Source organism: Candidatus Cryosericum septentrionale, from assembly GCF_003570995.1.
Classification (GTDB): domain Bacteria; phylum Caldisericota; class Caldisericia; order Cryosericales; family Cryosericaceae; genus Cryosericum; species Cryosericum septentrionale.
Window position 1 is genome coordinate 611 of sequence record NZ_QXIY01000037.1, and the last position, 40,944, is coordinate 41,554.

The window sequence follows — 40,944 nt, forward strand, 5'->3', positions numbered from 1 at the left end:
TCATCGGAGGCCTCATGAGCACCGGCGTACGCGTCATGGACCTCCAGGCAGCTCCAGTGCCCCTGGCACGGTTCACCGTCAAGTCGTTCGCGGGCAGCGGTGGCATTCACGTCATGCGCTCGCCATTCGACCGTCGACTCACGACGATACGATTCTATGACCGGTCAGGGTTCGATCTTTCCACCACCCAGGAAGGAGCCATCGAGCGCCTGTTCTTCCGGGAAGAATTTGCTCGCGCCGACGTCGAAGAAGTGGGGACCATCGACATTCCGCCTCGTGTGGTAGAGTCGTACCGTGACTACTTCCTGAGCTCCCTGGATGTTGCCGCCATCCAGTCGTCCGGCATCCGGTTCGTCATCGACTACTCGTATGGCACTCCCGTCCAGCTCTTTCCTGCCATTGCAGGGGAGTTTGGCCTCGAGATCATCTCACTGCACGCCTACGCTGACGGGCGAAGGGCGGTGAGGACGGCGTCTGAGTTCCGGGACGCCAAGCGAAGGCTGTCTTCCATGGTCAAGTCACTGGGAACAGCGTTCGGCGTGATTCTGGACGCCTCCGGCGAAAAGGTCTTCATCGTGGACCGGAGCGGTGAGATCCTTTCGGATACCCGTACCACGGCACTCATGATTGGCTCCAGGCATCGGTCCGGGGTCCTGAACTCAGTAACGCTTCCCATTACGGCATCCATCGAGCTGGAGCGGTATATCAGGAATCAGGGGGTCGATGTGCACTGGTGCTCAACCCTGCCACGCAATATTATCGGCGAAGCGACAAACACCGACGCCGGCGCGGACATCCTGGGAGGCTTCATCTTCTCCCGCGCTCTCCCCTTCTACGACGGTATGCTCTCCATCGGTTTTCTCCTTGAGACACTTGCCAAGACAGGACAAGACCTTGTCACGCTGAAGCAGGAGACACCGGCCCGGGATCCCAGTCACATCGAACTGCCATGCCCGTGGGAGTCCAAGGGAACTATCATGCGTCGCATGAGCGAGCTCTATCGTGACACGGCGGAGTTCGTCGAAGGGGTCAAGCAACGTGAGGAAGACGGGTACACCCTTGTGCTGCCTGACAGGGACCGCCCGGTACTGCACATCTATTCGAGCTATACGACCGACGAACGTGAACGCGACCGACTGGCCGACGCAGAGAAGAAAATCCGTTCCTGGATGCAATAGCCGAAGCCTTATTGCTGGAGGGGGTTACGAGACTACACTATTCGGCATAGTCTTTTCAGACTGAGACAGGAGGAGATAGTGGGCGAGCACACCGAGCCGCTTTCGATGGTCAACGGCGATGGCCTGATCAATTTCGGGTGGGCCAGACAACCGCTGTTCGACGTGAACATGGCAGCTGCTGCGTCGGTGCATCGACACATCTTCAGTGCGTGGCGCCTCAAGCGGTGGGAATATTCTTACGTCGCTACACCAACAGTCTTCTTCGCAGCGCAGATTGCTCACCTGGGATACCTGGCCAACCTCACAGCATACCTGTATGATATCAAACGCAACGTCCTGCTGGAGCGCACATCGAACATCCCCTTCGGAACCGGCGTCGTCCTGGCCGACCATCCCCGCCGGGGGACGACCAGCGCCCGCGCAGGGACCTCCAAGTACCTCCAGTTTGAGATGACGCCGGAAGGCAAACACGTCACCGTCGACTGGCACCGGTTCAATGGGCCACAGGATCTCCACGCCGACCTGCTTCTCGGCTGGCCCGAGGAACTCGAGTCCCTGAGTGTCGTCGACCCCCTGAGGAACGGACGCTTCGCCTATACGACCAAGGTAACCTGTATGCCCACTACAGGGACTATCCGCGTTGGACAGGAAACATGGGAGTGCGATCGTTCAGAAGTACTGGGCGAACTGGACTGGAGTCGAGGCTTCCTCGAGAGTGTCACGCCATGGAAGTGGGCGACAGCTTCAGGCCGAACACGGCAGGGCCAGACGGTTGGCTTCAACCTGTGCAGTGGTTTTCATGACCGAGGCGACAACGAGAACGCCGTGATGGTCGATGGGCATCTCACCAAGCTGGGCCTCGTCTCCTTCACGTATGATCAGTCTCACGTCATGCAGCCCTGGCACGTCAGCTGCCCCGATGGGCACGTCGATCTGTCGTTCGTCCCGATGGTGGACCGTCAGTCGTACACGGACGCCGGTCCTCTCCAAAGTCATATCCATCAGCTCGTGGGCCGGTACAGTGGTACCGTGACGCCAGAAGGTTCAGATCCGATAGCAATCACGGACTTCGTCGGAGCGGCCGAGGACCACTACGCTCGCTGGTAGTCGATGCGTGGCTGGGCACAACGACTCAGAGCAAACGCCCCGGGCATATGGTGTTCGAGGCGTTTGCTGTCGACCAGGCGTCAGGCGCCTACAATCCCGCTTTCGATGCTCTGATCAGTGTAGAGAGACCGATGCGAATGCTCTGCTCCTCGGCTGTCTTGAACAGGCCCTCGGCACTCCTCGGCTTGATCGCGTCCTTCGTGACGCTACCGTCAACAGCAAAAAGGGCAGACGTGCGGACGCCACGGAACTGACCGACGATGAAGAGACACCCGCTCTCCATTTCGATCGCCTTGACGCCCGACTGCATCATCAGGCTCATCTTGTCCTTGTCGTAGTTACGGTAGAATGCGTCACTGCTGATGACGACTCCGTGCTTCGCCGTCGGAACAACGTCCCGGGCTGCTTCCATGGTGACGCGAAGGAGGTCAGCATCCGGCACTGCTGGGAACGACAGTGGAAGGTATTGGAGAGACGTTCCATCGTCACGGATACTCCCCGTGGCAACGACAAGGTCCCCGGCATCGACGTCCGACGCAATGCCCCCGGCCGAGCCAACCCTGAGCAGCACGCGCGCCCCAAGGTTGCACAGCTCCTCCACGACGATTGCTGTTGATGGAGCCCCCATTCCCGTCGTGGCAACCGACAGCCGTTCGCCCTCATACATCCCCGTGAAGACAAGCAGATACCGGTATTCATTGACCAGGCGAGCACCCTGGAGCAGCTTCGACACCTGCTCGGCTCGCTGGGGGTTCCCGACCAGCATGACGTGCGGCGCAAGGTCCTCTGCCTCAAACTTCAAGTGAAACTGTGCCATGGAATCTACCTCCCTGGGATACTAAAGCATGCCACGAGCCAGCAGAGCCGTTCGCTCCGCCAGGGCGTGGATCGAGAGTCGTTCTTTGCCTGGAATATACGTTTCGAGCCGATCGCCGATGGGATCCGCCCACACGGCAGGGACTCCACCCATCACACCCAGAACCGTTCCGACGAGACCGGCATTGCAGTCAATGTCGAGTCCGCCACGCGCCAGCAGGGCAAATGATTCCGTGATATCCTGACCACCATACCAGAGTGAGATGATGTCCACCGCCATGTTCGGGTAGGCATGGATCCAGTTGTACTGCTCAAACCGTTGCTCGGCCCATGCAAGCGCCGAGGAGACGTCCGATTCCCGCGCGACCATGTCCAGACACTCGTGCAGAACGGCAGCGTATTCGCTCCCCTGAGGAACGTATCCCGCCGCTTCAACCGCAACGACACGCGGATCATCGCGCACATAAGCGAGGGCCGTGAGCGCTGCCGCATACATGCCCCCATACACGCCGTTTGCCGCGTGGGACACGACCCCGTCGAGATGAGCCAGCCTTACCGCCTCAAGTGGTCGCCCCGGTGCCAACATCCCGCAAATCATCCCGCGCATCTGAACACCAATCCAGTCCGAATATGGATTCCGGTAGCTTCCCGATTCGGGCGGAGTGAGACCAGCACGCAAGTTCTGGATAGCAATCCACTCTGCCGACCAGCCAAAAGGTATTTGCCGCAGCCATTCGTCGGCAATGTCCTGCGACGTAAGACCGTGTCCATGTGACTCGAAAGCGTCAAGGAGCGCCAGTTCGTAGACAACGTCGTCGTTCATCGTCTCAGGATCTGTGACATAGGAACGGACATCGCCATAGACCTCTGAGATACGCTGGCCTGTATATCCCTCGATGGCAGTGCCAAATGCGCCACCCGCAAGCTGGCCGACCCATCCTGTCAACGTTTTCTCCTCGACGCTATCCGGCTGCTCCTCCTGCGGCGTATGAGCCGCGGGCAGGCGAGACAAGACTTCATCCCACGAGCCAGGGTGCTCGAACCCGAGGTAGGAGCACAAAGGATCCTGCGGTGCGGCAAACAGTGCGTCGAGGTAATGAGCGGTGAGTACGCGCAGCGCAGGAGCATCTCCGCTATGAGCCAGGCGCAAGCCTTCTGGGATAAGCGATACCGCCACACTCTCGTCAAAGCCCTGATTCTCCATCGACTGGGCTGCCTCGCGATAGAGGCACTCCGGAGCGCCTGATCCCGGCACAGAACTCTCCCAGAGCATGAACATCACCTCATCCTGCCCCTTCTCGGCAGCGGTCTGCTCACACCAGCTGCTTGGATGCAGGCGCCGGTCCAGCGGAACGGCAGAACGCCGTATGTCGCGTTCCGCTTGCCATGCCTTGATTCTCATGCCTGCCTCCTCTTGCGGACGGAATACAGGTACAGGGAAACGAGCGTCGCGACGTAGGGGATCATGGCCGTGAACTGGGTAGGAATCCGACTGCCTTGCAGGAATACCGTTAGACCGTCGAAGAACCCAAACAGCAGAGAGATGATCGCGATGCCCCAGGGATTCCCGCTGACCAGAATGACGGCCGTCAGCGAGATCCAGCCGCGCCCAGCTGACATGTTTTCGGCAAACAGCCGCACATACCCAAGAGAGAGATACGCGCCTGCCAGACCGCAGCATACCGCACAGACGATGAGCGACCAGATACGTATCGTCGATGCCGGGACGCCGCTCGAACTCAGGCACGCAGCGTTATAGCCTGCACCGCGGAGCCGGAGCCCGAAACGAGTCCGGAAGATGACGAACGCGGACAGCACAGTCACCAGGAGGGCGACGTAGACGATAGCGTTGTACCCACTGAGCAACCTCCCCAGAAAGGGGATTCCGTCAATCAGCGGCAGCTTCACGGCTGGAATCGCGCGGATACCGGCATCGGTGAAGGCTCCCTTGACGTGAAAGATATCGCGCAACAAGAACGTCGTCAGGCCCACCGCGAACAGGTTCAGCGCTATGCCTGTCAGGAACTCGTCCGTATGAAGTCTCACGGCAAACAGAACGAAGATGCCGGCCATGATCAGCGCCCCAGCTACCGCGCATAGAATGCCAAGGAACCAGCTGTGCAGGAAGAACGACCCGAGAACTGCGCAGAACGCACCAACCAGCATCATCCCTTCCATGGCGATGTTGAAGATGCCGGCATAAAAGGTGAATGTCCCACCAATGGCCGCCAGCAGGATCGGTGTGGCTCCGACGACCATGGCCGAGACAAGTCCAAACAGGACGTTCACCCCGCACTCTCCTTCAGTTTTCGCCTGGTCGCCAGCCGGTCGAACACCATGTTCAGAGAAACCCTGCCAGCTACCACGACCAGCACAATGACTGCCTGCAGCACATCGATGAACTCCGAAGGTACGGCAGTGACGAGTTCCATGCCTATGGCGCCCTGCTGCAGTGCACTGAAGAGCAACCCATAGAGAAAGGTTCCCGAAATGCCATTGCTGGCCACGACTGCGATCATGATACCGTCCCAGGCATAGTTGGCGCCCAGCCCCTTCACAAAGCGATGGGGGCCGCCCATGATCATCAGCCCTCCGGCAAGCCCCGCGAGAGCTCCGGTGACCAGCATGACGCGGACATAGTTGGCATTCACTTTGCATCCGCCGATCCTCGCAAACAGCGAATTCTGCCCAGTCATGCGCCATTCGTAGCCACTGCGGCCTCTGCTCATGATCAGCCAGCAGACGACTGCTGCAAGCACCATGAACAGGACACTTGTGTTCACGCTTCCCAGATCCGGCAGCCATGCAGCGGTACTGATGGGCCTGGTCATGGGAGTCGAAGCAGAGGGGTCGAACAGGGGGTACGTAATAACCCACAGCGCGAAGTAGTCGGCGATGAAGTTGAGCATGAGCGTGACAATGAACTCATCCATGGCGAAAGCACGTTTGAGAAGTGCTGCAAGCCCCGACCACAGCGCGCCGCCGAGAAGAGATGCCAGGATACAAAGCGGGACAAGGAATGCCGAAGGCAGATGGACGAACAACCCGACCAGTGTCGCACCCAGGGCTCCCATGACGAGCTGACCCGGCTGTCCAAGGTTCACGGGACCGGAGGCGAACGCGATCGAGGCCGAGAGCCCTGTCAGGATAAGGGGAACGGCGCGCGTCACCGTAGCAGTGAATCCCGACCCGCTGAACAACGAGTACTGGAGAAGCGCACCGTAGGTCGCAACCGGATTGAACCCCTGGAGCGCCAATACAAGCGCTCCAATGGCGAACGCCGCCAGGACGCCAAGAATCCCGCTAAGAGCCTGTTTCCGCATGTGCAGCTTCCTTTCCCCCGAGCATGTAGTACCCGACCTCCTCACGACTGGTCGCGTCCGTAGCAAGGTCCACGACCACCTCGCCCTGGCACATCACGACGATGCGGTCGGCCACCATGAATAGTTCGTCGAGGTCGGCCGATACCAGCAGGACAGCCCGTTTCCTGCTCCGCAGGTTCAGGAGCAGCTGATGGACATACTCGATGGAACCGACGTCCAGGCCTCGCGTCGGCTGGTCCATGAGGACGAACGGCGTTTCCAGCAATAGTTCACGACCGAGAATCACCTTCTGCTGGTTGCCGCCTGACAATGATCGGAACGGATCCGATGAGTGTCCCATGCTGACAGTAAACTGCTCTCGAATCTGATCGACAAACTCAGCTGCATGCCGGTAGTCGAGCCCAAGCCCCCTCCACGTGCGGAACCGTGGGTCAAGAACGTGGTGTGTCATAATCGCATCCTCCAAAATGGACGCCGCCACGCTCGCGCCCATCTTTCCCCTGTCCTGGGGAACGAACGCAATCAGCGTCCGCCTGGTCAGGATGTCGGCATGCGTAATGTCCTTCCCCATCACGTCAAGTGTCCCAGATGTCATTGAGGCCAGCCCCATGATTGCGTTCACCAGCTCGAACTGGCCGTTCCCCTCGACGCCGGCCACTCCTACGATCTCGCCGGCACGCACTTCGACGGTCGCGTCACGCAGTCTTGCGCGATGCTCGGTGTCGTTGCAATTCAGCTCTCGCGCGCGGAAGACGATCTCTCCGGGTTCCTGAGGCTGGCGCCGCGACGTGAACAGGACCTCTCTGCCCACCATCTGCCGGGCCAGATCCTCTTTCGTCAGTCCGGACGCGGCGGACGTGCCGACGATCTTGCCATGTCGCATGACGGTTACTCGATCACTCAAGGTCAGAACCTCGTCCAGCCGGTGGGATATGAAGATGATCGTGTGTCCTTTGTCCCTGAGACGCGCCAATTCGGCAAACAGCTGGGGGATTTCCTGAGGCGTCAGAACCGCCGTCGGCTCGTCCAGAACAAGCACGGAGACATTCCGGTAGAGCAGTTTGAGGATCTCGACCTTTTGGCGTGCAGCTACCGAGATATCTCCTACCAGTGCGTCAGGGTCCAAGTTGAACTGAAACTCCTCGATCCTCTGGCGCACTGCTTCACGCGCCTTATGAGCATCGATTGTCCCGAAAGCGCGGACGGGCTCGGCGCCCAGGACGATGTTCTGCCATACCGTGTACTCCGGAATGAGCAGGATCTCCTGGTGCACCATACCTATCCCGGCGGAAATCGCTTCACGTGGTGTCCTGAATTCGACCTTGGCACCCTTGAAGAAGATGTCCCCTGCGTCACGGCGCTCGAGGCCATAGAACACCTTCATGAGCGTGCTCTTCCCGGCTCCGTTCTCTCCGACCAGCGCGTGGATCTCGCCGGATTCAAACGATACTGACACGTCAGAGAGCGCGACGGTGTCCGGGGGAAACACCTTGGTGATGTGCTGCAGGTCGATCAGGACATCACGTGCCACAAACAGCCCGTCCTACTGGTACTTGGTGACGGCGAGCGTACCGTCAATGATCTGCTGACGGACTTCACTGATGCGATCGACAATGCTCTGCGGAAGGACTTGCACCGTCGCCTCGGTCACTAGATCGACAGTACCGGTCTTCATACCGTACTTCACAACTTGACCCGGCTTGTACGTGCCGTCCTTGATCGTCTTGTAGACGTCTTCGATGGTCTTGCCCACGTCCTTGATGTCCGACGCGATGACGTAACCGGGCTCGATATCGTTCTGATTCGTATCGACGCCGATTGCGTACAGGCCACGCTCCTTGGCTGCCTGGAGCACGCCCAGGCCCGTGGCGGCGGCAACCTGGAACACAACATCGCACTTCTTGTCATAGAGACTGAGAGCGGCCTGCTTGCCTTTGGCCGGGTCGTCCCAGATGCCGGCGAGCACGACGCGCTCGACCTTGATAGTCTTGTCGATGTAGTGGACGCCATCCTCATAGGCCTTTACAAAAGCCATCACCACCGGGTCATCCGCCGCGGCGACCACGCCAACGACCTTGTCGGCGTTAATATTCTTGATGCTCATGTCTGTGGTCGTAAGACCAGCACAGACGCCCGCGAGGAATGCGCTCTCTTCCTCGACGTACTTGATGGACGTTATCGTGCTCTTGCTGTTCTGCACAATCGTGTCGATGTTGACGAAGATCTTGTCGGGGTACTTGTCGGCCATCGCCTTCAGGTTGTCCTCGAACGCATAGGAAATAACGAACACGACGTCACTGTATTGTACAGCAGCCTCCAACCCAGGCTCGTACTTGCCTGCATCGAAGTTGCACTCGATCGTTCTGGTCTCCACTCCATACTGGCTCTTGATGTTGTCGATCCCTTTCTGACCAGAATCATAGAACGCATTGTCGCCAAGAGCTCCATTGATGAGGTAGACAACTTTGTCGGTCTTAGGGCCAGTCGCTGTCGGCTTGCAACCGGCAAATGACAGGCTCATGATCATGAGCGCGAGCAGCATACACAGTATTCTCTTCATGTCGACTCTTCTCCTTTGTCCTTCAGATCTGCTGCTTCGGGAGGTGGTCTCCCCTGTGCAGCCTTGACTCAAGAAACGCAGCGACTTCCACTTCATCCGGCATCGATTGCTGAGCACCCGACCGCGTTACCGTCAGCGCACCCGCAGCCATCGCCCGGTAGAGCGCCATGTCGGGGTCAAACCCCAGGTCTATCGACGCGGCAAATGCTCCCTGGAAAGAATCGCCTGCAGCCGTCGTATCGACCGATACCACCGAAAAGGCGGGCACCTCGGGGCTCTCGAACGCGCCAACCGCAAACGCACCCTTTTCTCCCCGCTTTACGACGACGGTCCTCGCGCCCAAACCCAGAAGGACTGCTGCGGCCTCTTTGAGATCGGCGGTTCCGGCAAGCGCACGGGCCTCACCCTCGTTCGGCATAAGGTAATCCACATCGGCGAATACTCCTGCCGTCAGTGTGACGGACCCCCAGGGCGAAGGGTCGAGGATGACGGTAGCTCCTCTCAGGTGCGCCACGTGAGCAGCCTCCCGAACGACCGCAAACGGGATTTCGCACTGCAGCAGGAGAACGACCCCGGGCTGCAGCAAACCGCCCAGCGTCTTGAGTTCGGCGGCACCGACGGCACCGTTGGCGCCCGGGACGACCACAATGCGATTTTCGCCGCCTCTTTCCACCAGGATGCACGCAACCCCTGTCGACAAGATGGGATCCACCGTTACGCCGACGACGTTCACTCCAGAAGCCGACAACCCATTCATCACGTCCCGCCCAAAAACGTCTGATCCCACGCGCCCCACCAGGACACTCTCCGCTCTCAGCCGGGCAGCCTGCACCGCCTGGTTCGCACCTTTCCCGCCCGGGTTAGTGAACCATCCAGTCGAGACAACGGTCTCACCGTGATCCGGCACACGCTCGCACCGGACAACCAGGTCCATGTTGATGCTGCCGAATGATACGACCATGACTACAGGGAAGTTGCCGAAGAATGCTCTGCCGAAGTATTCCGGAGCGCCGTCGAATCCCGGACCACAAGCTCCGTCGGGAGAACCACCGGCTGACATGATACATGACCGGCTCTCATGTCGAGAATCGCTCTCACTGCCCGCCGCCCCATCTCATAGGTGGGCTGTCGAACCGTCGTCAACGATGGACTGAAAATCCTCGCAAACGCGATGTCGTCAAAACCAGTGACCGATATCCGTTCCGGCACCGGGATGCCCACTTCCGCAAGTCTCGCCAGAGCGCCAAACGCACATAAGTCATTGGCACAGACGACACCCGTCGTTCCGTCCATCATGAGCTCGGCCTGTTTCATGGCTCCGTAGCCGTCGTCGATCCCAAAACCAGCACGCACGACATCGAAGTCGATATGGTGCAGACGGCACTGGTCACGGAACCCTCGGAGCCTGTCCTCAGTTGTGGAGATCATCGGAGGGCCAGACAGATACAGCAGTTTGCGATGCCCCAGTCCCGCCAGGTAGTCGACCACAGCCTTGCTCCCACTGTAGTTGTCGGCACTCACCTGTGAAACCAGGGAACCGGAGAGTCTACGGTCCATGACAACAACGGGGACACCGGCCGCCAGCTCTGCCACATACGCATCTCTTCGGGAAGCGCTGGCCACGATGACTCCCGCCACAGTCAGATCATGCAGAGAATGCAGGTACTGCTTCTCCTTGGCCACATGACCGTCGCTATTGCAGACGATGAGGTTCAGGCCATGCTTGCATGCTTCGTCCTCCGCGCCGCGCACGATAGCTGGAAAAAAGGGGTTGGTGATGTCTGGAACCACAAGCCCAATGAGATCGGATTGGCCAAGGACCATGGCGCGTGCGATAGGGTTGGGCTTGTAGTCCAACTCCCTGGCCATCTCCAGGATGCGCTCACACAGTTCTGGCCGCACCATCTCCGGTTTGGAGAACGCCCGCGATACCGTGCTTGTGGAAATGCCGAGTTTTCGCGCTATATCCCTCATGCTACTCTACCCTCGGCAGCCAGATACCTGTCTGGTTCTGGTACTTCCCCTTCTTGTCCTGATAGGAGACGCTACACATGTCATCTGCTCCCATGAAGAGGACCTGAGCAATCCCCTCGTTGGCATAGACCTTGACGGGGAGCGGCGTCGTGTTACTGATCTCGATGGTCACGAAACCTTCCCATTCGGGTTCAAGCGGCGTCACGTTAACAATAATGCCCGCTCGAGCATATGTACTCTTGCCAATGACAAGGCACAAGACATCCCGGGGAATCCGGAAGTACTCGAGACTGCGTGCAAGAGCGAAGGAGTTCGGCGGGATGATGCAGGAGTCACCGTTCATGTCCACAAAACTTCGCCCGGTAAACGCCTTTGGATCGACAATGGCATTGAAGACATTGGTGAAGACCTTGAACTCGTCCGCCACACGCATGTCATATCCATAGGACGACACGCCATATGAGACGACGCCCTTGGGACAGTCTAATGCAAACGGTTCGATCATGCCAGCCAATGCATGGGCCGCGATCCAGGTGTCAGATTTGATTCCCATCTCCCGCCTCCAAATCCCGATTTTCGCCTGCAAGCGCTACCATTGTGTTCAGAAGCATCCAAACTTCAAGGTTGACAGCCAGCAGGCCTCGATTGGGCGGCACCAGTGCCGGCATTTCACAAGCCGACCTGCCTGTGTCTGGTTCAGGCTTCCGGTACGCGCCGCGATCGATCACCCGCGTTCCTGGCCACCGCTCTCTCGGACATCACATCACTCATTGTAGGTGTCAGGGAGATCGTTCTCAAACATCACCGTGTCACCGGGTGTCAGCAGGCTTCGCATGAGCCCCGTGACCTCCTCAAGGGAACGAGCCGTGAGGATGTTCGTCTCCGGGAAACCAGCCGACAGCAGCCCCTCGCGGACCGGTCGAGTCTTTTTCGGGCCGACCAGGATGACTGTGTCAGCTGCTCCAGCCGCCTGCCTGCCCGCCTCGATGTTTTCCGTGTCCTCCGCTTTGCCCAGCGAGACCAGCCCGGGGGTGACGAGAACCCGTCGCGAAGGAAAAGCGGCCAGCACCTCCATCGCCATGGCAAACCCGGCAGGATTCGAGTTGAAAGCATCATCGATGATGCGAACGCCGCCAGCGCCAGCCATCACCTGTAGCCGATGAGGAGGTGCCTGCAGTGTGGCAACACTATCCTGGATAGCGTTCCAGGACACCCCCAGCTCACGCGCCACTGCGACCGCCAGCAGGATGTTCTCAACGTTGTGCCGGCCAAGCAGCTTCGTATGGCATGCGAATTGCTCATCCTGACTCATCACGATGTCAAAGGACAGACCGTCAGCACTCATCACGATGTTCTCGGCATGCAAGTCAGATGACAACGATCCGCCTGCGCTCGCGCTCAGGATTCTCTTCCCCTGTACGCTCCCGATTTCTGCAAGGACAGGATCATCGGCGTTCAGGACGACCGTGGATCCGCTGCGAGGCATCCTGACGAATTCCTTCATGACACGCCGGATGGCAGCCTCGGAACCGAACTCCTCGAGGTGCTGCAGACCGACCGACGTCACGATCGAGATACTGCAGGGGACTAGACTGAGAAGATGCTCAAATCCACCCTTCTCGTTCTCGGCGAGTTCAACCACGAACACCTCGTGTTCTGGGCCGAGCTGTCCGCGAATGACCCGACAGATGCCCATGGCCGTGTTATAGCTCTCGGGCGTCATCAGAACACGATAGCGTGACTCCAGCAGTTGCGCCGTGAAGAATTTGGTGCTCGTCTTGCCATAGCTCCCGGTGATGCCGACCACAGTCGGAGCAAACCCGGCAAGGATCCTGCTGGCGTCTCTGACGTACCAGTCCCGTATCGACGCCTCGATGGGCTCCATGATCGTGCGGCTGATAACCAGAACGGCAGGAGCCAGCGTCGGCAGGAGCCAGGCTATCGCGAGGGCGAGTCTTGCCTGTCCAGCAAATGGTACCAGACAAATCCCCGCGCTAAGGATTGCAGCACACCCCAGCAGGCGTCGCGCGCGCGGAGTCATAACCAGAGCCTTCTTCACTGGACTCCGTACCCAGAGACGGAGTTCCCACAGGAGTCCTGCCAGGCCAATAACTATCGACAGGCTGCAGGCGATGACGATCGAAGATGCCGATTCAAGGTACAGGAACAGCACGACGACCCCAAGGAGGCCAAGGAGGTCAAGCATCGGATTGGCAGCCAGATAGTCGACGTGGAGGGCAACCCAATGCACGAACCGCCGGATATCGTATTCCTCGAGCTGCAGCATATGAAGAAGATGGACGATTCTTGCCAAAGCAAGAGCGAAGGCAGTAGCGACGGCCAGTACTGCAAGGAGTTGAGCCAAACCTCTCATCTCGTCGCCCCTTCTCGCGTTCCGTGAAGGAATGCGCTGACCACCGCATTCACGAATGCCGGACTGTCGAGGTAGCTGAAGTGACCCGCTCCTGCAATAACGATAAGTCGTGACCCCCTGATCAGCTGTTCCATTTTTCGTCCATCCGCAATGGGCGTTTCGGTGTCTTTTTCCCCCCACAGAAGCAGCGTCGGCGCGCTGACGGCCCCAAGACATGCGGTAAGGTCGAGATTGACGGTCCTCACCATGGATGCCCTCATCACGCCAGCCATCGCACGGTAGTCGACACTTCCAAACCGCATGGCAAGGCGTTCCCGCAGCGCGGGCCCCTTCGCCCCAAGAATCGGAAGACGCAGGACTGTCTGGGCGGTCTTGTAGAAAAGTCGCCGCATGCGCCGCCTGAACGTTGCCGGAGGTCTGATGCCAGCGGCATCGACCAGGACGAGAGCCTGGACAGCTTCAGGCGCGTGCGCCGCCAACCATATGGCGATACGGCCACCAAACGAGTGTCCGATGTACGTCGCGCGCGAGATCCCCAGAGACGCCACCGCTTCCTCGACGAAGGCAGCATATTCAGGCGTGCCCCAAGGAACCGCAGGAGGGCTGCTGCCACCGAAACCTGGAAGGTCGAAAGCAAGAACCCGGTACTTGTCCCGAAGTCCCACAATGAGGGGCATCATGCTGACCGCCTGACCTCCCCAGCCATGCAGTAGCACGACAGGGTCTCCGGACCCTTCGTCTACATATGCAAGCGTGATGCCGTCGACGAGCGTGGTAGCCATCATACTCCGTCAGACGTTCTTGGTTCCGGACTTGCCCTCTGAACCTAGCCTCAGCAGATCTGACACATCGTAGCTGACGACGTTCGACCTGCGGTCTTCGAATGCTTTGCAGGCGAGATCGATCAACTTCGTGAGCAGATCCCGGTATTGCATGCCCACAGCTTCCCATAGGTAGAACGACAGGGCGCCTGGAATCGTGTTGATCTCGTTGACGTAGACGGCTCCAGATTCATCGATCAGGAAGTCGACCCGGGCGACGCCCCGGCAATCGAGAGTGGTAAATGCACGGCACGCCAGTTCCTGCACGCGATGGGTAAGGTCATCGCCAAGATTCGCCGGCACCTTGCGGGCCTCCGCCTTCTGGATACCACTATCTGACCCAGCCGTGGTCTTGTACCCCACCTTATACTTGGCGTCGTAGTCGAGAAAGGCGCGCGAGCTGAAGACTTCCTCGCACGCCGACGGTATTGGATCGTCATTGCCCAGAACGGCACAGTTTACCTCACGATGATGGACAACGGCCTGCTCCACCAGCAACTTGCGGTCGAACTGACTCGCAACCTCCAGTGCGTATCGCAGCGTGTCGTGATCTGTCGCGCGCGTGATGCCGACGCTGGATCCCAGGTTCGCCGGTTTCACAAACATGGGAAAGTGCAGGCGCTGCTCAGCTGCACGAAGACAGTCATCCGGCGAAGCACGCCATGTGCGCCTGCTAAAACTGACGTACGGAACGACGGGGATTCCGGCTGCCACAAACAGCTGCTTCTGGAACACCTTATCCATGCCCAGTGCAGAGCCGGTCACGCCTGCACTCGTGTAGGGGATCCCCAGCAGTTCGAACATGCCCTGCATCGTCCCGTCTTCACCGTTGGTACCGTGGTTACACAGCAGTGCAACGTCGACAGCCAGCGGTTCCACATCTATACCACGGCCCATGAAGCCTCTATGCGAAGCCGGCACTACAAAGGTCGTTTTTCCGGCAAAGGGCTGCAGCTGCACGCGCTGTACCTTGCCCGGAAGACTGACGAGATCACAGAACACATCCATCGTTTTCAGGGCTTCTCCTGTGAACCAGACGCCCTCCTTGGACACGTAGAGCGGGACGGCCTCGAACTGCTCCTCGTCCAGAGAATTCATGGCCTGAACGGCGGTAATGATAGAGACCTCGTGCTCCACTGAGCGCGAACCGAAAACAACGGCGACTCTCTTCTTCATCCATAGCTCCTTACACTGGCCCCGCAGGGACAATGTTTCCTGAAAAGCCCGTGAATTGCTGATTTCATGCACATTCAGTGTATTCCCTTTGAACCGTATTGCAACGGACCGAACGAATTTGACAGAGACGCCCGACGTTATATATTGGAATACGAACAATTGTCTATGAAAGGATAGGCCAGATGAACTACAGGTCATTCGGAAGACTCGATTGGAAGCCGTCTGCACTCGGATTTGGCACGATGAGACTGCCTACTGTTGGCGAAGATCCTTCGGTCATCGACGAGCAGCAGGCCATTACTATGCTTCGTACCGGCATCGACGGAGGGATCAACTACGTCGATACGGCATACCCGTATCACGGGGGCAAGAGTGAAACGCTCGTCGGCAAAGCCCTCCAGGAAGGCTACCGTTGCAAGGTGCACCTTGCAACCAAGATGCCCTCCTGGCTCATCGAGTCACAGGCAGACATGACCCACTATTTCGAAGAACAGCTGCAGCGTATGCAGACCGACCACGTCGAGTTCTACCTGTTGCATGGCCTCAACGCTGAGCGCTGGCACAAACTGCGTGATGCGAGGGTCCTCGAATGGGCGCACGAACGCGTGCGGGAGGGCCGTATCGGCTATCTGGGCTTCTCGTTCCACGACAACAATGCAGTGTTCCGGGAAATCGTCGACGCCTATCAGGATTGGACATTCTGCCAGATCCAGTACAACTTCCTCGATGAAGAGATGCAGGCGGGCACCAACGGGCTCCACTATGCGGCATCCAGGGGACTGGGGATCGTCGTCATGGAGCCTCTACGCGGGGGGAAACTGGCAGTGCCAAACGCAGAAATCTCAGCAATGTGGGACGCAGCCTCGACCAGACGGTCGGCGGCTGAATGGGCTCTGGACTGGGTATGGAGCCACCCCGAGGTCTCGCTGCTACTCAGTGGCATGAGCACTCTGACACAGGTTCAGCAGAATCTGGACGCTGCGGGCATGTCAGAAACCGGCATGCTGGCTCCCGGCGACCTGGACCTGATCGCACGCGTCAGGGATGCCTACAACGCCCTCGTCTGTGTCTCCTGTACAGCTTGCAGCTATTGCATGCCCTGTCCGCAGGGCGTCAACATCCCGGGCATGTTCCAGCTTGTCAATGAAGGTTCGATGTTCGGAAGCTGGGATGTGCAACGCAAGAGATACGGCCAGATGAAAAGCGAAGGTTCGTCAGCTGACAGCTGCATCCGTTGCGGAGCATGCGAGGATAAGTGCCCACAGCACATCTCCATTCGCGATCAGTTGGCCAACGTCGCTGAGCAACTCGGCTGATTCTCTACTCCGATCCTGGAGATTGTCGTCCTGAACGGCAATGACGGCAGTACCCGTACAATACGAGGCTGTGATCAGTGACCTCAAAATCCAGCGCTTCGGCCGCACTGTTTGCAAAATCCTCTACAGGACAGCTGCTGATCGGAAACATGTGGTGGCACCCAAGGCAAACCATATAGTGCCGATGAGCATTGCCCATCAACTCAAAGAATGAACGGCCGTCATTGCTCAACAACGTCCGTTGCACGCTGCCGCGACTGACGAGTTCATCGAGGGTACGATAGACCGTTGACAGCGCTATGCCCGGCACAGCTGTGTTCACCCTTTTGAGAACGTCGTCGGCTGTCAGTGGAATACAGACTTCACCCAGGACCTGCAGAATGGTGCGACGATCCCTGGTCATCCGGAACCCTCTCAGCTGTCCAGAAAGCTGACGCCTGCCCGTATCGTTCCTGTCCGCTGAGCCCATGATGTTACTTCCCTGACAGAGACTGTATGACGATGCCGGCAGCAATGCTGATACCGAGCAGCCAGCCAATGACCTTTAGCGTATTCTTCATATCGTGGTTCTCACGAAAGAGAACAACGAGTCCTAGCCCACCCGCAGCCCCGAGACCCGCCACTGTCGAGCCAAAGCTGATTGTACCCGCGATGTACAGCTGCGTGACCGCCACACTGGCAGCACAATTCGGGATGAGCCCGAGAAGGGCTACCAGAACAGGCTGAAAGACCGTGTGAGTCAGGAATACACGCGACAGGTTCTCCTGCCCGATGCGATTGATGAGCAACCCGATGACCAGCGATGTCACCAGAACAAACAGGATGATCTGAGCCGTCCGCTTCGTCGCGGACCACAGGATCTCCTTCCAGTCGATGCTGCCGGTCTCCTCACACGTACATGATGCACGGGTGCCATCGCAGGAACAGCTCTGCTCACCAATCCTCACTGCCTCCCGCTGAGCTTTCTGACGGTCCTGGCATTCCTGCGTACGCCTGTGATTTTCGGACCGCATGAATGCGTCCACGAGATATCCCCCTGCGATGGCAAGCAACACCTTGATGCCGATAAGGGGAAGCACAACGTGTGCCTTGTCCGGCTTCGAGAGAAGGATGGGGAGGGCTTCGTCAGATGTGGCAAGATACACGGCGACGATCGTGCCCATCGTGAGGAGTCGCTGCGTATACAATGCGCTTGCCATGACCGAGAAACCACACTGGGGGATGGCGCCCCCTACTGCTGCGACAAGAGGCCCGACATGCCCCGCTTTCTCGACAGCATCGACGATTCGCTGCTGCCACCTCGCCTCAACGTATTCCAGGACCAGGTAGACCCCAAACAGGATTGGCACCATGTTGAGGGTATCCTTGAGAGCATCCAGAATAACTTTCACCACAGGCCAACCTCCTCTCTACATGCAAATGACTTGCAGCAAGACAATCACAAGTATACTCGCGCGAGGACGACATCAACCCATAGACCATGATTTCGGCATCATCGGCCTCCAATTGGTGAGAAGTTGGCACCACCGGCAAGAACACTGCATCTCCATCCATCGGCGGGACCCATCCTATCCGTCGTTCCCGCGAAGGCGGGAACCCATCTTGAATTTGTTATCCCCCCGAGTGTGTTCGTCCAGCTCTCCGCGAAGGCGGGAACCCATTCCTTGTCTCTTGGCAGTTGACGCAACTCCCTCCGCGCTGACGCTGCTGGTGGTATCGTCAAGAAAGAGACACGGCAACCGCAACAAGGCTATTGCCATCATGGGGAAGTTGACGAGTTCAAGCAGCGCTCCGTCACTGAAAACCGATCACTGATGGCGCAATGATCGCAGTATTGATGAGGTCGTGGTGGAGATAGGGGGATTGGTGGCACCTCACGACTCTCCGTCAATGCGCTAGTCAGTGCGCTTCAGATGCGGTCCTTCGAGACAACTCATACCCGGCAAGTGCAGATCGAACGGTCAGGCGCCAGTCAGAGGTAGGGGTGACAGTGGTCGTGTGGTGGACCACAGCAGTTCGAGTTGGAACCTTCTGCTCACGGAGTTGTCTACACTTAGCAAGATTGTTGAACATTCGACGAACCACGAGAACCGTGAGCTCCCAAGTGCTGCAGCACTAGAACACAGGCGAGGATAGCTCTCTCTGTCCACAATCCCGGGAGTGTCCTCCCCGTGCTCAAGTACCCAAGTCTCTAGAACTACTACTGTACTACTGCAGTCTTCTCACTATGGCAATCACTCCGTGCTTCTCGAGGAAAATCGCCTGAGGATCTTCGCCCGCACCCCTTACACCTCTCACATTCGCAAGAGGACCGCGAGCACTCGGGTCGCAAGACGCCGCAGCCGAGACTACAGAGGTTCTTGTCCGCGTGTTTGACGCGCAAGTCTCGCATCGCGAGCACCATGTGCCGTGCCGAGGTTGTGGCTCACGGTCAGGAGTAGACCTAGCGCGCCCGGAACAAGCGTCCACTCAACCTCGCCGTCGCGAGCGCTTCCGAGAAACTGTCCAGAGAATCGAATTCGTCCATATGGTGGCAGAGCACGCGGATGGTGAGTCTGACGCAGTTCTCCATCTCGCGCACGTCGGAAAGGGACAGAGTTTCCACGGCTCGACCATGTGCAACGTCTGAACGCTTGTCGTATAACTTCTTGATTCGCGCCGAGATATGTTTCCGTTCTGCCACATTTCGGGAGATGACCATTGCTGTTCCCTCGGCTACTGCCGACCTCACGGGAGAGGCTCCGTAGGAGAAGAGAGTCTCCAAGGCAACGGTCAGGGCGAGTATCCGCGAGCTGTTGTCAGGCTGGTCCAGAGAGACATCCGCCCAGTGAAGTACCTGGAGCAGAACACTGTGGAATGATCCGCCGGGGAGTCCCCGACCGCTTTCCGACTCCTCATACAAGGCAGACAGGACGAAGACCCCGGCTTTCCGCATACCGGCCCTGTCGGGAGGTTTGATCGTCCAGGAACGGCTTTTCCCGGTGCGTGCCCAGCTTGACTGGATGAATCCCTCTTCTGGAATGATAAGACAGTGCGTGGACTGGACCGAGCCGATGCCAATCGCCATCTCGTTCCCATCAGAGCGGAGAGACATGCAGCCATAGCGCAGAAGCGTACAGACTCGGTGCGCCATCCCAAGTGAGAGCTCCTCTGCCCGTATTGGCTCTGCAGCATGTGTCGACCACAACACCGTCTTTCCCACGAAGTCGTTAAGATCAGGCGCCATCGCGTCGGCAACACTTCTCCTAAGCTGTGGTTTCGTAATGACGGAGCGAGCATACTCCCGGTACTGCCTCAGTAGGCGGCTGCGATCCCGTTTGGTGAAGCGCGCAACCTTGCCCCCAGCAAGTGCAAGAGGCGTTGTTCTTGGCGGGAGTTCAATACCGGTGAGCTCTCGAAGTACTGTCTGCTCTGGTGGCGGGACAGAAAGGGTCTGAAGGATCCCGTGAAGCTCGGCTTCGGCAGTCTCGACTGTTGCCTGTCCATCGACAAGGCGGGCGACTGATCGGCTCACCATCGTGCCCACTGCGGACAAAGAGAAGTGCTCCTCTGCACCGCTATGCATCAATAGTCGCCAGGGGAAACGTCTGTAGCTGTCGATAGCCTCGGGCCCAACCTCATAGGATTCCCGGTCTATCATGAAGCACCCTGAGCCGAATCGGAATTGTGCTCGCTTCGTGGCGTTCACGATTCTCAGGAGCTCAGTCGCCAAACCGGCCTCATTGTCCTTCACGAGTCCTCCTCAGCAACGCCGCCGTCAGGAGCGGGCGTGAAATCCTTTGGTACTCACACATCCGCAGCGCAGTGTGTTCCGCGGTGACTGCTGCCGAAACCTGACAAGCCATGTTGATAGACTCTCGCGTCTGGAGGGTCGCCTTCACGCAATCTGAGGCGAACGCTCTCAACGCCTGGCATCCGGTGCGCCCTTCTCGCATCGCGCGAACCTGCGATGGTCAAGGATGACTCCGAACTTACAGGGAATGACGGCGAGTCCTCTCTGGTCGCAACTACCCTGGTGGCAGTCGCGCGACCCAGATGCTTCTCTCTCCTGGTCTCCTTCAGCGCGCAGTGCTCTTCCGGTATTCCTCGGCTCCATTGAGGGGAAGGATGCCCTTCTTGAGGGCCTGTACGTATGATGCCTCGTTGAGTACCCACGTGAACCACCAGTGCCTCCAGCCAAGAGCTAATCAGGGCCAGCATGGGCAGGTTTGGCACAGTCCCAGCCGAGCCATGCGTGAGAAAAGCGGGCTCTTCCTGAGCATGAGAGGTTGAAGAGACATTGCTTCCATCTCTAGCGTGCATCCATTCCTTGATAGTTCTGATAGTCTGCTCTGCCAGGAAATCCTTGAGCTCGACCGACTTGGCGCGTCCAAGCGCCAAGTAGCTCTTCCGGCAATCCACTTCCCAAGTCGGTCAAGTTCGGCATGTACATTGTTCCGTCGGTCTCTCTGGCTGTACCTGACATCGTTACCTCCTATGGTTGTCTAGAGCCCCCACGGAGCCGCAGGCGCTTGACTAGGCTGTTGCTGCACCGCGTAAGAACTCACGATACTTCATTTTGACGAGAACGAGAACCTGTGCAACTCACTGAGAGCCTTCTACGCGAAACCTTTTCAACTTGCTCCAATGTCAAGGGGCGTCGAATGCAGCCCGCCACGATCAAGAGCGTCGTTGCGGGAGTCGTGCCCAGAGAATGAGCCTGCTACATGTACGCGGCACGACCCAGGGTCATTGGGCGTCATTGTCATCCTCGTTCCTCGTGGCCCACTTGTCAATCCGCTCCGCCTGCGCTTCTAGCTCTGAGCGGATACTGCGTGCCCAACGCTGAACGACCGCATTTGTGCTTGTCTCAAGCTGTCTGTAGAGATCGGCCACCAGCTTGGCCGACCGTCCTCGAGATACCCAGCCTAGGATGTCACGGAGACGGTTGCCCACGATGGCCTGCACGACAGTGTTTTGTCCATATGTGTCCACCACATACCTGGCAACCTCATTCCACGTGTACCCATCGCTCTCGGACTTCCTCACACCAATGGGCAGAAGGTCCAGTAGGAACAGAGGAGCATGTTCCTGGTCAGCGCCACACCACTCGCGGGCTTCCTGGAGCGTGATCTGGGAAAACCCAGTCTCCAAGTCGCTGTCATCCCTCTCGCGGCTAGCGAAGGCAATCCGGGCTCTCGTCGCAGCGGGGAGTCCTCGCTTTGCCACGCTCTCCTGTACCAGCGCCCACACTGTTGGCCAGTACTCTTTGAGGAGGACCGGAGCAGCCTCATCCACGTCGTGGTCACTTCGTTCGGAATCCTCAGGCTCCGTGCCAGAGTCGGAAAGAAGCTGCGAGACTAGGTCTGTCGCGAGTTCCTGGTCATCTTGCTCGTGCAGAAGCCAGATCACAGAACGGTTCCACCAGAACCAGTCAAGGTGCTGCCCCGTTCGCAGACTACCCATTAGCCTATGATCCATGAGCAAGGCCTTCAGAGCGAGTCGCACTTCAAGAGGAGGCTTTTCGTCGTGGGCAGAGGCGTAGTTGCAGAGAAGTGAAAGACTGAGATTGAGGGCTTCGGGGGTTCCAAGGGAACGAACGGACGCTGCCATGGTTGCCAAGTCGTCGGGCTCAAGTCCCTTCAGCACGTACTGGTATGTCAAGCGGCGCAAGCTCGAGACCTTGATGTCTCCTTCCTCCGCAGCGTGCATGCATCGCTGCAGAGACCTGTAGCCCGGTTCTGACCACAATGTAGTGTCCACCAGGAAGGGGAGTAGTGCACCATCGTCGCGCATCCTGTCGAGAACCAGTTCGACCCGGTCGGTGTCTTGTGTCCGCAGCGATGCCAGCAAACCGCCCATTACACCGACGTTCACTTTTTCCACTGGTTGGCTGAGTAGGGGAATCGTATCCAGTAACCTATCCACGATGACCCACGGATCTCTGAGAGCTGTGCCAAGCTTGCTACCGAACACGATACTTGGCCCTGGACTGTCTGTCGACTCGAGAAGAAGGGGTATGGCACTGGTCAGTTCGCTGCCATGATCGTTGCAGTACGCTGCTAGATCGGTCAGGCTATTGTCCACTGAGTTCTGCAAGTCTGTGCTCCTAAGGTACTCTGGGCCTCCGAGGACCTCGGTGCGTATTCGCTCGTCAAGCGACGTCGGTTCCATGTCCCGCAACCAAGACTCTAGTCTGGGCTTGTCAAATTCCCGTGGACTGTCCAGCAATTCAATGACCCTGTTGCGCAGTGCAGGCAAGTGCTCCCGGGCATCCTCTATGATTGCCCTCACGATTGGCTCGGCAATCTCCTGGAACCCGTTCTCAACAAGCTCGGGTACTTTGTCGACGAGACCAGTAGCTGCTGCATCCCGAACTGCTATCTCCTTTGATCGCAACGAATCGTTCAGCCGAATCGTGATCTCATGCCAGTAGCTGTTGATTTCATCTCGTGACCGTGGCCAGTAGTCAAATTGTGGACGACGACCCCCTTGGTTCAGTATCTCCATGCTCCCGACAATCTGCCCTGTTGTCAGGGCATTGCACAACGCCGTGACTCCGAGCACCCTGCACGCCTCGAACGGGCTGCCTGTAGCACCATCCAATACCGACAGACGGTCCAGAAGAGGCGTCTGCGTGCCAGGAAGGACCCACCGAAAGAGGTCAGCGTACTGCTCAGCCACCTGGTGACGATGCGATGTCGTGTCGCCCGCAGCAAAAACAAGGAACACGGGTGCAACCAAGTCAAAGCACTGAGGCCACCAACAGAGCTTGGCCATGGCCTCGACCAGTGCTCCAGTCGACTCCATAGCATCACGCGCCTTCTCAGGAGTGAAGGAAGCGAATGCATGTGAAAGAGATCGGGCAGCTGCCAACGGATTGCACTCCGCAACCGCCGAGAGCAAACGTGCACCGCTATCCGTGGTCAGGTAGGCGCTGTCAGAGAGCAGACCGCTCCGATCGCAGAACTTCTCGATTGCTTGCGTGGCTTTCCCAAAGAAGCACAGTCGACTGAGGCGCTCACAAAACGAAACTCGGAGGTCATCCGGTAGTTGGTCCATCAGACCAAGAGTCGAGGGAAGTTCTTTCTGTCGCCACCACTCGTAGGCGAGTCTGTCTGCCAGAAGATCCTGAGAGACAATCGCGTAGCCGTATTGCTTCTTGGCGTACCCTTTAGTCGTGAGTGTCTCGATTGCCTCAAGGAAGACGTCGGCGTTCGTGTCATGACAGAAGACCTTGGCAACATGCTCTGACTCGGCCTTAAGGGAATCGCGATATCCAACGCGACTGAACAGACTCAGGGCATTCAAGCATGACTTCTCGTTGTCCGAGAGCAGGGCAACGTGCGCCCTCATCGTTTCTACAGGCGAGTGGTCCATCAGTGCTTGTACGTTGTAGTCTCCTTCACCTAGCTGCACCGCAATCGTACACGCGATTCCAGGAAGGCCCTGTGCTTGCCGTATCGCGAATTCGACGTCTATGTAGGTCAAACTCGGAGCACAGTCGACCACAATCTGCTTCACTGCGTCGTCTGGCATCCGACCAAGGACCAAGGTAGTCTGCTGCGGCAGGTCACACGACGGCACTGACACTGTTACAAGGGTCACCCGAGTTGAGCTGTCAACTACTTCCTGTGCCAGCCATGAGCGCTCAGACTCGCCGCAGTTGTCAACAATGAACGCGCATGAAACGTCCAGTGATTTGACCCAGGACCACGCGTACCGAACCGAATCCACTCCGCCCCCCTTCTCATCGATGTACAATACAGAGCGGCTCGGAGTAGTCCGAGACTGGTCATCGTCATCCCCAGGCCGAAGCGCTTCTACGAGCATGCGGGTTCTGCCTACCCCCGGCAGTCCCACTATTTTCCATACCTTATGTTGCATGAGTTGCTGCCTAAGGAGAGCGATCATGGTCGTTTCGTCGGTCGATGCATGGAAAGGGTTGGCGTACTTGTGATCCCGTGACATGAGGTCCCATGTCAGGAGACCATCTGGCGGCTGCCTTCGCAGCCAGGACAGCACTTGGACTACAGCGCTTGGGAATCGATTCACCCATGAAGCGAGCACTCCGGCGTCCCAGATCAATATCCTGTTCTTGCGTGGCAAGGTCGGGTCTTTCCTCGCGATCTGGTCTACCATCGCGGCTATCCGCTTGCTTCGATCCTGGTCCGTCCAGTCGAGAGCCACCACAAGGACGTATTTCCCTCCTCGACGCAGAGTGTCTCGCACTCCAGGCCTTATGAGACCGTTCTTCGGGGACAGCAATTCGACGCTGCATTGAGTCGGCCCGAACTTCTTGCAGGCTTTGCACTGGAAGACCACATCTGTGCCCGGGAACCAATCAGGGATGGCTTCCGGCTTGGCACTCCAGGATATGGAGGCGTCAACGCCGCCATCTGCCGCCTTCGTATCAGCGTTGACATGCCAGCAGCCAAGAGGAACACCCATAAGCAGAGCTGAGTTGTCCAGCAGGATCTTGAGCAACTGAGGCAGTTGCTGCTCAGAGAGCCCCGTTATGTCCTCAGCTTTCACGCCGATCAGAGCGTTGTCAGCTTGTATGTTTCCCATTCTCCCTTCCCGACATGTACTGGCCATCGTCCCGAGCCACCTATTGAAGTGTAGGCGGGACCGGCGAATGACGCAAGACGTCAAGCAGAACGTGAACGACGCGTTCAGCAGCTGTGTGTTCGAAGGTGTGTGTTTTTGCGGCGGTTCTCGCCTTAGTTCGTGTCCAAGGCGAGCCCACGTATTGATGTCGCCTAGTGGGTTTCCACCGATGCCCCGTTCGCACGGTTCTTGCTGTTCGTCAGGGAAGTGATTACGGCACGCGCTCCGACACTCGACATGCGGTACAGGTAGCCCAATCAAGTATCTGCCTCGGCGTGGCTTGGCCACTGCATCGATGACAGACTGTCGACTCGTGTCCGGGTTTTGCCGCGCAGTGCTATACTCAAAATGGTTTCCAACCTACCGAGGGGGCACGATGAACCACAACGGCAACAACATTGAATCCCGCCTGTGGGTAGCAGCCGATGAGCTTCGGGCCAACTCCAGGCTGAAGTCATCGGAATATGCCGTCCCGGTGTTGGGGCTGGTCTTTCTTCGCTATGCCGACCACAAGTTCCAGGCGGCGGCGCAGGAACTGGCCGGTCAAGGCGGCGGGCGGCGGAAGGTTGGACCGGTGGACTATCAGGCAAAGGGCGTGCTCTATCTGCCCGACGCGGCACGCTTCTCGGTGCTGATCCAACTGCCGGAAGGGACCAACATCGGCGCGGCCATCAACGATGCCATGCGCGCCATCGAAGCGGAGAACCCCGACCTCAAGGACGTACTGCCCAAGACCTACAACCGCTTTGACAACGCCCTGCTCAAGGAATTGCTCAAGGCCATGAATTCCATCCCCACGGACATTGAGGGCGACGCCTTCGGCAAGATCTACGAATACTTCCTTGGCCAATTCGCCATGAGTGAGGGCCAGAAGGGCGGCGAGTTCTTCACTCCCACCCCTATTGTCCAGCTGATCGTCAGCATCATCGAACCATTCCATGGTCTCCTCTTCGACCCAGCTACCGGTTCTGGCGGCATGTTTGTGCAGAGCGGCCGCTTCGTCGAGGAACGCAAAAAGAACCCTGGTGCCGAACTAAGCATCTATGGCCAGGAGAAGGTGGCCGAAACCGTTCGTTTGGCCAAGATGAACTTGGCTGTGCATGGCCTGGCCGGTGACATCAGGGATGGCAACACTTACTACGAAGACCTGCACCACTCCACCGGCAAATTCGACTTCGTCATGGCCAATCCACCCTTCAACGTCGACCGTGTGGACAAGGACCGGCTCAAGGACGACCCACGCTTTCCTTTCGGCCTGCCCCGCGCCGACAACGCCAACTACCTCTGGATCCAGCTGTTCTACAGCGCCCTTAATGGCACCGGTCGCGCCGGGTTCGTCATGGCCAACTCCGCCGCCGACGCCCGCAACTCGGAACTGGACATCCGCAGGCAACTGATCGAAGCCCATGCCGTGGATGTGATGGTGGCGGTCGGTCCCAACTTCTTCTACACCGTGGTCCTGCCCTGCACCCTCTGGTTCTTCGACCGGGGGAAGCGCAAGACCGCCCGCGCCGACAAGGTACTCTTCATTGATGCCCGCCACCTCTACCGCCAAATCGATCGCGCTCACCGCGACTGGACCCCAGCGCAGGTTGAGTTCCTGGCCAACATCGCCCGACTCTACCGTGGCGAGGCCGCGGAGAACCTGCACGACAGCGCTGAACTGCTGACCGAACACTTCGGCAAGAAGCCCAAATATGCTGATGTGGCAGGCCTGTGCAAGGTGGCGACACTGGCTGAGATCGAAGCTCAAGGGTGGAGTCTCAACCCCGGCCGCTATGTGGGCGTGGCCGCTCGCGAGGAGGAGGACTTTGACTTCAAGGAGCGACTGGAGGAGCAGAACGAAGAACTGGAGGCCCTCAACGTCGAGGCCCGGGAACTGGAAGAGCGGATTGCAGAGAACGTCGTCAAGCTGTTGAGCGAGGGATGATGACCTGGCCCGAAGTCCAATTCGAGACGCTGTTCTCAGAACCTCAACGCAACGGGCTCTACAAGGAGAAGCAGTTCCATGGTTCCGGTGCGAAAATCGTCAACATGGGGGAGCTGTTCGCATATCGCTTCCTAGGGTCCCAGGACATGCAACGCGTTCAGATAAGTGATACCGAATACCGGCGCTTTGGTCTGCAAGATGGCGACCTTCTCTTTGCACGTCGTAGCCTCATAGAGTCCGGCGCTGGGAAATGTGTCATAGTCGAGGGTGTGAAGGAAGAAATGGTCTTTGAGTCGTCTTTAATCCGAGTGCGATTAGCCCAAGAGAGGTGTTCTAGTCGCTTCTATCTGTACTACTTCTCCTGTCCCCCAGGACGCTCGCGGGTTGAGGCGATCATTACAGGGGCTGCTCAAAAGGGCATTCGAGGGACTGACCTGGCACGAATCATTGTTCATCTCCCCCCTCTCGCCACGCAACAGAAAATCGCGGCGATTCTCTCGGCCTATGATGACCTGATCGAGAACAACCTGCAGCGGATCAAGATTCTGGAAGAGATGGCGCAGAACCTCTACCGCGAGTGGTTTGCCAGGTTCCGCTTCCTCGGCCACCAGCACGCCCGCTTCGTCGACTCCCCCCTTGGCAGGATTCCAGAGGCGTGGGAGGTTGTGCCCTTGGGCAAACTTACAGAACTAAGGAAGGACAAGTTCAAGGAGGCACTGCATTCGGAGTGCCCTCTCTTGGACTTAGCGAAGATGCAACAGCAAACACTTTCTGTGGGCGAAACGGGGAATCCTAGCGAACTTACAACATCACGTATCGTTTTCGAGGAAGACGACATCCTGTTCGGCTCCATTCGACCTTATCTCCACAAAGTTGCTCTCGCCCCCTGTCGAGGTGTCACGAACGTATCGGTGCTGGTTGTTCGGTCTGCTGAGAAGACTCTGCAATCGTTTCTTGCCGTGCTCTTATCTTCGATAGACGCAATTCGCTGGGCTGACCAGCACAGCACGGGAACCAAAATGCCCGTCATCAAATGGGAAGTATTGCGGACGATGCCCGTGCTGCTACCATCGCAGGCTGTTCTTGGATCCTTTGAGACTTCTGTTCAGCCAATGCTGCAGACTGTAAAGATGGCATCTTCGCGCAACCAGAATCTCCGCCGCACCCGCGACCTGCTGCTGCCCCGGCTTATCTCCGGCGAGGTGGACGTGTCGGAACTGGACATCGCCGTTCCCGACCAGGCTGGAGCTTGAGAGCTGTGGTAATAATATTTCCGGATTCTCACAACGAGTCCCCGAGGCCTCTCGAAGGGAGTTGACGGGGTGTGCAGGCATAGGCAAAGCAGCAGGTGAACATTAGCGGAGGCACATGAAGTGAAACCAGAGGAATGGCGGAAGGTCGAGAGTATCGTGGAACATGGTTCTCGTAATGCTGGCGAGCTCGCCCAGGCACTGAAGGATGGAGGATTCCGTTTTTCAGCGAGTGACCTCAAAGCCTTCGGGGCTCTCATGGCTCGACGCGATGGACGCTATAGCGATTTCTTCTCAGCTCCCGCCTGGCTGACTGAAGTATTTCTTGCCCTTGCCGATGGGCACGCATATGACACGATGTGCGATCCGTGGGCGGGCATAGGACTCTTGATTGGCGCGATGCAGGAGACCGTCCGGGCAAGAACCGTCCTTGCTCTTGTGCCCAACACTTCGCAGGGTTCACTTGGTCAGGTTCTAGTGCCAGACGTTCAGTGGCACATAGGGCGACCCGTTGAGTTGCTCTCCTCTGAGGCCAAAGAGATCGACTTGGCTGTCAGCTTGCTGCCGTGGAACGCGCGAGTACTGGACCCATTAACCATAAGATGCACGGGCGGTGACGATGTCACTGTGAAAGGCGACGTTGGAGAACAGGTTTTGGCTCTTGCATCGAAGAGACTAAGTGCGACAGGAATGGGCCTCTTCGTCGTAGCCCAATCTTTTTTTGCGTCCTCGAGCTCGGTCTTTCGGCAGTTTACTGCTCTTGGCCTTGGAGTGGAAGCGGCGCTGGCCCTACCCTCTGAAACGTTTCCACCCCACACAGACATGCCTTCGTACCTCATAATCGTCCGTAATCATGCCACTTCCGATCTGTTTGTTGCTCAACTCTCAAGTGACGTGAAGTCAAACCGCGAGGTGCTCTCTAACTTTGCCAGCCATGAGGAAGGCAGCTCTTTGGAGCTCGGACGATTCGTGGACTCGCTCTCGTTCAGAGGCCTGGACCAGATTCGCCAGCACGAGAGAATCAAGGAGGCAGAGCGTCTGTTCGGAGGGTCAGCGGTTTCTCTGAAGGAACTGGCATCTGCAATCAACTTGGGTCGCGGCCGCAACGACTTTCAGTTCGGGCGACAGGAAGACGCAGTGTATGTTCCGCTTATTGGCATGAGCGACGTCGTCGAATCGCTCGACGGATTGACGTTGAAGCCTCAGAACTATGCACAGATCGTCATGCGTTCTGGAGTTGCGGACGTTGAGTTCTTGGCCCGGTTCCTGAATTCGGAGTTTGGCAGAGAGATCCGGCGCCTGAGCAAGTCAGGAACCGTCATTCCCAAGCTTACCAAGAAGACTCTCATGGAACTCCCCATTATCCTGCCAAGCGTTCAGGTACAGCAAGCTGTGGTTGATGTGGAGGAACATATCGCCGTCCAGAGGAACACGCTTCTGGGCTTGCAGAACGAACTTGCCCAGTTTGAGCGTGACCTTTGGGCGAACCCTCAGTCCGCTGGGGCAGTCGGTCAACGCGTGTCCGTTCTCTCGAAGAAACTCTCTGGGGGTCCTCTTGAATACGCGGTGGCAGGTCTCGATCAGTGGATAGAAACCGTTCCATTCCCGCTTGCTTCCATTTTGCGTGCGTGGCAAGCAACATCAACCAGTAACTTTAAGACCAAGTGCGAGCACTTGCTGCACTTCTTCGAGGCAACCGCTGAGTTCGTCAGCATGATCCTCATGAGTGCGTTCAGTTCAAACGGACCTCTCTTTGAGCAGCACCTGCAGAAGCTGACTAGGGCGATGCGGGAGCAAGGCCTGGGCTTCAAGATGGCCACCTTCGGAACGTGGAAGTGCTCAGTAGAGTACTTTGGGGCACGGACTCGGGACCTTCTAGGGGGCGAAGGTCGCAACGGATCGTTGTTCGCGGAGGTATTCTCGGACCTGCCAGTCTCGCTTCTTAAGGCTCTGAGCAACGTGGAGCTTGTACCCGTCCTGTCCAGAACAAACAAAATACGCAATGATTGGCGTCACGGTGGGGTCCTTGGACAGGAAGAGGCCAGACGGCTGCACGAGCAGCTCCTGGGTGACGTCCAGAAGCTCCGGGAATGCATGGCTGATGCATGGACTGGCACGCAGTTGATAAGATCGCTCAGTTGCGTGATGCGGAACGGGGTCTATGACAACGACGTAGCGGTTCTGATGGGCAGCAACAGCGAATTCCTGCAGGCCTCGAAGGCCACGTCAACTTGTCTGGACACCGAGCTCATCTACCTGGTAAGTGAGGGATCGCCGCGAGCTTTGCAGTTGCTTCCGCTAATGCAGATTGGACCCTCTCCCGAGTCGGCGAAGAATGCGTGCTACTTCTACAACCGACTAGATAAAGACAAGCGAAATGCGAGGTTCGTCTCGTACCACTTCGTGGAGCAGCCGGAGCGAAGCACTCCAAGCAGTGGGCTAACAGCGCTAGACGACTTGTGGAAGGAAAACGGCGTAGACGCGGGAGCAGACACATGAGTCCCGCAGGCTACACAGAAGACGCGCTCGTGGAGCGTCCGGCAATCGACCTGCTAGCAGAATTGGGGTGGGAGACGGTCAATGCCTATCACGAGTTCGATCACGGTACGAGCACACTGGGCCGTGAAACCCGTTCCGACGTCATCCTCACGGCTCGATTAAGACCAGCTTTGCAGCGGCTTAACCCAGAGACTCCGACCGAGGCCATTGACCAGGCTATCGAACAGCTGACTCATGACCGGTCCCGCATGAGCATGGCAGGCGCCAACCGCGAGATCTACAACCTTCTGAAGAATGGTGTGCGGGTCACTGTGCCTGATCCTGAGGGTGACGGAGAGATAGTCCAGGTTGTTCGGGTCGTAGATTGGGAGAGTTCGAGGAACAACGATTTCCTCTTCTGTTCACAGCTCTGGGTCACAGGCGACATGTACACTCGCCGAGCCGACCTGATCGGTTTCGTCAATGGTCTTCCACTGGTATTCGTCGAACTGAAAGCCGCACACTGTCGCTTGGAGGCTGCTTTCACGAGCAATCTGCGCGACTACAAGGACACGATCCCGCAACTCTTCTGGCCCAACGCTCTGATTATCCTTTCCAACGGCAGTGAGAGCCGCCTAGGCAGTGTAACGGCTGGCTGGGAACACTTCGCCGAATGGAAGAAGATCGGCAGTGAGGATGAGCCGGGAAAAGTCTCGCTGGAGACCATGTTGCGTGGCGTCTGCGAACCTACGCGGCTGCTGGACATAGTAGAGAACTTCACCCTGTTTCAGGAAGGTCAGGGCGGGTTGATCAAACTGATCCCCAAGAATCACCAATACCTGGGAGTCAACAACGCACTAAAAGCGCTGACAAAGGTCCGTGAATGTCAGGGCAAACTCGGAGTCTTCTGGCACACGCAGGGTAGTGGCAAGAGCGTAGAGATGATCTTCTTTGCTCAGAAAGTGCTGCGCAAGATACCAGGGAACTGGACGTTCGTGGTTGTTACCGACCGCCAGGAGCTGGATGGGCAGATCTACAAGAACTTCGCTTCCACCGGGGCAGTAACCGAGGCTGAAGCACAAGCACGAAGCAGTAAGCACCTGCGGCAACTGCTCAGCGAGGACCACCGCTACGTCTTCACCCTGATTCACAAATTCCAGACGGAGCAGGGCGAGCCACACCCAGTGCTTTCCAACCGCAGTGACATCATCGTCATGGTCGACGAAGCTCATCGCAGCCAGTACGACACGCTGGCGATGAACATGCGGAGAGCCTTGCCCAACGCTGCTTTCCTGGCATTCACTGGCACCCCGCTGATCGTTGGCGAGGAGAAGACCCGGGAGGTATTTGGCGACTACGTTAGCGTATACAACTTCCACCAATCGGTCGTCGATCATACCACGGTGGCTCTGTACTACGAGAATCGCATTCCGGAACTCCAGCTGGTCAACGACAACCTCAATGAAGACATGGAGCAGTTGTTGGAGGAAGCGGAGCTCGATGACGCTCAGGAAAAGGCGGTGGAACGAGAGTTCGCTCGTGAGTACCACCTCATTACCCGCGATGATCGGCTCGAGGCAGTAGCGAAGGACATCGTGAAGCATTTCACCGAGCGAGGCTGGCAGGGCAAGGGGATGGTTGTCTCAATTGACAAGGCCACGGCCATCCGCATGTATGACAAGGTGAAGAAGCACTGGGCGGCGAGAATCGTGGAATTGCAGGCGCAGCGCGCCGTGACAAACGAAGACGCCGTTCAAGAAATCGAAGAGCGCATTGCACAGATGCAGGAGACTGACATGGCAGTGGTTGTCTCTCAAGGCCAGAACGAGATTGCCGACATGGCCGGGAAGGGATTGGATATCCGTCCACACCGCAGGCGCATGGTTAGCGAAGATCTCGAGACGAAATTCAAGGATCCGGACGATCCGTTCCGGCTGGTGTTTGTCTGCGCAATGTGGATGACCGGCTTCGATGTGCCGAACTGTTCGACCATCTACCTCGACAAGCCGATGCGGAATCATACGCTGATGCAGACGATCGCACGGGCAAACCGCGTCTACGGAGACAAAGAGAGCGGCCTCATCGTCGACTATGTCGGAGTCTTCCGCAACCTGCAGGCTGCTCTTGCGATTTATGGCGCGGGCAAAGGGGAGTATACCCCCGTGGAGGACAAGTCCGTGCTGGTGGCTGCCTTGCGAAACGCACTTACAGAGGCCCGTGACCTGTGCCAGGGGCACGGAGTGAGCCTCACGGCTATCCAAAGTGCTCAAGGCTTCCCGCGGGTCGGTCTGCTCGATGATGCTGTCGAAGCATTGGTCACCTCTGAGGAAATCAAGCGTCGTTATCTTGATGCTGCGAACAACGTCCATCGTCTTCTCCAGGCTGTCTTGCCCGATCCATCTGCACAGGAGTTCGCCACGGAGGCAAATCCGATAGAAGTCATTGCGTACAAGATCCGGGCCCTGACACCGCCAGCGGACATTTCGGAGGTCATGGGCGACGTGGAGGATCTGCTTGACCGGTCAATCGATGCCGAGGGCTACGTGGTCAAGCCAGCCACACAGGGTGTGAGTGAGAGGCCCGTCGACTTGAGCCAACTCGACTTCGAGAAGTTGGCGGAGCAGTTCAAGACCGGGCACAAGCGTACCGTCAACGAGAAGTTAAAAGGTGTAGTGGCACAGAAACTCATGAGCATGGTGCGACTCAATCGCATGCGGATGGACTTCGTGAAGCGGTTCCAGGCGATGATCGACGAGTACAACGCCGGGAGTCTCAACGCCGAGGAATTCTTCCGTCAATTGGACGCTTTCAATAGAGATCTGAGTCAGGAAGAGCGGCGGGGTGTCAGCGAACAACTGAGCGAGGAAGAGCTGGCAGTCTTCGATCTCTTGACCAAGCCGGCCGTTGAGATGAGCGCTGCTGACCGCATCAAGGTGAAGGCGACTGCTCGGAAACTGCTGACTACGCTCAAAGACGCGAAACTCGTGCTTGATTGGCGAAAGAAGCAGCAATCCCGAGCCGCTGTACGGGTGACGATCGAGAAGATACTGGACACGGGTTTGCCAAAGGTCTACACCCCGGAGATGTTCGAGCAGAGGTCCTCCGCCGTGTTCCAGCACATCTACGAAGCCTACTATGGCGCCGGACGCAGTGTGTACACGACGCAGTAGTGAAGCAGCAGCATGAAGCCCCTTGCCCAAGCAAGAGGCAGGGAGATGTGAACTCCAGTTTCGGAGATCGAACCCTACCGGAGATAGCGCCAATACCCAACTGGATTCGTGCAGCGTCTTGCCAGCGCAGTTCGTTTGATCGCAAACGAGCGCGACGTCTGGCTGGGCAGAACGGTCAGCTTCGTGTGTGCATTGCTCACCTCTGGCCCCAGGCCCTCCCAGAGTTGCTTGAGGCCGTCACAGTACGAGTTCTCGGTTGCATCCTTGCGTCGATACTGCTCCGAGACCGCCCCCAGATATCTTTCCACCGATGCCCTGAACGTCATGATCCCTCCCTGAACCTTGCTGGTGTTTCTATGTAAAGTATTGTAGTCCTAAATGCAACAAGATGGACTCTCGCCTGCGCGGCAGAGCGCCACTCGCATTGCACCAACATGCTCGTGGAAAGCACCCCTCAGAAGCGTCCCTCTCATGGGAAGAAAGCGCTCGGGGGGAGTGACGGATCCGCCGCTGGGAAGGGCAGGTTCGAGACAAACTGGACTCCTGCCTTCGCGGGAGTGACGGATTGGTCGCTTGCGCGGTCTGTACGACCGAACGGTTTCGGATACAATGGACGTTACCGCTTCCGAGGCGGTGAAACGAGGGGCTCATGACGGAAAGCGAACAACTTGTACAGACAACGATAGGATCAGGAGGCGCCACCCTCTGTGCTGCCGATGGCGGGGAACTCGTATACAGGCTGACCGGCAGAGGAATCAGTGCGCTCCTCACAGCGGTGGAAGAGGAACGTGTAGTCAGTCACGGTCCTCTGGACTGGGGCGACAAACTGGTGGGACGGGCGGCTGCACTCCTGTTCACCCTCGTGCGTCCCCGGTCGGTATTCGCCCTGACGATGAGTACTGGTGCACAGGATGTTCTGCGCACGGCCGGCATTCCATTCACGTGTGATACTGTCATCCTCGATGTCCTCAACCGAACAGGCATAGGGCCATGTCCGATGGAAGCAGCGGTATCCGGTATCAATGAACCGCTTGTCGCCCTGGAAACCCTCAAGCAAGTAAGCCGTACACTATCAGATGCAGGACGCAACAACGCGCCCAGAAAGGGGAGTACATGAACAATCTGGTGGATCGTTTCCTGCACTATACGTCTTTCGATACCCAGTCGGACGAGACTTCGGTCACGTTTCCCAGCACCGAGAAACAGTTCGTTCTTGCCCATGAGCTGGACGAAGAGCTCAAATCACTTGGTCTGACAGACTCTTCTGGGAGCCGACGACAAGGCAGGCATTGCAGAGATCATGACTGCTGTCGAATACCTGCTGTCCCATCCCGAGGTGAAGCATGGAACCATCAAGATTGGGTTTACACCGGATGAGGAAGTTGGACAGGGTGTCGATCGCTTCGATGTAGCGAAGTTCGGGGCCAAGTATGCTTACACCCTCGACGGCGATGAACTCGGCAGTCTCGAATACGAGAATTTCAATGCCGCATCGGCAGAATTCGAGATCATTGGGAAAAGCATCCACCCTGGTACTGCAAAAGGCATCATGAAGAATGCGGCTCTCATAGCGGCAGAACTGACCACACTCTTCCCGTCCGACGAAACGCCTCGATCAACTGAGAAGTACGAGGGTTTCTTCCACCTGACCAGCATCAATGGTGTGTGCGAGAAAGCCAAAGCCAAGTATATCATCCGAGATCACGACAAACACCGTTTCGAGCAGCGCAAGAGCATGGCACATGCCATCTGCGACTTCCTGAACGCCAAGTATGGAGAGGACACCGTCACGGTTCACGTGCGCGATTCCTACTACAACATGCGCGAGGTTATCGAGCAGAACATGATCCTCGTCGACGTCGCCCGCGGTGTCATGGAGAAACTAGGCATAGCACCCCTCGTGAAGCCTGTTCGTGGTGGAACTGACGGCGCACGACTCAGCTACATGGGACTTCCCTGCCCCAACCTGTTCACCGGCGGCCGCAACTACCACGGTCCCCTCGAGTACATCGTCATCCAATCGATGGAGAAAGCTGTACAGGTCATCGTGGGCATTGCGGAAGCGTTTGCGAGTCGATCAGCGACTGCGTCGTGACCTGACAGACATCGTGCAGGACACAAAGGGGGTGTCCTATCAAGGGCACCCCTTTTGTGTCCTGCTTCCCGAACCTTGATCAGATACTCTTGCCGCGCAGCGCCGCCAGAACTTTGTCCGGCGTATATGGCGTACGGTGAAGGCGTATCCCCGTCGCATCAAAGATTGCATTGCCGATTGCAGGGATGGGACCGTTGATGCAAATCTCGGCCACCGATTTGGCACCCCATGGCCCAGTCGGCTCATAGGTGTCGACGAGAATGACCTCGGTCGGCGGCATGTCGCGGCGAGACAGAATCTTGTAGTCGAACAGCGAGGAATTGGTCATGTTGCCGTGGGATCCAAAATGGTACTCCTCGGTCAACGCAAATCCTATGCCATTTGCTATCGCGCCCATGATCTGCCCACGCACCAGGTCGGGGTTGATAGAAACGCCGCAGTCGACGGCTGCCACATACTTGAGAACCTCGACCTTTCCTATGAGCTCGTCCACTTCGATCTCCACAAAGTGTGCCGCAAAGGGCGGCGGAGAGTATGGGGACACGAACGACTGTGTCGTTGCAATCTGATGCTGATTGACTTCGTAGTAGGCACGATAGGCAATGTCAGACACAGAAACCTTCTTTCCGCTCCGCACCGACACCACGTTTCCATCCTCCATACGATAGAAGGACAGGATGGGGTCCGGCTGATCATTGTCCCATTCAACCTTGGGCTCTGCAATGACAAGTTGCTGGTTCAGCTCCTCCCCCAGTATCTCGGCTGCAACTGAGAAAATCTGGTTGCGCACTGCCTTGGCCGCTTTGACGACGGCGCCACCCGAGACAAACGTGGTCGAGGAGGCATAGGCCCCAACATCGAACGGCGTCAGGTCAGTGTCGCTGGAGAGGACACTGATCTTGTCCATGGTGACTCCCAGCACTTCAGCCGCCATCTGCGACAAAATGGTGTCGGAACCAGTGCCGATGTCCGTGGCCCCCATGGTCATGAAGTAGCTCCCGTCCTCGTTGAGCTTGATAGAGGCAGAAGCCATGTCGATAAGTGGGATGCCAGAGCCCTGCATATGCATCGACATTCCGACGCCACGGACCTTGTGACCGCTGCGCACACGCTTTCCCCGCTTCTCTTTCCATCCGATCGCCTCAGCTCCCAAGTCAAGCAGCGTAGGCAATGAACTGCTCTTAATCGTCTGGGCAACTCCCTGACGGCCTTCGCCGAGAGCCTCGAAGATTGGCGAACCTTCCCCGACCCTGATCATGTTCTTCTTCCGCAATTCGATGGGGTCCATGCCGAGTTTAGCAGCCAGATCGTCGATTGTACACTCGAGGGCAGCGTATCCCTGGGTCGCTCCGTAACCACGGTACGCTCCGGGGACAGGAAGGTTCGTATAGACTGCATCACCAAAGAACTGGACGTCAGTCGCCTTGTTGTAGAGCGGCAGCGTCTTGCTGCCGGTGTTCGACATGACCGTGAGGCTGTGACTGCCATAAGCCCCAGTGTTGCTGAGAACATACATCTTGAGAGCTCTGAAGTGGCCCTGCTTGTCACAGCCGATGCTCATGTCGATCTTCATCGGGTGACGGGTCCTGGCGGAGACGAACTCCTCTTTGCGAGTCAGCTCGATCTCGCACGGAAGCCCCGTTTTAATGGTTGCGTAGGCCACAAGGTCGTCAATGAGGATCTCCTGCTTGGTGCCATAACCACCGCCAATTCGAGGCTTGACGACACGCAACTTGCTCATGGGAAGGCCAAGAACCCTTGAGACAATGCGGCGTGCGTGCCAGGGGACCTGTGTGCTTGACACGATGACGATCTTCCCCATGTCATCCGTATAGGCGAATGCCGTATGCGTCTCCATCGGAGTGTGCTGAGCATAGTGCGTCTGGAACGTCTCAGAGATGGTTACCTCGGATTCCGCGAGGGCCCTTTCGACGTTCCCAACGTTGATGTCCACGTGTGCAGCAACATTGTGCGCCGAATCATAGGCACCCTTTGGATCTTCGGGATGCACGATCGGAGCTCCCGGCTTCATGGCATCGTCGGCGTCAAGAACAGCAGGCTCTTCCTTGAAGCTCACCTTGATAAGCCTGAGCGTCTGTTCTGCAATATCCTTGGAGTCCGCAAAGACAGCAGCCACGCGGTCACCCACGAAGCGCACGCGCTCCGTGAACATCTGGTTGTCGTAGGGCGAAGGCTCCGGCCAACCCTGTCCAGCCGTCGTGTAGAACGTACGCGGGGTATTCTTCCAAGTCAGTACGAGGCGGGCACCAGGCAGTGCCTCTGCAGCACTGGTATCGATCGAGGTAATAACACCATTCGCGATCGGACTGGTCAGAATCCTTCCATACAGACGGTTCGGAAAATCACGTGCCGCGATATCGTCCGTGTACATCGGGGCTCCGCTGGCCAGAGCGTAGCCATCAACCTTATCGACGGACTTGCCGACCACATGCGTCGCCGGATACGATCCCTCGGTCAGGTGACGGAAACCCTTTCTCTCGATGCTCATTTCTTGTCCCCCCTTCCGGAGCTGCGCGGCGGCATCGAGGACTGCCTCAACCTGCTGTTCGTATCCAGTGCAGCGACAGTAGTTGCTGTCCATCGCCAACCGTATTTCTTCTTCAGTGGGATCAGGATTTTCGTCCAGCAACGCCTTGGCAGATGTGATGGCGCCAGGCACGCAGTATCCACACTGGACAGCGCCATTCTTCACAAAGGAGTCCTGGAGAACGTGAGGGTGAGCCTGATCCCCTATGCCGCGTACGGTCGTCACGGCGTGTCCGTCAGCTTTGGCCGCCAGTGCCAGGCATGAAGCGACAGGACGCCCGTCCAGCAAGACGGTGCACGCGCCGCAGTCTCCCGAGTGACAGCTGCCCTTCACCTCGAGGTAGCCCTCGCGCCGCAAGACATCGAGCAGGACCTCGTCAGGCTGAACATCAAAGGAACGTTCAACGGTATTCACCGTTATCGAAATAGTCATTGTGCCACTCCCGTCATGTGCTCTTCCAGGTTTACGATAGCCGCCCGCACCAGCTCACGCCGGAACTCGCCCGTCGCACGAAGGTCAGTCCCGACCTCGACAAGGTCAGGAGCCATCTCCGCCAGTCTCGCGAACGTCTCATGCGACAACGACTTTCCGACAAGTTCTTCAGAGAGTCGAGGGTAGAGAGCGGCATGGCCCGGGCACCCAGCGAAGACCAGATTGGCCGCCGTCATGACCTTGCCGTCACAGCTGACAAGCGCTGAGAAGTGCAGCGTCGAAATATCCTGCTGGGTACGCGTGAATCGCCAGAGGAATCCCCTCGAGCCGGCATTCCCTGCCGGCAGCAGGACACCCTTGATGATCACCCCCAGCTGCTTCGCTTCGATGTAGTCAGAGAGAGGCATGATGCGCTCGACACCGTCAAACAGTCGCACCTGTGCACCCAGGGCAACGAGATGGGGCACAACGTCGTTCCACGGCTGGTTGCGCCCAATGACTCCGCCGACAGTGATCATATCCCGCAGGTTGTTATGAGCAATATGGCCCGCGCAGTAGGCGAGCGAACCGCCAGCGTACTGCCTGATGTCTGCGCTGCGACTGATCGTCGTGAGTGTGGTCTGAGAACCGATTTCGATCTCGTCGTGGGCTGTTGCAATGTAGTCGAGACCGCAGCGCGACAGATCGATCAGGGTCGTGATCTCCGGGTTCCGCCGAAGGACCAGTTCCACCCCACCGCCAACATACGCGGCAACAGGACCCAGCTGCTTCGCTCTGACGAAAGCATCCTCCAAAGATGTTGCATGATAGTACTGAGTAATTTTGCCCATGAGGGCCTCCTTGCAGACAATGCTGATATCCATAAATATTGTACCCTCGTGACTCGGCAAATGCAACATCCAAGCAGGCTGAGAGTCCAGCTTGGTCTCTGGCATCCAACGACAACCGACCTATACTGAACTCAACCTTGGGAGGTGGCAAGCGATGATGACAACCATCTGGAGATACGACCGCAGTGGCACTGCGATCAGGTGCGAGGACGAAGTCACGGAAGAACGCGCACTAACCATCTATGTGAACGGCACGCTGGCAGTGCGCCTCGCGAGCTCGGGCGAATTAGTCGATGCAGCCGCGGTCGGCCACGCTGTGTCTCAAGGCTGGGCCCGACCTACTCAGATCCTTGCCGTCACCGTGGAAGAACGCTCGGCGTTTCTTACCTTTTCCCCCGATGCTCCAGGACCGGATGCACCAACATCAATCGACATCGACTGCATTTCGGGAGACGTACTAACTGAAGATATCGCTGTCTCACCCGGATTTACCGTGTCGGCCTCCCGCCTTCAGGATCTGGCCGAGGAGATGCAACGCAGCGCTCTCCACTGGAGGACCACTGGAGGCGTCCATGCAGCCCTTATCGCACAGGGAGAGCATGTCTTCAGCTGTGAGGACATTAGTCGTCACACGGCACTGGACAAGGTCATCGGCCACGCTCTGATGCACGCCTGGAATGTCAGAGAGGCAGTCCTGATGGGAACGGGACGTATTCCAGCCCAGGCAGTTGCCCAGGCAGCCCGTGTCGGGATACCAGTACTGGCCTCGAGGAGTGCAACGACTGCTCAGGCAATTGCTCTTGCGGAAAGGGCTGGAATCACAGTCGTCGCATTTGTGCGAGCCGGACGTATGAATGTCTACTCACACCGGGAACGAGTGCTGCCCTAGAAGCTCTGCTCAAGGGATATCTACTATCCAGAGAGACCTCGGGCATAGAGCTTGCCCGACGCCACGTACATGATATCGTGTGTCGCCA

Annotated in this window: 27 protein-coding genes and 2 pseudogenes; 10 read left to right on the forward strand and 19 right to left on the reverse strand. The window is 57.7% G+C overall.

All coding sequences use genetic code 11. The annotated features are described in order from the left end of the window. Together SMC1_RS08475 and SMC1_RS08480 are read left to right on the forward strand one after the other, a co-directional pair. Positions 1 to 1,178 (forward strand): annotated as a pseudogene (locus SMC1_RS08475) (hypothetical protein); the annotation flags it as partial. Between the two features lie 78 nt (positions 1,179 to 1,256). Continuing rightward, the gene (locus SMC1_RS08480; RefSeq protein ID WP_119086350.1) at positions 1,257 to 2,285 is read left to right on the forward strand and encodes a DUF2804 domain-containing protein; all 1,029 of its coding nucleotides are present in this window, start codon (positions 1,257 to 1,259) and stop codon (positions 2,283 to 2,285) included. An 88-nt stretch (positions 2,286 to 2,373) separates the two neighbouring features. On the opposite strand, the gene SMC1_RS08485 is transcribed toward SMC1_RS08480, so the two are convergent. The 12 genes from SMC1_RS08485 to SMC1_RS08540 all read right to left on the reverse strand — a co-directional run bounded on the left by SMC1_RS08485 (position 2,374) and on the right by SMC1_RS08540 (position 15,329). Continuing rightward, the gene (locus SMC1_RS08485) at positions 2,374 to 3,102 is read right to left on the reverse strand and encodes a nucleoside phosphorylase (RefSeq protein ID WP_119086351.1); all 729 of its coding nucleotides are present in this window, start codon (positions 3,100 to 3,102) and stop codon (positions 2,374 to 2,376) included. 21 nt (positions 3,103 to 3,123) lie between these two features. Next, positions 3,124 to 4,503 (reverse strand): ADP-ribosylglycohydrolase family protein, encoded by a 1,380-nt coding sequence (locus SMC1_RS08490; RefSeq protein WP_119086352.1) that lies wholly within the window; start codon positions 4,501 to 4,503, stop codon positions 3,124 to 3,126. Continuing rightward, positions 4,500 to 5,390, reverse strand: a complete 891-nt coding sequence (locus SMC1_RS08495) for an ABC transporter permease (protein ID WP_119086353.1) — start codon at positions 5,388 to 5,390, stop codon at positions 4,500 to 4,502. Before SMC1_RS08495 ends, SMC1_RS08490 begins: the two co-directional genes overlap by 4 nt. Continuing rightward, complete coding sequence (locus SMC1_RS08500; RefSeq protein WP_119086354.1) at positions 5,387 to 6,424, reverse strand: ABC transporter permease; 1,038 nt, start codon at positions 6,422 to 6,424, stop codon at positions 5,387 to 5,389. The genes SMC1_RS08495 and SMC1_RS08500 overlap by 4 nt, the downstream gene beginning before the upstream one ends. Next, entirely contained in the window at positions 6,405 to 7,955 is a 1,551-nt protein-coding gene (locus tag SMC1_RS08505; protein ID WP_207799376.1) for an ABC transporter ATP-binding protein, read from the reverse strand. Before SMC1_RS08505 ends, SMC1_RS08500 begins: the two co-directional genes overlap by 20 nt. A 12-nt stretch (positions 7,956 to 7,967) precedes the next feature. Beyond that, positions 7,968 to 8,984 (reverse strand): BMP family ABC transporter substrate-binding protein, encoded by a 1,017-nt coding sequence (locus SMC1_RS08510; protein WP_119086356.1) that lies wholly within the window; start codon positions 8,982 to 8,984, stop codon positions 7,968 to 7,970. Positions 8,985 to 9,006: 22 nt separating this feature from the next. Beyond that, positions 9,007 to 9,945: a ribokinase gene (locus tag SMC1_RS08515; protein WP_165849373.1), complete on the reverse strand. Its 939-nt coding sequence runs from the start codon at positions 9,943 to 9,945 to the stop codon at positions 9,007 to 9,009. Positions 9,946 to 9,947: 2 nt separating this feature from the next. Further along, a complete protein-coding gene (locus tag SMC1_RS08520; RefSeq protein ID WP_119086358.1) occupies positions 9,948 to 10,958 on the reverse strand; it encodes a LacI family DNA-binding transcriptional regulator in 1,011 nt (336 codons plus the stop codon). A gap of 1 nt (position 10,959) precedes the next feature. Continuing rightward, positions 10,960 to 11,511 carry a dCTP deaminase gene (dcd, locus tag SMC1_RS08525; RefSeq protein WP_119086359.1) on the reverse strand — a complete coding sequence of 184 codons (552 nt, stop codon included), beginning with the start codon at positions 11,509 to 11,511 and terminating at the stop codon, positions 10,960 to 10,962. A 210-nt stretch (positions 11,512 to 11,721) separates the two neighbouring features. Continuing rightward, positions 11,722 to 13,332: a Mur ligase family protein gene (locus tag SMC1_RS08530; protein WP_119086360.1), complete on the reverse strand. Its 1,611-nt coding sequence runs from the start codon at positions 13,330 to 13,332 to the stop codon at positions 11,722 to 11,724. Then, positions 13,329 to 14,114 carry an alpha/beta fold hydrolase gene (locus tag SMC1_RS08535; protein ID WP_207799378.1) on the reverse strand — a complete coding sequence of 262 codons (786 nt, stop codon included), beginning with the start codon at positions 14,112 to 14,114 and terminating at the stop codon, positions 13,329 to 13,331. The genes SMC1_RS08530 and SMC1_RS08535 overlap by 4 nt, the downstream gene beginning before the upstream one ends. 9 nt (positions 14,115 to 14,123) lie before the next feature. After that, positions 14,124 to 15,329: a D-alanine--D-alanine ligase family protein gene (locus tag SMC1_RS08540; RefSeq protein ID WP_165849374.1), complete on the reverse strand. Its 1,206-nt coding sequence runs from the start codon at positions 15,327 to 15,329 to the stop codon at positions 14,124 to 14,126. 182 nt (positions 15,330 to 15,511) lie between these two features. On the opposite strand from SMC1_RS08540, the gene SMC1_RS08545 reads away from it, so the two are divergent. Further along, a complete protein-coding gene (locus SMC1_RS08545; RefSeq protein ID WP_119086363.1) occupies positions 15,512 to 16,645 on the forward strand; it encodes an aldo/keto reductase in 1,134 nt (377 codons plus the stop codon). A 4-nt stretch (positions 16,646 to 16,649) separates the two neighbouring features. Here SMC1_RS08545 and SMC1_RS08550 read toward each other — a convergent pair whose 3' ends face one another. The 4 genes from SMC1_RS08550 to SMC1_RS08565 all read right to left on the reverse strand — a co-directional run bounded on the left by SMC1_RS08550 (position 16,650) and on the right by SMC1_RS08565 (position 25,195). Beyond that, a complete protein-coding gene (locus tag SMC1_RS08550) occupies positions 16,650 to 17,048 on the reverse strand; it encodes a Fur family transcriptional regulator (protein ID WP_165849375.1) in 399 nt (132 codons plus the stop codon). A gap of 70 nt (positions 17,049 to 17,118) precedes the next feature. Then, positions 17,119 to 18,039: a putative manganese transporter gene (locus tag SMC1_RS08555; protein ID WP_119086365.1), complete on the reverse strand. Its 921-nt coding sequence runs from the start codon at positions 18,037 to 18,039 to the stop codon at positions 17,119 to 17,121. Positions 18,040 to 19,088: 1,049 nt separating this feature from the next. Beyond that, positions 19,089 to 20,378, reverse strand: a complete 1,290-nt coding sequence (locus SMC1_RS08560) for a HEPN domain-containing protein (protein WP_119086366.1) — start codon at positions 20,376 to 20,378, stop codon at positions 19,089 to 19,091. A 995-nt stretch (positions 20,379 to 21,373) separates the two neighbouring features. Then, a complete protein-coding gene (locus tag SMC1_RS08565) occupies positions 21,374 to 25,195 on the reverse strand; it encodes a hypothetical protein (protein WP_119086367.1) in 3,822 nt (1,273 codons plus the stop codon). Between the two features lie 415 nt (positions 25,196 to 25,610). Between SMC1_RS08565 and SMC1_RS08570 the strand changes: the two genes are divergently transcribed. From SMC1_RS08570 to SMC1_RS08585, 4 genes are all read left to right on the forward strand, one after another. Beyond that, positions 25,611 to 27,164 carry a type I restriction-modification system subunit M gene (locus SMC1_RS08570; protein ID WP_119086368.1) on the forward strand — a complete coding sequence of 518 codons (1,554 nt, stop codon included), beginning with the start codon at positions 25,611 to 25,613 and terminating at the stop codon, positions 27,162 to 27,164. After that, positions 27,161 to 28,417: a restriction endonuclease subunit S gene (locus SMC1_RS08575; protein ID WP_119086369.1), complete on the forward strand. Its 1,257-nt coding sequence runs from the start codon at positions 27,161 to 27,163 to the stop codon at positions 28,415 to 28,417. Before SMC1_RS08570 ends, SMC1_RS08575 begins: the two co-directional genes overlap by 4 nt. Positions 28,418 to 28,537: 120 nt before the next feature. Continuing rightward, positions 28,538 to 30,913 carry a restriction endonuclease subunit S gene (locus tag SMC1_RS08580; protein WP_119086370.1) on the forward strand — a complete coding sequence of 792 codons (2,376 nt, stop codon included), beginning with the start codon at positions 28,538 to 28,540 and terminating at the stop codon, positions 30,911 to 30,913. Continuing rightward, complete coding sequence (locus tag SMC1_RS08585; RefSeq protein WP_119086371.1) at positions 30,910 to 34,062, forward strand: type I restriction endonuclease subunit R; 3,153 nt, start codon at positions 30,910 to 30,912, stop codon at positions 34,060 to 34,062. Before SMC1_RS08580 ends, SMC1_RS08585 begins: the two co-directional genes overlap by 4 nt. Positions 34,063 to 34,136: 74 nt before the next feature. On the opposite strand, the gene SMC1_RS08590 is transcribed toward SMC1_RS08585, so the two are convergent. Next, positions 34,137 to 34,388, reverse strand: a complete 252-nt coding sequence (locus SMC1_RS08590) for a hypothetical protein (protein WP_119086372.1) — start codon at positions 34,386 to 34,388, stop codon at positions 34,137 to 34,139. Positions 34,389 to 34,711: 323 nt separating this feature from the next. On the opposite strand from SMC1_RS08590, the gene SMC1_RS08595 reads away from it, so the two are divergent. Together SMC1_RS08595 and pepT are read left to right on the forward strand one after the other, a co-directional pair. Beyond that, positions 34,712 to 35,179 (forward strand): DUF1893 domain-containing protein, encoded by a 468-nt coding sequence (locus tag SMC1_RS08595; RefSeq protein WP_119086373.1) that lies wholly within the window; start codon positions 34,712 to 34,714, stop codon positions 35,177 to 35,179. After that, positions 35,176 to 36,157, forward strand: a pseudogene (gene pepT / locus SMC1_RS08600) (peptidase T). The gene SMC1_RS08595 and the pseudogene pepT overlap by 4 nt, the downstream one beginning before the upstream one ends. Positions 36,158 to 36,236: 79 nt before the next feature. Here pepT and SMC1_RS08605 read toward each other — a convergent pair. Then, positions 36,237 to 39,137: a molybdopterin-dependent oxidoreductase gene (locus SMC1_RS08605; RefSeq protein ID WP_119086374.1), complete on the reverse strand. Its 2,901-nt coding sequence runs from the start codon at positions 39,135 to 39,137 to the stop codon at positions 36,237 to 36,239. After that, positions 39,134 to 39,967 (reverse strand): FAD binding domain-containing protein, encoded by an 834-nt coding sequence (locus SMC1_RS08610; protein WP_165849377.1) that lies wholly within the window; start codon positions 39,965 to 39,967, stop codon positions 39,134 to 39,136. Before SMC1_RS08610 ends, SMC1_RS08605 begins: the two co-directional genes overlap by 4 nt. A gap of 154 nt (positions 39,968 to 40,121) precedes the next feature. Here SMC1_RS08610 and fdhD point away from each other — a divergent pair, with 154 nt between their 5' ends. Further along, a complete protein-coding gene (fdhD, locus tag SMC1_RS08615) occupies positions 40,122 to 40,856 on the forward strand; it encodes a formate dehydrogenase accessory sulfurtransferase FdhD (protein WP_119086376.1) in 735 nt (244 codons plus the stop codon). Positions 40,857 to 40,944: the final 88 nt, after the last annotated feature.

Excerpts from the sequence above, each read along its gene's own strand:
- SMC1_RS08535 (WP_207799378.1), bottom strand. The coding sequence starts at position 14,114 with ATGGCTACCACGCTCGTCGACGGCATCACGCTTGCATATGTAGACGAA.
- SMC1_RS08585 (WP_119086371.1), top strand. The coding sequence starts at position 30,910 with ATGAGTCCCGCAGGCTACACAGAAGACGCGCTCGTGGAGCGTCCGGCA.
- SMC1_RS08570 (WP_119086368.1), top strand. The coding sequence starts at position 25,611 with ATGAACCACAACGGCAACAACATTGAATCCCGCCTGTGGGTAGCAGCC.
- SMC1_RS08540 (WP_165849374.1), bottom strand. The coding sequence starts at position 15,329 with ATGAAGAAGAGAGTCGCCGTTGTTTTCGGTTCGCGCTCAGTGGAGCAC.
- SMC1_RS08520 (WP_119086358.1), bottom strand. The coding sequence starts at position 10,958 with ATGAGGGATATAGCGCGAAAACTCGGCATTTCCACAAGCACGGTATCG.
- SMC1_RS08530 (WP_119086360.1), bottom strand. The coding sequence starts at position 13,332 with ATGAGAGGTTTGGCTCAACTCCTTGCAGTACTGGCCGTCGCTACTGCC.
- SMC1_RS08595 (WP_119086373.1), top strand. The coding sequence starts at position 34,712 with ATGACGGAAAGCGAACAACTTGTACAGACAACGATAGGATCAGGAGGC.
- SMC1_RS08575 (WP_119086369.1), top strand. The coding sequence starts at position 27,161 with ATGATGACCTGGCCCGAAGTCCAATTCGAGACGCTGTTCTCAGAACCT.
- dcd (WP_119086359.1), bottom strand. The coding sequence starts at position 11,511 with ATGGGAATCAAATCTGACACCTGGATCGCGGCCCATGCATTGGCTGGC.
- SMC1_RS08550 (WP_165849375.1), bottom strand. The coding sequence starts at position 17,048 with ATGACCAGGGATCGTCGCACCATTCTGCAGGTCCTGGGTGAAGTCTGT.
- SMC1_RS08515 (WP_165849373.1), bottom strand. The coding sequence starts at position 9,945 with ATGGTCGTATCATTCGGCAGCATCAACATGGACCTGGTTGTCCGGTGC.
- SMC1_RS08510 (WP_119086356.1), bottom strand. The coding sequence starts at position 8,984 with ATGAAGAGAATACTGTGTATGCTGCTCGCGCTCATGATCATGAGCCTG.
- SMC1_RS08485 (WP_119086351.1), bottom strand. The coding sequence starts at position 3,102 with ATGGCACAGTTTCACTTGAAGTTTGAGGCAGAGGACCTTGCGCCGCAC.
- SMC1_RS08590 (WP_119086372.1), bottom strand. The coding sequence starts at position 34,388 with ATGACGTTCAGGGCATCGGTGGAAAGATATCTGGGGGCGGTCTCGGAG.
- SMC1_RS08545 (WP_119086363.1), top strand. The coding sequence starts at position 15,512 with ATGAACTACAGGTCATTCGGAAGACTCGATTGGAAGCCGTCTGCACTC.
- SMC1_RS08605 (WP_119086374.1), bottom strand. The coding sequence starts at position 39,137 with ATGACTATTTCGATAACGGTGAATACCGTTGAACGTTCCTTTGATGTT.
- fdhD (WP_119086376.1), top strand. The coding sequence starts at position 40,122 with ATGATGACAACCATCTGGAGATACGACCGCAGTGGCACTGCGATCAGG.
- SMC1_RS08490 (WP_119086352.1), bottom strand. The coding sequence starts at position 4,503 with ATGAGAATCAAGGCATGGCAAGCGGAACGCGACATACGGCGTTCTGCC.
- SMC1_RS08565 (WP_119086367.1), bottom strand. The coding sequence starts at position 25,195 with ATGGGAAACATACAAGCTGACAACGCTCTGATCGGCGTGAAAGCTGAG.
- SMC1_RS08500 (WP_119086354.1), bottom strand. The coding sequence starts at position 6,424 with ATGCGGAAACAGGCTCTTAGCGGGATTCTTGGCGTCCTGGCGGCGTTC.
- SMC1_RS08610 (WP_165849377.1), bottom strand. The coding sequence starts at position 39,967 with ATGGGCAAAATTACTCAGTACTATCATGCAACATCTTTGGAGGATGCT.